50 protein-coding genes (2 of these 50 cut by a window edge) are annotated in these 56,325 nt (G+C 68.3%); 28 read left to right on the top strand and 22 right to left on the bottom strand.

Going from position 1 to position 56,325, the window contains the following annotated elements; all coding sequences use genetic code 11:
• On the top strand, positions 1–550 hold the 3' portion of the coding sequence (locus ACIQ1T_RS01095) for a hypothetical protein (RefSeq protein WP_395942640.1). The gene continues 224 nt to the left of window position 1, outside the view; the window shows 550 of its 774 coding nt (coding positions 225–774); the start codon falls outside the window, past its left edge; it ends in the stop codon at positions 548–550.
• Between the two features lie 28 nt (positions 551–578).
• Here the strand turns inward: ACIQ1T_RS01095 and uvrB are convergent, their stop codons facing one another.
• Complete coding sequence (gene uvrB, locus ACIQ1T_RS01090; RefSeq protein WP_395943106.1) at positions 579–2,804, bottom strand: excinuclease ABC subunit UvrB; 2,226 nt, start codon at positions 2,802–2,804, stop codon at positions 579–581.
• A 432-nt stretch (positions 2,805–3,236) separates the two neighbouring features.
• Between uvrB and ACIQ1T_RS01085 the strand changes: the two genes are divergently transcribed.
• The 5 genes from ACIQ1T_RS01085 (at position 3,237) to ACIQ1T_RS01065 (ending at position 11,492) form a co-directional block, all read left to right on the top strand.
• Positions 3,237–6,194, top strand: coding sequence for a TonB-dependent receptor domain-containing protein (locus tag ACIQ1T_RS01085; RefSeq protein ID WP_395942639.1), 2,958 nt, complete (start codon positions 3,237–3,239; stop codon positions 6,192–6,194).
• 143 nt (positions 6,195–6,337) lie between these two features.
• Entirely contained in the window at positions 6,338–7,945 is a 1,608-nt protein-coding gene (locus ACIQ1T_RS01080; RefSeq protein WP_395942638.1) for a hypothetical protein, read from the top strand.
• 109 nt (positions 7,946–8,054) lie between these two features.
• Complete coding sequence (locus ACIQ1T_RS01075; protein ID WP_395942637.1) at positions 8,055–8,387, top strand: PadR family transcriptional regulator; 333 nt, start codon at positions 8,055–8,057, stop codon at positions 8,385–8,387.
• Entirely contained in the window at positions 8,384–9,529 is a 1,146-nt protein-coding gene (locus ACIQ1T_RS01070; protein ID WP_395942636.1) for an HAAS signaling domain-containing protein, read from the top strand. Before ACIQ1T_RS01075 ends, ACIQ1T_RS01070 begins: the two co-directional genes overlap by 4 nt.
• Positions 9,530–9,716: 187 nt before the next feature.
• Entirely contained in the window at positions 9,717–11,492 is a 1,776-nt protein-coding gene (locus ACIQ1T_RS01065; RefSeq protein WP_395942635.1) for an SLC13 family permease, read from the top strand.
• Positions 11,493–11,547: 55 nt separating this feature from the next.
• On the opposite strand, the gene ACIQ1T_RS01060 is transcribed toward ACIQ1T_RS01065, so the two are convergent.
• Together ACIQ1T_RS01060 and ACIQ1T_RS01055 are read right to left on the bottom strand one after the other, a co-directional pair.
• Positions 11,548–11,865 (bottom strand): hypothetical protein, encoded by a 318-nt coding sequence (locus ACIQ1T_RS01060; RefSeq protein WP_395942634.1) that lies wholly within the window; start codon positions 11,863–11,865, stop codon positions 11,548–11,550.
• Positions 11,866–12,011: 146 nt separating this feature from the next.
• Positions 12,012–14,642 carry a M14 family metallopeptidase gene (locus tag ACIQ1T_RS01055; RefSeq protein WP_395942633.1) on the bottom strand — a complete coding sequence of 877 codons (2,631 nt, stop codon included), beginning with the start codon at positions 14,640–14,642 and terminating at the stop codon, positions 12,012–12,014.
• Positions 14,643–14,768: 126 nt separating this feature from the next.
• Between ACIQ1T_RS01055 and ACIQ1T_RS01050 the strand changes: the two genes are divergently transcribed.
• Entirely contained in the window at positions 14,769–15,872 is a 1,104-nt protein-coding gene (locus ACIQ1T_RS01050) for a bifunctional transcriptional activator/DNA repair enzyme AdaA (protein ID WP_395943105.1), read from the top strand.
• Complete coding sequence (locus ACIQ1T_RS01045; protein ID WP_395942632.1) at positions 15,869–16,408, top strand: methylated-DNA--[protein]-cysteine S-methyltransferase; 540 nt, start codon at positions 15,869–15,871, stop codon at positions 16,406–16,408. The genes ACIQ1T_RS01050 and ACIQ1T_RS01045 overlap by 4 nt, the downstream gene beginning before the upstream one ends.
• On the opposite strand, the gene ACIQ1T_RS01040 is transcribed toward ACIQ1T_RS01045, so the two are convergent.
• Positions 16,405–17,214 (bottom strand): tetratricopeptide repeat protein, encoded by an 810-nt coding sequence (locus ACIQ1T_RS01040; protein WP_395942631.1) that lies wholly within the window; start codon positions 17,212–17,214, stop codon positions 16,405–16,407. The two genes, ACIQ1T_RS01045 and ACIQ1T_RS01040, sit on opposite strands and share 4 nt — an antisense overlap.
• An 81-nt stretch (positions 17,215–17,295) precedes the next feature.
• Complete coding sequence (locus ACIQ1T_RS01035) at positions 17,296–18,009, bottom strand: LamG domain-containing protein (RefSeq protein WP_395942630.1); 714 nt, start codon at positions 18,007–18,009, stop codon at positions 17,296–17,298.
• 109 nt (positions 18,010–18,118) lie between these two features.
• On the opposite strand from ACIQ1T_RS01035, the gene ACIQ1T_RS01030 reads away from it, so the two are divergent.
• The gene (locus tag ACIQ1T_RS01030) at positions 18,119–18,517 is read left to right on the top strand and encodes a host attachment family protein (protein WP_395942629.1); all 399 of its coding nucleotides are present in this window, start codon (positions 18,119–18,121) and stop codon (positions 18,515–18,517) included.
• Between the two features lie 60 nt (positions 18,518–18,577).
• On the opposite strand, the gene ilvA is transcribed toward ACIQ1T_RS01030, so the two are convergent.
• Positions 18,578–20,092, bottom strand: coding sequence for a threonine ammonia-lyase, biosynthetic (gene ilvA / locus ACIQ1T_RS01025; RefSeq protein WP_395942628.1), 1,515 nt, complete (start codon positions 20,090–20,092; stop codon positions 18,578–18,580).
• Positions 20,093–20,426: 334 nt separating this feature from the next.
• On the opposite strand from ilvA, the gene nadA reads away from it, so the two are divergent.
• From nadA to ACIQ1T_RS01000, 5 genes are all read left to right on the top strand, one after another.
• Positions 20,427–21,506, top strand: coding sequence for a quinolinate synthase NadA (gene nadA, locus ACIQ1T_RS01020; RefSeq protein WP_395942627.1), 1,080 nt, complete (start codon positions 20,427–20,429; stop codon positions 21,504–21,506).
• A gap of 58 nt (positions 21,507–21,564) precedes the next feature.
• Positions 21,565–22,416: a metalloprotease gene (locus ACIQ1T_RS01015; protein WP_395942626.1), complete on the top strand. Its 852-nt coding sequence runs from the start codon at positions 21,565–21,567 to the stop codon at positions 22,414–22,416.
• Positions 22,413–23,933, top strand: coding sequence for an L-aspartate oxidase (locus tag ACIQ1T_RS01010; protein ID WP_395942625.1), 1,521 nt, complete (start codon positions 22,413–22,415; stop codon positions 23,931–23,933). Before ACIQ1T_RS01015 ends, ACIQ1T_RS01010 begins: the two co-directional genes overlap by 4 nt.
• Positions 23,934–24,128: 195 nt before the next feature.
• Positions 24,129–24,989, top strand: coding sequence for a carboxylating nicotinate-nucleotide diphosphorylase (nadC, locus tag ACIQ1T_RS01005; protein ID WP_395942624.1), 861 nt, complete (start codon positions 24,129–24,131; stop codon positions 24,987–24,989).
• Positions 24,990–25,065: 76 nt separating this feature from the next.
• A complete protein-coding gene (locus tag ACIQ1T_RS01000) occupies positions 25,066–25,269 on the top strand; it encodes a hypothetical protein (RefSeq protein ID WP_395942623.1) in 204 nt (67 codons plus the stop codon).
• 5 nt (positions 25,270–25,274) lie between these two features.
• Here ACIQ1T_RS01000 and ACIQ1T_RS00995 read toward each other — a convergent pair whose 3' ends face one another.
• Positions 25,275–26,426: a cell wall hydrolase gene (locus ACIQ1T_RS00995; protein WP_395942622.1), complete on the bottom strand. Its 1,152-nt coding sequence runs from the start codon at positions 26,424–26,426 to the stop codon at positions 25,275–25,277.
• A gap of 506 nt (positions 26,427–26,932) precedes the next feature.
• Here ACIQ1T_RS00995 and ACIQ1T_RS00990 point away from each other — a divergent pair.
• Together ACIQ1T_RS00990 and ACIQ1T_RS00985 are read left to right on the top strand one after the other, a co-directional pair.
• Positions 26,933–27,118 (top strand): hypothetical protein, encoded by a 186-nt coding sequence (locus ACIQ1T_RS00990; protein WP_395942621.1) that lies wholly within the window; start codon positions 26,933–26,935, stop codon positions 27,116–27,118.
• A gap of 243 nt (positions 27,119–27,361) precedes the next feature.
• Positions 27,362–27,718: a DUF6481 family protein gene (locus tag ACIQ1T_RS00985; RefSeq protein WP_395942620.1), complete on the top strand. Its 357-nt coding sequence runs from the start codon at positions 27,362–27,364 to the stop codon at positions 27,716–27,718.
• Between the two features lie 89 nt (positions 27,719–27,807).
• On the opposite strand, the gene ACIQ1T_RS00980 is transcribed toward ACIQ1T_RS00985, so the two are convergent.
• Positions 27,808–31,833 carry a PAS domain S-box protein gene (locus tag ACIQ1T_RS00980; protein ID WP_395942619.1) on the bottom strand — a complete coding sequence of 1,342 codons (4,026 nt, stop codon included), beginning with the start codon at positions 31,831–31,833 and terminating at the stop codon, positions 27,808–27,810.
• Positions 31,834–32,010: 177 nt separating this feature from the next.
• On the opposite strand from ACIQ1T_RS00980, the gene ACIQ1T_RS00975 reads away from it, so the two are divergent.
• The 5 genes from ACIQ1T_RS00975 to ACIQ1T_RS00955 all read left to right on the top strand — a co-directional run bounded on the left by ACIQ1T_RS00975 (position 32,011) and on the right by ACIQ1T_RS00955 (position 37,243).
• The gene (locus tag ACIQ1T_RS00975; protein ID WP_395942618.1) at positions 32,011–32,490 is read left to right on the top strand and encodes a Dps family protein; all 480 of its coding nucleotides are present in this window, start codon (positions 32,011–32,013) and stop codon (positions 32,488–32,490) included.
• A 97-nt stretch (positions 32,491–32,587) separates the two neighbouring features.
• The gene (locus ACIQ1T_RS00970) at positions 32,588–33,706 is read left to right on the top strand and encodes a cell wall hydrolase (RefSeq protein WP_395942617.1); all 1,119 of its coding nucleotides are present in this window, start codon (positions 32,588–32,590) and stop codon (positions 33,704–33,706) included.
• 89 nt (positions 33,707–33,795) lie between these two features.
• Positions 33,796–35,733, top strand: coding sequence for a PAS domain-containing protein (locus tag ACIQ1T_RS00965; protein ID WP_395942616.1), 1,938 nt, complete (start codon positions 33,796–33,798; stop codon positions 35,731–35,733).
• A 69-nt stretch (positions 35,734–35,802) separates the two neighbouring features.
• Complete coding sequence (locus ACIQ1T_RS00960) at positions 35,803–36,213, top strand: response regulator (RefSeq protein ID WP_395942615.1); 411 nt, start codon at positions 35,803–35,805, stop codon at positions 36,211–36,213.
• A gap of 73 nt (positions 36,214–36,286) precedes the next feature.
• Positions 36,287–37,243 (top strand): aldo/keto reductase, encoded by a 957-nt coding sequence (locus ACIQ1T_RS00955; protein WP_395942614.1) that lies wholly within the window; start codon positions 36,287–36,289, stop codon positions 37,241–37,243.
• 83 nt (positions 37,244–37,326) lie between these two features.
• Here the strand turns inward: ACIQ1T_RS00955 and ACIQ1T_RS00950 are convergent, their stop codons facing one another.
• Both ACIQ1T_RS00950 and trxB read right to left on the bottom strand, forming a co-directional pair.
• Positions 37,327–37,713, bottom strand: a complete 387-nt coding sequence (locus tag ACIQ1T_RS00950; protein ID WP_395942613.1) for an endonuclease domain-containing protein — start codon at positions 37,711–37,713, stop codon at positions 37,327–37,329.
• A gap of 72 nt (positions 37,714–37,785) precedes the next feature.
• Positions 37,786–38,793, bottom strand: coding sequence for a thioredoxin-disulfide reductase (trxB, locus tag ACIQ1T_RS00945; protein ID WP_395942612.1), 1,008 nt, complete (start codon positions 38,791–38,793; stop codon positions 37,786–37,788).
• Positions 38,794–38,862: 69 nt separating this feature from the next.
• Between trxB and ACIQ1T_RS00940 the strand changes: the two genes are divergently transcribed.
• A complete protein-coding gene (locus ACIQ1T_RS00940; protein WP_395942611.1) occupies positions 38,863–39,165 on the top strand; it encodes a hypothetical protein in 303 nt (100 codons plus the stop codon).
• A gap of 202 nt (positions 39,166–39,367) precedes the next feature.
• Here the strand turns inward: ACIQ1T_RS00940 and ACIQ1T_RS00935 are convergent, their stop codons facing one another.
• From ACIQ1T_RS00935 to ACIQ1T_RS00915, 5 genes are all read right to left on the bottom strand, one after another.
• Complete coding sequence (locus ACIQ1T_RS00935; RefSeq protein WP_395942610.1) at positions 39,368–40,333, bottom strand: mitochondrial fission ELM1 family protein; 966 nt, start codon at positions 40,331–40,333, stop codon at positions 39,368–39,370.
• 185 nt (positions 40,334–40,518) lie between these two features.
• A complete protein-coding gene (gene greA / locus ACIQ1T_RS00930) occupies positions 40,519–40,992 on the bottom strand; it encodes a transcription elongation factor GreA (RefSeq protein WP_314122027.1) in 474 nt (157 codons plus the stop codon).
• Positions 40,993–41,149: 157 nt separating this feature from the next.
• Positions 41,150–41,350, bottom strand: a complete 201-nt coding sequence (locus ACIQ1T_RS00925) for a hypothetical protein (RefSeq protein ID WP_395942609.1) — start codon at positions 41,348–41,350, stop codon at positions 41,150–41,152.
• 55 nt (positions 41,351–41,405) lie between these two features.
• Positions 41,406–42,071 carry a glutathione S-transferase family protein gene (locus ACIQ1T_RS00920; RefSeq protein WP_395942608.1) on the bottom strand — a complete coding sequence of 222 codons (666 nt, stop codon included), beginning with the start codon at positions 42,069–42,071 and terminating at the stop codon, positions 41,406–41,408.
• 67 nt (positions 42,072–42,138) lie between these two features.
• Positions 42,139–42,339 (bottom strand): cysteine protease, encoded by a 201-nt coding sequence (locus tag ACIQ1T_RS00915; protein WP_395942607.1) that lies wholly within the window; start codon positions 42,337–42,339, stop codon positions 42,139–42,141.
• A 125-nt stretch (positions 42,340–42,464) separates the two neighbouring features.
• On the opposite strand from ACIQ1T_RS00915, the gene ACIQ1T_RS00910 reads away from it, so the two are divergent.
• Complete coding sequence (locus ACIQ1T_RS00910) at positions 42,465–43,751, top strand: dicarboxylate/amino acid:cation symporter (protein WP_395942606.1); 1,287 nt, start codon at positions 42,465–42,467, stop codon at positions 43,749–43,751.
• Here ACIQ1T_RS00910 and ACIQ1T_RS00905 read toward each other — a convergent pair.
• Complete coding sequence (locus ACIQ1T_RS00905) at positions 43,748–45,067, bottom strand: amidohydrolase (protein WP_395942605.1); 1,320 nt, start codon at positions 45,065–45,067, stop codon at positions 43,748–43,750. The two genes, ACIQ1T_RS00910 and ACIQ1T_RS00905, sit on opposite strands and share 4 nt — an antisense overlap.
• Before the next feature lie 106 nt (positions 45,068–45,173).
• Between ACIQ1T_RS00905 and ACIQ1T_RS00900 the strand changes: the two genes are divergently transcribed.
• Both ACIQ1T_RS00900 and ACIQ1T_RS00895 read left to right on the top strand, forming a co-directional pair.
• On the top strand, positions 45,174–45,419 hold the full coding sequence (locus ACIQ1T_RS00900; RefSeq protein WP_395942604.1) for a FitA-like ribbon-helix-helix domain-containing protein: 246 nt from the start codon (positions 45,174–45,176) through the stop codon (positions 45,417–45,419).
• Positions 45,416–45,847: a type II toxin-antitoxin system VapC family toxin gene (locus ACIQ1T_RS00895; protein WP_395942603.1), complete on the top strand. Its 432-nt coding sequence runs from the start codon at positions 45,416–45,418 to the stop codon at positions 45,845–45,847. Before ACIQ1T_RS00900 ends, ACIQ1T_RS00895 begins: the two co-directional genes overlap by 4 nt.
• Here the strand turns inward: ACIQ1T_RS00895 and ACIQ1T_RS00890 are convergent.
• From ACIQ1T_RS00890 to ACIQ1T_RS00875, 4 genes are all read right to left on the bottom strand, one after another.
• The gene (locus ACIQ1T_RS00890; protein ID WP_395942602.1) at positions 45,837–46,115 is read right to left on the bottom strand and encodes a DUF1294 domain-containing protein; all 279 of its coding nucleotides are present in this window, start codon (positions 46,113–46,115) and stop codon (positions 45,837–45,839) included. The two genes, ACIQ1T_RS00895 and ACIQ1T_RS00890, sit on opposite strands and share 11 nt — an antisense overlap.
• A 63-nt stretch (positions 46,116–46,178) precedes the next feature.
• Positions 46,179–49,478, bottom strand: a complete 3,300-nt coding sequence (carB, locus tag ACIQ1T_RS00885) for a carbamoyl-phosphate synthase large subunit (protein WP_395942601.1) — start codon at positions 49,476–49,478, stop codon at positions 46,179–46,181.
• A 25-nt stretch (positions 49,479–49,503) separates the two neighbouring features.
• The gene (locus tag ACIQ1T_RS00880; protein WP_395942600.1) at positions 49,504–49,818 is read right to left on the bottom strand and encodes a hypothetical protein; all 315 of its coding nucleotides are present in this window, start codon (positions 49,816–49,818) and stop codon (positions 49,504–49,506) included.
• A 125-nt stretch (positions 49,819–49,943) separates the two neighbouring features.
• Complete coding sequence (locus ACIQ1T_RS00875; protein ID WP_395942599.1) at positions 49,944–50,645, bottom strand: HAD family hydrolase; 702 nt, start codon at positions 50,643–50,645, stop codon at positions 49,944–49,946.
• Positions 50,646–50,814: 169 nt separating this feature from the next.
• Between ACIQ1T_RS00875 and ACIQ1T_RS00870 the strand changes: the two genes are divergently transcribed.
• A complete protein-coding gene (locus tag ACIQ1T_RS00870; RefSeq protein ID WP_395942598.1) occupies positions 50,815–52,116 on the top strand; it encodes a S41 family peptidase in 1,302 nt (433 codons plus the stop codon).
• Between the two features lie 5 nt (positions 52,117–52,121).
• Here the strand turns inward: ACIQ1T_RS00870 and ACIQ1T_RS00865 are convergent, their stop codons facing one another.
• A complete protein-coding gene (locus tag ACIQ1T_RS00865; protein ID WP_395942597.1) occupies positions 52,122–52,367 on the bottom strand; it encodes a YbdD/YjiX family protein in 246 nt (81 codons plus the stop codon).
• A complete protein-coding gene (locus ACIQ1T_RS00860) occupies positions 52,360–54,447 on the bottom strand; it encodes a carbon starvation CstA family protein (protein ID WP_395942596.1) in 2,088 nt (695 codons plus the stop codon). Before ACIQ1T_RS00860 ends, ACIQ1T_RS00865 begins: the two co-directional genes overlap by 8 nt.
• Before the next feature lie 169 nt (positions 54,448–54,616).
• On the opposite strand from ACIQ1T_RS00860, the gene murC reads away from it, so the two are divergent.
• Both murC and ACIQ1T_RS00850 read left to right on the top strand, forming a co-directional pair.
• The gene (murC, locus tag ACIQ1T_RS00855; RefSeq protein ID WP_395942595.1) at positions 54,617–56,029 is read left to right on the top strand and encodes a UDP-N-acetylmuramate--L-alanine ligase; all 1,413 of its coding nucleotides are present in this window, start codon (positions 54,617–54,619) and stop codon (positions 56,027–56,029) included.
• 67 nt (positions 56,030–56,096) lie between these two features.
• Positions 56,097–56,325 carry the 5' portion of a type II toxin-antitoxin system VapB family antitoxin gene (locus ACIQ1T_RS00850; protein WP_395942594.1) on the top strand. 8 nt of this gene lie beyond the right edge of the window, so the window shows 229 of its 237 coding nt (coding positions 1–229); the start codon lies at positions 56,097–56,099; its stop codon lies off the right edge, out of view.

Here is a 56,325-nt window from a genome sequence, read left to right as displayed (position 1 = left end):
AGGTCCGAAGTACGTAAAGGCTTCCAAAGGTTATAGGTTGCACGCTCATGAGCGTGAGCAGATATCAAAAAGTTTGGGGGTTTCGGCTATTGTAACTCAAACAAGCGAGCCTTTAAGGGATGCGTGTAGTAAGCTTAATGAGGGTATTCAGAAAGAATTCTTGCAGGAGGCTATAGACTGTTATGGAATTGGATGTAACAGGGCTGCAATTGTGATATTCTGGTCATTTTTGCTCGACCACCTTTATGGATTGGTTTTATCAAATCATCTTGTATCTTTTAATGATACGCTTTCGAAAAATACCGATAAAAGAGTGAAGGTGACGGAAATATCCAAGAGGGATGATTTCGGAGAAATACCAGAAGGTAAGTTCATCGAATTTATGAAATCCTCAGGAATTATATCAAATGACGTGAGGAAAATTCTCGACCAAAAACTTGGAATAAGAAATTCTGCTGCTCACCCGTCGACGGTTTCCTTCAAGCAAAGCAAAGCTAACGAGTTTTTCGAAGATCTCTTAGAAAACGTCTACAAAAAATACCCGAATTAGGTGCAGTGTGCGGTGGGGCGTCTGGCTCTCACCGCCCCTTCCTGAACGCCTCCGCCTTCTCCGCCGCCGCTTCCGCGCGCCACTTCTTCGGCGCGGACTTGTCGACCGTTTCGCCGGCCGCCGTCAGGGCCTCGTTGGCGAACTCCAGGTCCAGCAGCTTCATCCGCTTGATCTCGTCGCGCAGGCGGCCGGCCTCCTCGAACTCGAGATTGGAGGCGGCTTCGCGCATCCGGCCTTCCAGATCCTTCAGCGCGGCCTGGAAGTTGGAGCCGACGAAGGGTTTGGCCTCCTCGGCCACGCCCGGACGGGTGACCCGGTCCATCTCGCGGGACTCGTAGGGGCTGTCGAGGATCTCCTTGATGTCGCGCTTGACGCTCTCGGGCGTGATGCCGTGTTCGGCGTTGTAGGCCTGCTGGCGTTCGCGGCGGCGGTCGGTCTCGGCGATGGCCCGCTCCATGCTGCCGGTCATCCGGTCGGCGTAGAGGATGACCCGGCCGTCGACGTTGCGCGCGGCGCGGCCGATGGTCTGGATCAACGAGGTCTCCGAGCGCAGGAAGCCCTCCTTGTCCGCATCGAGGATGGCGACCAGGCCGCACTCGGGAATGTCCAGGCCCTCGCGCAGCAGGTTGATGCCGATCAAACAGTCGAACGAGCCCAGGCGCAGGTCGCGCAGGATCTCGATCCGTTCCAGGGTGTCGACGTCGGAGTGCATGTAGCGGACGCGGATGCCCTGCTCGTGCATATATTCGGTCAGGTCCTCGGCCATCTTCTTGGTCAGTGTGGTGACCAGGCTGCGGTAGCCGGTGCGGGTCGTGGTCTTGACCTCGTCGATGACGTCGTCGACCTGGTTGCGGGTGGTTCCGCTGACCGGGCGGATCTCGACCGGCGGGTCGATCAGGCCGGTGGGGCGGATGACCTGTTCGACGAAGACGCCGCCCGACCGCTCCATCTCCCACGGGCCGGGGGTGGCGCTGACGTGGACTGTCTGGGGGCGCATGGCGTCCCATTCCTCGAACTTCAGCGGGCGGTTGTCGATGCAGGAGGGCAGGCGGAAGCCGTATTCGGCCAGGGTCGACTTGCGGCGGTAGTCGCCCCGGAACATGCCGTTGATCTGGCCGATGGTGACGTGGCTCTCGTCCACGAACAGCAGGGCGTTGTCGGGGATATATTCGAAGAAGGTCGGCGGCGGCTCGCCGGGCGCGCGGCCGGTCAGCCAGCGGCTGTAGTTCTCGATGCCGGCGCAGGAGCCGGTGGCCTCCATCATCTCCAGGTCGAAACGGGTGCGTTGTTCAAGGCGCTGGGCTTCGAGGAGTTTGCCGTTCTCGACCATCCAGTCGAGCGTCTCCTTCAATTCGGCCTTGATGCCGGCGGCGGCCTGGTTCAGCGTCGGGCGCGGGGTGACATAGTGGCTGGCCGCATAGACGGTGATCTCGGTCAGGTCGGCGGTCTTCTTGCCGGTCAGGGGATCGAACTCCTGGATCGCCTCCAGCTCGTCGCCGAACAGGCTGATGCGCCAGGCGCGGTCCTCCAGGTGGACCGGGAAGATCTCGATCACGTCGCCGCGCTTCCTGAACATGCCGCGGTCGAAGTTCATGTCGTTGCGCTTGTACTGGAGCGCGATCAGGTCGGCGCGCAGCTTGGCCTCGTCGATCTGGTCCCCGACCTTCAGGCTGAAGGTCATGGCCGTATAGGTCTCGACCGAGCCGATGCCGTAGATGCAGGAGACCGAGGCCACGACGATGACGTCCTGACGCTCCAGGATCGCGCGGGTGGCCGAGTGGCGCATCCGGTCGATCTGCTCGTTTATGGAGCTGTCCTTTTCGATGTAAGTGTCTGTTCTTGGGACATAAGCTTCGGGTTGGTAGTAGTCGTAGTAGCTGACGAAATACTCGACCGCATTGTCCGGGAAGAAGGCCTTGAACTCGGAATAGAGCTGGGCGGCCAGGGTCTTGTTCGGGGCCAGGATCAGGGCCGGGCGCTGGGTCTGTTCGATCACCTTGGCCATGGTGAAGGTCTTGCCCGAGCCGGTGACGCCCAGCAGGACCTGGTCGCGATCGCCCTCCTCGGCCTGGGCGACCAGTTCGGCGATGGCGGCGGGCTGGTCGCCGGCGGGGGTGTATTTCGTCTCCAGCCGGAAACGGCCGCCCTTGCGCTTGCCCTCGTGCGAGGGGCGGTGCGGCGTCCAGTCGGCCGGGGCGGCGACCGGCTCCTCCGGCGTCAGACGCGGGCCGGAGACCGGGGCGAACATCGGCATCTTGCCGTTATCGCGCTTGAAGGCGGCGGCGGCCTCTCGCACGCCCTGGTCGGGAACGTGGACGGGTTTGGCGATCTTGGGCGCGGCGGGCTTCGAGGTCGAAGAACGGTTCATGAACAGAACTTAGTGTGCGGGATCGGTTATCGCCAATAGCGTCCGCCTTCAAAGGTGGTTGCGTATCAAAGCTTCGTCCAAAAATGGCGGGAAAACGGCGTGATGTGGAAGGATATTGCTACATCCCGCCGCAGTATGTGTGGTTTCTGCACGCAATTTCTCCTTGTTGCGAACTTTTATGCGACTTTTTGGTTGCGATCCGTGTTCGCTGCGCCTAGCCATGTCACATATCCGATGCATTGCGTATATCGGAGATATATATCGCCGATATGGCGGTATGTGTTGAGTATTGTTCAAATACTACTTGTGAAGAGGCGTATGCGTAATCGTAAGAACTACCTCATGAATTCAACCGTGGCGGGCGGAATTTTCGCTGCGTCTCTGGCGATGTTCGCTCCTGCCGTCGCTTCGGCGCAGGACGCCGCTGTGTCCCAGGCCGAAGACACGACCAATGTTGAAGAGATCGTCGTCATCGGTTCGCGCATTCGCCGCGACAACTACAATGCGCCGTCGCCCACCCAAGTGGTGACCCGCGAGGAGGCGACCCTGCAGGGCTTCGCCTCGACCACCGAGGCGCTGCAGAGCACAGCCGTCACCGGCGGCACGTCGCAGATCAACAACTCCTACGGCGGCTATGTCACCGACGGCGGCCCCGGCGCCAACACCATCGGTCTGCGCGGCATGTCGCCGAGCCGCACCCTGGTGCTGCTGAACGGCCGTCGCGTTTCGCCCGCCGGTTCGCGCGGCTCGGTCGGCGCGGCCGACCTGAACGTGCTGCCGACGGCCATCATCGACCGTGTCGAAGTGCTGCGCGACGGCGCCTCGTCGGTCTATGGTTCGGACGCCGTCGCCGGCGTGGTGAACATCCAGACCCGCCAGAATTTCGAAGGCCTGACCATTGAGGCCCAGCGCAACGAGCCGCTGGAGGCCAATGGCGCCGGCGGGTCGACCCGCCTGTCGGTGACGGGCGGCGTCCGCGGCGACCGTTGGCGCGCCGCCGGTTCGGTCGAACGCTACGAGCGGGATGAACTGACCCTGCGCGACCGCGAGTTCACGCGCTGCCAGACCGACGGCTTCCGCAATGGCCAGGACTATATCGACCCGCTGACCGGCCAGTCGAAATGCTATCCCATCACCACGACCGGCTCGAACGGCGTGACGATCAACACGATCGGCACCAACACCATGGCGGGCGTCGCCGCCGCGGGCACGACCGCGACCAGCTTCAACCGCTGGCGCCCGAACTCGGCCGTCACCACCGGCCTGGTCGGTTTCGAGGGCGTGGGCGGTTCGGGGTCGGACGTGAACGTTCGTGACACCTTCGAAGACCGGATGCTGAACGAGTCTCTGATCTCGCCCGTCGACATCACGACCCTGTACGGCGAAGTGGGCTACGACCTGCACGCCCTGGGCAACGCCGAAGTGTACGGCGAAGCCCTGTTCAACCAGCGCAAGTCGTCGCAGACCGGCTATCGCCAGCTGGCGCTCGACTACGCCCAAGGCAGCCCGCTGATCCCCGCCAACCTGCAGGACAGCGTGGCCTTCGGCGACCAGGGCCTGAACAGGGGCCAAGACGTCGGCGTTCGCGCCTTCATCGGCTTCGGCAACGACCATTCCGACCAGGAAGTCGACTTCGGTCGCTATGTCGCCGGCATCAAGGGCGACTTCTTCATCCCGGAATGGCGCTATGACGCCTACGCCAGCTATTCGCGTTCCAAGTCGACCTACACCAGCGAACAGTTCCTGACTGATCGTCTGATCGAGACGCTGGATGTGGTGGAAACGGCGCCGGGGCAGTTCCAGTGCGCGTTGCTCGCGTCGAACCCGGGCTGCGTCGCCGCTCCGGTGCTGAACAGCCAGACCATCGGCGGCGTCCTGCCGCAAAACTGGGTCGACTATGTCTTCCGTCCGGTGACCGGCACGACCGAGTTCACCGAGAAGGTGGTCAGCATCGGCATCGACGGTCCGCTGTTCAGCCTGCCGGCCGGCCGCGTCATGGGCTTCTTCGGCGCCGAATGGCGTGAGTCCGAGATCGACGACACTCCGGGCATCGATAGCCAACTGGGCAACACCTACAACTTCTCCAGCTCGGCCATCACGCGCGGGTCGGACTCGGTGAAGGAAGTCTTCGGCGAAATCGAAGCCCCGATCCTGGCTGACCTGCCGGGCGTGCGCGAACTGACCCTGAACGGTTCGTTCCGCTACACCGACTATGACTCCTACGGCGACGACACGACCTACAAGATCGGCCTGGTCTATCGTCCGATCGACTGGGTCACGGTTCGCGGCACCTACGGCACCTCCTATCGCGCCCCGGCGCTGTTCGAGCAGTTCGTCGGCGCCACCACCGGCTTCCTGTCGAACGCCAACGACCGCTGCAACGAGTACGGCGCGGACGGCGTGAACCCGAACCGGGTCGCCAACTGCACCGCTGAAGGCCTGCCGGGCGACTTCCAGTCGACCACCAGCGTCCAGGTCATCACTGCAGGCGGCGCCGACGCCGGTCTGTCGGCCGAAACCTCGACCAACATGACCGTCGGCCTGGTGCTCCAGCCGCCGCTGCCGTCAGGCTGGGGTGATCTGGCCTTCGCCGTCGACTACTATGAGATCGAAGTCGAGAACGGCGTGTCCCGCACCGGCGCAGGCGAAATCCTGACCCGCTGCTATGACTCCAATCCGGAAGACTTCGCTGCGGACACCGGCTTCTGCCGTCTGGTCTCGCGCGATCCGGCCGACAACAGCCTCACGGTCCAGGACAGCTACGTCAACCTGGCCACGGACAATGTGAAGGGCCTGGATTACACCGTGCGCTATCGCAAGGACGTCGGCCCGGGCACGGCGCTGTTCAACCTGGCGGTCACCCAGTACACGGAAATCTCGTCGAAGCTGTTCGCCGAAGACCCGCTGGAAGACTATACCGGCATGGTCAACAATCCCGAGTTCACCGGGACGGCCGACGTGTCCTACGCCTGGGACAAGTGGCGCGTGCGCTACGGCGTCGAGTGGATCCAGGGTACGGACAGCTACGACTACTATGGCGAGGATCCGGCGACGTCGGACTATGACCTGGAAGTCGGCGACTACTGGCTGCACAACGCCTCGGTCCAATATGCCGCCAACGGCTGGACGGCGACCGCCGGCGTCCGCAACCTGTTCAACGAAGACCCGCCGACCATCTCGTCGGGCGTCTACAACCGGGTCGGCAACGCCCCGCTGTATTCGGGTTACGACTATCTGGGCCGCACGGCCTTCATCAATCTGACCAAGTCCTTCTAAGGACAGGCGTCGGAACGACGAACAGAGGGCGGCGGACTTCGGTCCGCCGCCTTTTTTCATGCCCGTGAGGCCGTGATGCATCAGGGTTGTCTGTCTCTCCCGCATCGCGCTAGGTCTTGAGCTTGGCTGGACCTGGGGCGGCGATGACGATTCTGCAGCGTATCCTTTTCTGTGTGGCGATCTTGGCGGTCGGCGCGTCACGGGCAGGGGCGGCCGACACGGCCGAGGTCCGGCTGCGGTCCGACACGGCCGAGGTCCGGCTGCGGTCCGACACGGACGGGGTGCATGTCCGCTACAGTCTGGCGACGCCGACCGACCGGCTGACGTTCGAGGACGCCCATATCATCCGCACCCTGTGGACGGTGGAGACGCCGGGTCTGAGGCTGGATGGCGACACTGTTGTCTCCGACCAGCCGTTCTCGACGGTCGAGATCGCCATTGCGCCGGACGCCGAGGAGATCGACCGGGTCTATATGGGGCTGGTGCGGGTCGGCGACGGCTGGATCGTGCATGGCCCCGCCCTGGCGATCCAAGGGGTCGAGACGGTGCTGACGGTCGACCTGGCGCCGGACCAGGCGGCCCTGCCTGAAAGCGGCGGCATCGCCGGCGCCGTCTATGTCGGGCCCACGAAGGCGATCATCGCCGAGAACGATGCCCTGGTCGTGACGGGCGCGACCGTCGGCGAGCCACTGTCTGCCCCGATGCGCGAGGCCTTTGTCACCGCACGCCAATTCTACGGGACGCGGCTGGGCCTGAGCCTGCCCTTCACCCCGGCCCTGGTCATTACCGTCGACAGCCCGGGGCCGTCGCAGTTTCGTGGCGACGTCAGCGAGACCGGCCTGATCTCGACGCGCTTCCACGGCGACTGGAGCGGGCCGCAGGAGGAGACGGCCCCCTATGTGAAGAGTTTCGTCTGGCATGAGAGCTTCCATCTGTGGAACGGCCACGGCGTCGCGCTGGACGACGGGAGTACGGCGCCCTGGCTGCATGAGGGCGGGGCCGAATACGCCGCCGTCATGGGGGCGGTCAGCACCGGCGACATGAGCGAGGCGGCGGCGCGTGCGTCGCTGACGCAACGGCTGAACGGCTGCCGGTCCGTTCTGGAGGCGAGGGCGTTGAACGGGCGCGGTCCTCGCAGCGGCAGCGGGGTCTATGACTGTGGCGTCCTGATCCAGTGGCTGACCGATCTGATGCTGCGCGAGGCCGGCGACCAGACGGTCATGGACCTGTGGCGCGAGATGCTGACCGAGGGGCGTCGCACCGGGAGCTATGGCGTCGCCGAGTTTCGCGCCTGGCCGCAGGCGGACGCCGCCGTCGCCCTGGTCCTGGAAGGCCCCGGGGAAGCGCGCTGGGGTGCGATCGAGGCGCGGCTCGCGGCGCTGGGCGTCGGACTGGAGGATCGCCCGAGCGACGACGACTATCGTCGGGCGGTGCTGTGGCACTTGAATGGGCAGAACTGCAGCGGCGGGGGCACCGGCTATTACACCAATCCCGAAGGGATCAAGCTGGACACCGGCGACCGGTGCGGCGTGCTGTCCGGTGATCCCGAGATCGCCGCCGTCGAAGGGTTCGATCCGATAGCCGAGGTCAAGCCGATGTTCGACGCCGTCACGGCCCGGTGCGCGACGGGCGGTCCGGTCCGCTACAACGTGCGGGGCGGCGCCGTGATCGAGGCAAAATGCGCTGCGCCGCTGGACGCCCCCAAGACCTATTTCGTCGCGGCTGCCCCGGCGATCGCCCTGCGGCCCTGAAGATCTGACGCCGCCTCGCTGGCGACGATAACCGCGGTCGCTTGACTCGTTCGCACAGTATGTCGCATACACTGTGTGTCACACACTATGTGACGCACGGAGGCGGCGCGTGAGCCAGGACGAGGAACAGTTGTTCGAAAGCCTGCGGCTGGAGCTGCGGCGGGGGTCGTTGATCCTGGCCGTGCTGGCGAGCCTGAGGCGCGAACAATACGGCTATTCGCTGCGGGTGGCCCTGGGCGAGGCCGGCGTGGAGATGGAGGAGAGCACCCTCTATCCGCTGCTGCGCCGGCTGGAGAGCCAGGGGCTGCTCGACAGCGAATGGCGCGAGGAGGACCGGCGCAAGAAGCGGTTCTACCGGCTGTCGGGCCGGGGCGAGGTCCTGCTGGCGCGGCTGGCGGACGAATGGCGCGGCCTGTCCGCCTCGCTGGAGAAGATGCTGTGAACATCGGGAAAGAGGGAGAGGCCGGGATGGACCTGGTGGAGCGTTATCTGAAGGCCGTGGCGGCGCAGCTGCCCAAGGAGAGCCGCGAGGACATCGTCGCCGAGCTGCGCGACGAGATCATGGGGCGGATCGAGGCGCTGGAGGACCGGCTGGGCCGGGCGCCGAGCGACGACGAGGTCGAGGCGGTGCTGCGCGAGGTCGGGCATCCGCTGACGGTGGCGGCGCGCTATCGCTCGGGGCCGCAGGCGCTGATCGGGCCGGAACTGTATCCGTGGTGGATGTTCGCGGTGAAGGTGGCTCTCGCGGTCATGGTCTGTGTCACCCTGCTGGGGCTGGGCGCGCGGGTGCTGGCGGGCGACGTCTATCTGGGCCAGGCCATAGGCCAGGGTTTCGCCAGCCTGTTCAGCGGGGCGATCTCGGTGATCGGGGTGGTGACTGTGGCGGGCTTCATCCTGGAGCGGCAGGAGAAGAAGCCGGACTTCATCGCCAAATGGCGGGTCAAGGATCTTGGCCTGTTCGAGCTGGGCGGAGACATCGACGCCGAGAAATGGGGCGAGCGGCTGGCGCGGGGCGGATCGACAACGCAGCAGGGGGCGGCGCCGGAGAAGTCGGGCGCAGCGGTGAAGAAGAGCGCCGAGATGTCGCCGGCGGCCAAGGCGGTGGCCAGCGCCATCGGCTGGGGCGTGCTGCTGATGTGGTGGACGGGCCTGCTGCCGATCGCCTCGATCCGGCCCGAGGAGCTGGCGGGGGTGGTGGACGGGGTCGACTACGGCCGGATCCTGAGCCAGATCGTCGCCGCCGCCTACTGGCCCGTGACCCTGTTCGCCGCCGCCAAGCTGGTGTTCGATCTGATGCGGGCGGCCTCTGGCGGGAATGTGCGGCTGACAGGCCTGGGCGACGTGGTGTTCGGGGCGGCGGCGGCCTGGGGCCTGGCGTGGCTGTGGTTCTGGTCGCCGCTGACGCCGGTGGTCTGGGTCGGGACGGTGACCGAGTTCGCGGTGCGGGTGCAGGCCCTGTTCCAACGCACCTCGGACCATGTCGGCGGGCTGGAGACGATCCTGATGATGATCGTGGTCTGGGCCTTCGCCGCCGAAATCTGGCGCATCATCCGGGGGGCGGCGCGGCTGACGGTCGGGCGCTGAGGCGGCGGGTCCGGGCCGTTCGATCGCGAGGCAGGCGCTGGGCGGCGGGTCGGACCGGGCGGCATCGGCGGGCTTGCCCTGCCGGTCCCGCCGCCTCGACAGGCGTCGAAACGGTTGAACCTTAGCCGCTTTGCGTCGTTGCCCTGTCCGGACCCCAAGCGGGTCGAGACGGGGCTGGATCGAGCAAGTGACTTTACAACAGGGTTTGGCGTTCGGCCTGGTCGGGCTGACGGTGGCCGCCTTTATCTGGGGGCGGTTCCGATACGATCTGGTCGCGGTGGCGGCTCTGGTGGCGGGACTGGCCATAGGGGTGATCCCGGCCGAGGACGCCTTTGCCGGCTTTTCCAATGATGTGACGGTGATCATCGCCGCGGCCCTGGTGGTGTCGGCGGCCTTCGCCAAGTCCGGCATCGTCGAGATGGCGCTGAAGCGGATCATGCCGCACCTCAAGACCGAACGCAGCCAGGTTCCGGTGCTGACGACGGCGGTGACCCTGCTGTCGATGGTGACAAAGAATGTCGGCGCCCTGGCCATCATGATGCCGGTCGCGCTGCAGGTCAGCCGACGGACGGGGACCAAACAGTCGCGCCTGCTGATGCCCATGGCCTTCGGCGCCATGGCCGGCGGCATGGTGACCCTGGTGGGGACCGCGCCCAACATCCTGGTCGCGGAGGTGCGCCAGGACATGATCGGCGAGCCGTTCCGGATGTTCGACTATGCGCCGGTGGGGCTGATCCTGACGGGGGTGGCCCTGGCCTTCCTGGCCTTCGGCTACCGGCTGCTGCCCAAGGACCGGACGGGGACGCTGGGCCTGTCGGCCGCCCTGTCGGCCAACGCCTATCTGACCGAGGCTCGCGTGCCCGACGACTGGACCCTGGAGCCGCAGCCGATCACGGCCCTGGTCGCGATGGCCACGGACGAAATCCAGGTCATGGCCCTGATCCGCGAGGGCAAGCGCAGGGCCCGACCGCGCGGCAACACCATCGTCCGGCCCGGCGACACCCTGTTGATCAAGGGCGACCAGGAGGCGCTGGAGGCCTTCATCGACGCCGCCAGGCTGCGGCTGGTGCGGGGCGACCGGCCGGTGCTGCTGGAGGAGGCAAAGGACGAGGTCCATCTGGTCGAGGCGGTGATCGGGGCGGACTCGCCCCTGACCGGACAGACGGTGCGATCGCTGGACCTGTACGGCCAGCATGGGCTGAACCTGCTGGGGGTGTCGCGCAGCGGTTATGAACTGACCCAGCATCTGCGGACGGCCAAGATGCAGGCCGGCGACGTGCTGCTGTTGCAGGGTTCGGAATCCGGCCTGCCGGGGCGGCTGGCGGAACTGGGCCTGCTGCCGCTGGCGGAGCGGGAGATGCGGCTGGGCGGCAAGCGAAGGAAATTCCTGCCCGCCGTGGTGCTGGCTGCAGCCATGGTGATGGTCGGCTTCGGCCTGATTCCGGTGGCCATCGCCTTCTTCGGGGCGGCGGTGGTGATCGTGGCCCTGGGGGGCTTGAAGATGCGCGAGGCCTATGCGGCGCTGGACGGGCCGCTGCTGGTGCTGATCGCGGCCCTGATCCCGGTGTCGGACGCCATCCAGCAGACCGGCGGAGCGGACCTGATAGCCGGGGGGCTGAAGTCGGTGTTCCAGGGAATCCCGCCCGTGGTGGCGGTGGCGGGGATGATGTTCGCCGCCATGGCCGTGACGCCCTTCCTGAACAATGCGGCGACAGTTCTGGTGGTGGCGCCGATCGCGGCGACCCTGGCCCAGCAGCTGGGCTATCGGCCCGATCCCTTCCTGATGGCGGTGGCGGTGGGGGCCGCGTGCGACTTCCTGACCCCCATAGGCCACCAGTGCAATACGCTGGTCATGGGGCCGGGCGGGTACAAGTTCTCGGACTATCCCAAGCTGGGCGCGCCGCTGAGCCTTCTGGTGCTGATCGTCGGGCCCCCCGCGATCCTGCTGTTCTGGCCGATGTAGGACCGGCCGCTCCGTCAGGACCGGCCCCGGTCGAGCGGGGCCGGTCTCATGGTCGTCAGGTCGTGTGGTCGGCCGGCGTGGGCGGAGCGCAGCGCAGCTGTCCGTCCTGGTTGCGGATCGGGGCGCCCTGGCAACTGCGGACGCTGAGGGTGGTGGCGACGGACTGGCCGTTCTGGGCGATGCAGCGGGCGCGCAGCCGGTCGCCGTTAAGCGAGATGTTGCGGCAAGTCTCGCGGTAGCTGCCGACGGGCAGGCCGGCGCCCGGGCCGAGCGGCTGGTTCCGGACATGTTCGTGAGCAGCCGCACTGGTGGCGATCAGGGTCGCGGCGGCGCAGGCGATGGACGAAAAGAGGTGACGGGGCGGACGAACCAAAGGCGTAACTCCCTGTTTTTTATATGTACGCCGTCGAGGGCGCACACCGAGGTTATGCCTGTCTGGCCGGGCGTCAAATCCCCCTTCCGTGAGTGTGGAAATGGTGCGGTGCGGGAGCCGTCTTCACGGCTCCCGCGATCAGGGGTTCACCAGCGCGGCGAGACGTGGGCCGGACCCTTGAACACCGCATTGGCGAACAGGGGCTTCAGGCCTTCCAGATAGCCGCGCACGGTCGGGTCCTGGGTGAAGGCGATCAACTGGCCCGCGCCCAGGGTCTCGATCATGACGACCGGCTTGTAGCCGAGCTGGGCCTGGTTCTCGGCCCAGAGCTGACCCGAGGCCAGCAGGGTGTCGGAACCTTCGAAGCGGACGGCGTTGCTGCCTTCGCCGCGCTTCAGCGGGGCGTAGATGTCGGCGCCGCGCACCAAGACATTCAGTTCGGACGGCAGGCCGGCGCCGATCCAGTGGTCGGGGTCGACATGGGCGCGGGCCAGGACGCCGGCGACCGAGTCCGGGCCGTGCCCGCTCTCGGCCAGCAGGGCGGCGTAGTCGGTCTGGTTCTCGATGCGCAGGGCGGACTTCTTCTCGGCCTCGTCCTGTTCGGCGGCGTCCTGGCGGCGCGAGGCCAGCATATGGCTGTCGGCGTCGGTCAGCAGGCGGGTGGCGGTTCCCAGGCTGATCAGGGTGCCGCCGCGCGAGACCCAGTCGTGCAGGGCCTTGACCCCGTCTTCGCCGAGGACGGACTTGTAGCTGCGGCCCTCGGGCAGGATCAGGACCTGGTATTGCGACAGGTCGGCCTCGCCGAAGCTGCCGGCGCGGATGGCGGTCACCGGATAGCCGAGGTCCTGTTCCAGGGTCCAGCGGGTCGCGCCGGCGGCGTCGGGGGCGGCGGGGCTGTCCCAGGCCAGGGCGATGCGCGGGGCGCGCAGCCGCACCACGTCGCCCGATCCGAAGCTGGCGCCGCTATCGACCCAGGATTCGTCCGTGCCGACCACTTCCGCGCCGGTGTCGGCGGCGAGACGGTTCAGGGTCGCGACCAGATCGGCGGGGGCGCCGGCTTTCGGAAGGATCAGGGTTCCGGCGGGCCAGTCGCGGCCGTTCTGGGCGAAGGGCTTGTCGGCCGAGCTGATGGTCAGGCCGGCCTGGAGGGCGGCGGCGAGGAAGCGGGGCTGGGCCGAGCCGGGCGCGACCAGGAAGCCGTAGCGGGCCTCGGCGTTCCGGACGGCCGAGGGCGTGACCAGTTCGGGACCGCGTGCGTCGACGGCGACGCCCGGCGCGCTGTTGCAGCGGGCGGCGTCGACGCCGAACATCAGGGGCAGGGACCAGGCGGTGACGTCATAGATCTCGTCGCCCAGACCGCGCGAACGACGGCGCTCCTGTTCGGCCAGGAAGGCGGGCGGAATGGGCACGTCGCGGGTCAGCAGCACCTCGGCCATGCGGCGCTGGGGCTGGCTGAGGTTCACCAAATAGTCGCCGGCCCGGTACTGGCCGCCGCAGGCGCCGAAGGCCTGGCGCGCGACGCCGACCTCGATGCCCGAACGGACCAGCAGGCCCGCCAGACGGTCGGCGGCGGCGGGATCCTTGGCGCGCGGCAGGACATAGGCGCCGCGTCCCGACATGCCGTCGCGGTGATAGGCGTAGAAGTCGTTCAACAGCCGGTCGTGATTGCGCGAGGCCGTCTCGATGGTGGCCAGGGTGGCGGTCAGGTGGGCGCGGACGGTGTCGGCGTAGGTGAAGACCTCGCCCGAGCTGCGGCGGGCGGCGAGGCCCCGCGCCGAACCGGCTTCGTAGGTCATGGACACGGCGCCCAGATAGCCGGGCCAGCCGTCGCCATAGCCGGGATAGAAGGCGTCATAGACCTTCCGGTTGAAGTAGGGCAGGCCCGCCGCATCGAACCGGGCGCCGGTGTTGCGGCCGAACAGGGCGCGGTTCTCCAGGGTGCGGGGCCAGATCCACGGGTTCAGCGGCTCGGCCTCGGGCGGGAAGAAGAAGGTCTCGTCCGATCCCATCTCGTGGCTGTCGACGACGACCTGGGGGCGCCAGTCGCGGACCTGGGCGGAATGGCCCTGGGTCTCGGGCTGGGTCTGGATGAACCAGTCGCGGTTCAGGTCGAACAGATAATGGTTGTAGCGGCCGCTGGGCCAGGGCTCGTCCCGCTCGGCCGAGGCCGGGTCGGGATTGACGACGGAGCCGCGACCCGAGGCGAAGCTGTTGAGGAAACGCTCGCGGCCGTCGGGGTTCTGGGTCGGGACGAAGACGACGACGGTGTTGGCCAGCCAGGCCTGGGCGGTCGGGTCGGTCAGCAGGCGGCGCGCCGCCTCCATAGAGGCGTCGGCGGGGCTGATCTCATTGCCGTGGACCGAATAGGCCATCCAGACGATGACCGGCTGGTCGGCGATGATGTTGGACGCCTGCTGGGTCGAGGTGGCGCGCGGATCGGCCAGCGCGCGCGCATTGGCCTTGATCTGGTTCAGCCGGGCGATGTTGGCGGGCGAGCCGACGGCGGCCCAGAACAGGGGGCGGCCCTCCCAGGTCCTGGCGTAGTCGCCGAGGACGACCTGGGTCGGGGCGGCGGTCTTCAGGGCCTCGAAATAGCGACGCACGTCGGCGGCGCGGCTGATCTCCTGACCGCTGTCGTAGCCGAGGGTCTGGCGGACGGTCGGGATTTCGGCGCCTGTCTGGCGGGCGAAGGCGGGCTGGGCCGCGAGCAGGGCGGCGGCGCAGGCGCCGGCCAGGGTGAGGGCGAGCGGACGCACGGAACGACGAAGCATGGACATGAACGGATAAACCCCTGGGAGGCGGACACCTTAGCCGCAGGATCGGAAAAGGAAACGGTGCGTGCACGCGCATTGATGTCCGAAAACCGCGAGACATCGCGAGGCCGAGGCCCCATCTTGCGGCCCATGGAACAGAGGCTGGATCAAGAGGTCTGCTGGCGCGCCCTCGGGGCGCGGGATGCGCGGTTCGACGGGCGGTTCTTTACGGCCGTGACCTCGACGGGGATCTATTGCCGGCCGGTGTGTCCGGCGCGGACGCCGAAGCGGGAGAATGTGATCTTCCATCCGACGGCGGCCTCGGCCGAGGCCGCCGGGTTCCGCGCCTGTCTGCGCTGTCGGCCGGAGACCGCGCCGGAGATGGGGGCGTGGCGGGGGACGTCCAACACCGTCAGCCGGGCCTTGGCCCTGATCGAGGCCGGGGCGCTGGACGAGGGGGATGCGGACGGCCTGGCGGCGCGGCTGGGGGTGGGCGAGCGGCATCTGCGCCGTCTGTTCCGCCAGCATCTGGGGGCGGCGCCGGTCAGCGTGGCCCAGACGCGGCGGGTGCTGCTGGCCAAGCAGCTGATCCACGAGACCGGTCTGTCGATGGCCGAGGTGGCCCTGGCGTCCGGCTTCGGCAGCGTGCGGCGGTTCAACGAGACCTTCCAGGCCCTGTACGGGCGGGCGCCGTCGGACCTGAGGCGGAGCAAGGCCAGGGGCGAGGCCAGGGACGAGGGTGGAGGCGAACGGACCGAGGCGGTGCGGATCGGCCTGGCCTATCGCCCGCCCTATGACTGGGACGCGATGATGCGGGCTCTGGCGACGCGGGGCGCGCCGGACGAGGCGGTCGACGGGGGCGTCTGGACGCGGACCTTGCGGACGGCCGTGGACGGGACCGAGGGTTCGGTGACGGTGCGCCAAGGCGCGGCGGGCAAGGCGGCGATCGAGGCGCGGATCGGCGAGCTGAAGGCCCTGCCCGGCGTGCTGGCGCGGGTGCGGCGGGTGTTCGACCTGGCGGCCGATCCCGAGGCGATCGCGCGCGACCTGTCGGCCGATGCGGTTCTGGCGGCGGCCCTGGAGGCGCGGCCGGGGCTGAGGCCGGCAGGCGACTGGATCGACGCCGGAGAAGAGGCGCCCAGCGACCGGCTGGAGACGGCGGATGCGGCCCTGGCGGCGCGCGCGGAGCGGTGGCGACCGTGGCGGGCCTATGGGGCGATATACTGGAACCAGACCGAAGGAGAGGCGCAATGAGCAAGTCGCTGAAGAACGGGGCCGCGATGGAACTGACCCTGGACCGCATTCCTTCGCCGGTGGGCGAGGTGCTGGTCGTGACCGACGCCGAGGGCGTGGTGCGGGCGCTGGACTTCCACGACTACGAGGCCCGGCTGCGCCTGCTGCTGCGCCGCCACTATGGCGAGGTGGTTCTGGTCGACGGACGGGCGCCAGAGACGGTGCGGGCGGCGGTGGCGGCCTATTTCGCCGGGGATATGGCGGCCTTCGACGGGATCGCGGTCGAGACCGCAGGCACAGACTTCCAGCGGGCGGTGTGGCGGGCCCTGCGCGCGATCCCGGCCGGCGAGACGCGCAGCTACGGCCAGCTGGCGGCGGCGATCGGTTCGCCCAAGGCGGTGCGGGCGGTGGGTCTGGCCAACGGCTCCAATCCGGTCGGGGTGATCGTGCCCTGCCACCGGGTGATCGGGGCGAACGGAACCCTGACCGGCTATGCGGGCGGGCTGGAGCGAAAACGCTGGCTGCTGGCCCACGAGGCCGGCGGGCGGCTGCTCTAGGTCTTGGGCGGCTCGGGCGCGAACGGCGCGATCACCTGGGGCGCGGTCGCCGGGGCGCCGGCCTTCAGTTGGGCGATGTATTCGAGTTCGCGCCTGGCGTTGGCGTCTTCGGGGTCGAGTTCCAGCGCGGCCTCGTAGGCGGCCTTGGCTTCGTCCAGTCGGCCCAGCTCGATCAGGCTGAAGCCGCGGCGGCGATGGAAGGGGCCGCGATGCAACGCCATCAGCAGATCGGAAGAGGCCAGGGCGTCGTCGGCCAGGGCCAGGGCCTCCTCCCAGCGCGCCAGCCCCTGCAGGGCGGCGGCCTTTTCGCTCAGCAGCATCCAGTTTTGCGGCTGGACCTTCAGGGTTCGGTCCAGATAGGCGACGGCTTCCTCGTAACGGCGGGCCTCGACCGCCTCGGAGGCGAGCATCATGGTGATGTCGCCATAAACATTGGGCAGGGCCGTCGCGCTGCCTGCCGGCTGCTCGCCCTTTTCGTGGGCGGCGGCGAAGGAGACCAGCATGATCAGGACGTCGCCGGGATCGCTGACTCTGACGATGCTCTGCCCGTCCCCGTTCGCCACCTGGCCATAGTCGGCCGGCATCCGGTCCAGGGCCTGACGCAGGGCGGGAAGATGCCGCGCGAGGGCCGCGTGTCCACGTCTTTGAAAATCGGTATTGGCGCGGACGAAGAGATCGTGGTCCCGCTTCTCCTGCTGCGACATTTCCGGCGCATCAGCCGCAGCGGCCGTCGCAAGGGCGTGAGCGGGGGTGGTCGTCATCGCGGCGATGGCGAGCGTCATGGCGGCGGCCAGAACCTTCAGCACGATCGTCTTCTCCCTCTCCCGGCCGCCAGCTTAATCACAACCTGAAGGCGATGGCGAGAGACCGTGCGAGGTGATCCGAGGTCAGCGCATGGTGAACCGCTCGGGCGGCAGGGCGGCGGGGGTGAAGCGGGCCTGGCGGACGGCGCCGTTGAAATAGTTCAGGCGGTTGATGCGGCAGCCGACCGAGGCGCGGCCGGGACCCTGTGGCTTGAAGGCGAGGGGGGCCTCGCCCTGCAGCACGCCGTCGACATAGGCGCGGTAGGTGGTTCCGTCGAAGGTCTGGGCCACATGATGCCACTGGCCGCAGGGGTGGAGGCGTTCGGGGAAGATCAGGGTGTGGTTGTAGCCGGGGCCGCGCGTGAAGGCGTCCAGGTACCAGCGGTCCTGAACCACGCGGATCTCGAACAGGAAACGAGTCTGGGACGGGGGCTGACCGGGGGGCGCTTCCTCGGCCAGATGAAACCAGCGTTGCTCGAAGGCGCCGCCGTCGGGGCGGAAGATCGCCTCGAAGGTGAAGGTCTCGGCGCCGGCTAAAGGGTGTTCGGCGATGAACAGGGCGTCGTCGACGCCGTCGAAACGGACGGCGCGGCCATAGGGGCTGTCGATCAGGGCGGGGGCGCCTTCGACCGTCGTCTGGACGCCGCCGATGTCGGTCAGCCGATCGAAGGTCCAGACGGTCTGGTGCGGCCTGGACGAGGCCGGGAAGGCGGCGCAGCCGGACAGGGTCAGGCCGAGGACACCGGTGGCGCCCCCGGTCAGGACGGCGCGGCGGTCGAGGGGCGGGCGCAGGGGCATGAGGGGCTCGCGAAAGGCTGGGCCGCGACACTAGGGCATCGGCGGACGGTGGCAACGGGTTGGCCGCGCGGTCGTTACCCCTGGCCTAGAACAGAGTGGAGCATCCAAGATGAAACTATCAAACGGCGCGCTGGTGGCGGTGGTCGACGGCGAGAAGCTGGCCCTGTTCAAGAACACCAACGGGACCGAGATCCGGCTGACGGCCCTGCAGTTGCCGGAGATCGAGGATCGGGTTTCGGGCTCGGCCGGGCGGCGCTCCAGCGAGGCCAATCCGGACAACGACACCCAGGCCGAGGACGGGTTCGCCATGGGCGTGGCCGAGGTGCTGAACAAATGGTCGGTCACCAACAAGATCGACGAACTGCTGGTCATCGCCGCGCCCAAGACCCTGGGGGAGCTGCGCAAGCACTGGCACAAGGATCTGCAGGGCAAGCTGGCGGGCGAGATCGCCAAGGACCTGACGGGACACAACAGCGACCAGATCGCGGCGGCGATCGAGAAGGCCTGACCCCCACGACCGGCGAGATTCGAGGGCGGCGACCGGAAACGGTCGCCGCTCTTTTGTCGTTCAGGCGCCGTCGAGGAACAGGCGGCAGGCGGGATTGTCGGTCTCGTCGACGTAGGGGTAGCCCAAGTCGGCCAGGGCGGCGGCGAACCGGTCCTGGTCCTGCGGCGGGACGCTGATCCCGGCCAGCACCCGGCCGACGTCGTCGCCGTGGTTGCGGTAGTGGAACAGGGTCAGGGCCCAGGCGGGCTGGAGGCTGTTGAGGAAGCGCAGGAAGGCGCCCGGCCGTTCCGGGAACTGGAAGCGCAGGATGCGTTCGTGCGGCAGGCCTACGGTGCGGCCGCCGACCATGTAGCGGACGTGCAGCTTGGCGGTCTCGTTGTCGCTCATGTCCTCGACGGCGTAGCCGCCCGAGCGGAGCGTCGAGATCAGATCGTCGCGCTCGTGCGGGCCGTTGCGCAGGGCCACGCCGACGAAGATCTGGGCGGCGCCGTCGCCGGACCAGCGGTAGTTGAACTCGGTCACCGACCGGCCGTCCAGGCTGTTCAGGAAGCGGCGGTAGTCGTCGCGGTCGTCCTTCATGGCCACGGCCAGCAGGGCCTCGGCGCCCTCGCCGATCTCGGCGCGTTCGGCGACGTGGCGCAGTCGGTCGAAGTTGAGGTTGGCGCCCGAATTGACGGCGATCAGGCTGCCTGCGCCCGGATGTGCGGCGGCCCAGGCCTTGAGCCCGGCTAAAGCCACGGCGCCCGAGGGTTCGGCGATGGCGCGGCTGTCGTCGAAGATGTCCTTGATGGCGGCGCAGATGGCGTCGGTGTCGACCAGGACGATCTCGTCCAGCAGATCCTTGCACAGGGCGAAGGTCAGGTCGCCCGCGCGGCGCACCGCGACCCCGTCGGCGAACAGGCCGACCTCGTTCAGGGTGACGACCTGGCCGGCGGCGATGGCCGACTTCATCGTGGGCGCATCGACGGGTTCGACGCCGATGACCCTGGTCTCCGGGCGCAGGAATTTGATTATGGCGGCGACGCCGGCGGCGAGGCCCCCGCCGCCGATGGGGACGAAGACGGCCTCGATCGGGTCGGCGTGCTGGCGGGCGATCTCCAGCCCGACCGTGCCCTGGCCGGCGATGACCTCGGGGTCGTCGAACGGGTGGATGAAGGCGGCGCCGGTCTGGGCCTCCAGGTCGCGGGCGTGGGCGTAGGCGGCGTCGAAACTGTCGCCGTGCAGCACGACCTCGCCGCCCAGGGCGCGGACGGCGGCGACCTTGATGCCCGGGGTGGTGGTCGGCATGACGATGGTCGCAGGCGTGTTGCGGCGCGCGGCGGCCAGGGCCACGCCCTGGGCGTGATTGCCGGCCGAGGCGCAGATGACGCCCTTCGACAGTTCGGCCTCGGACAGGCCGGCGATCTTGTTGTAGGCGCCGCGGATCTTGAACGAGAAGACCGGCTGCAGGTCCTCGCGCTTCAGCAGGACGGGCCGGGCGAGCCGGGCCGACAGACGACGCAGCGGATCGAGGGGCGTCTCCTCCGCCACGTCATAGACGCGGGCGGTGAGGATGCGGCGGATGGTGTCCTGCATGGTTGTGTCGGAAAGGCGCTGAAGTCGGAAAGGAAACGGGCTTTCGTCTAGGCGAAGTCGTGGTGTTGGGAAAGGTTTTTGCTGTCCTTCCCCCGCTTGCGGGGGAAGTGTCAGGTCGTCGAGCGTAGCGAGACGCCTGACGATGGGGGGAGTATCGCCTTCTTGAAAACGAGACTTCCCCCTCCGACCCTGGTTCGCTTCGCGAACGCCGGGCCACCTCCCCCGCAAGCGGGAGAGGGACTGTTCGAACGGTTTCCCCTTGCGCCGCCTCTCCATCGGCCTACATTGGTTCTGCTTATGCTAACTTTGAGCATAAGGGTGCGAGGAGACGGTCATGGCGGACGGCGCCTTTGGTCTGACGAAGGAATTGGAGCGGGAGACCGCCGGGGTGTGGGCGAAGGTCAAGGACCACGTCACGCCGCTGGAATGGCCCGAACAGGCGCGGCTGATCAGCGAGATCAATCGGCTGAAGCGCGAGCGCGACGCCGTGATCCTGGCCCACAACTATATGACGCCCGAGATCTTCCACGGGGTCGGCGACTATGTCGGCGACAGCCTGGGTCTGGCCAAGGAGGCCGCGCGGTCGGATGCGAAGGTGATCGTCCAGGCGGGCGTCCACTTCATGGCCGAGACCTCGAAGATCCTGAGCCCCGAGAAGACCGTGCTGATCCCGGACCTGAAGGCCGGATGCTCGCTGGCGTCCTCGATTACCGGGGCGGACGTGCGGCTGATCAAGCAGCGCTATCCGGGCCTGCCGGTCATCACCTATGTCAACACCACGGCCGAGGTGAAGGCCGAGACCGACATCTGCTGCACCAGCGCCAACGCCGTCCAGGTGGTGGAATGGGCGGCCAAGGAATGGGGCGTCGATCGCGTCATCCTGATCCCCGACGAATTCCTGGCGCGCAACGTCGCCGCCCAGACGACGGTCGGCATCATCGCCTGGAAGGGCCATTGCGAGGTGCACAAGCGGTTCACCGCCCAGGACATCGCCGACATGCGCGACGCCTGGCCCGACGCCGAGGTCCTGGCCCACCCCGAATGCCCGGAAGAGATCCTGGCAGCCTCGGACTTCGCCGGATCGACGGCGGCCATGACCGACTATGTCGAGCAGCGGAAGCCCAAGCGGGTGGTGCTGATCACCGAATGTTCGATGGCGTCCAACATCAAGGGCGACGTGCCCAGCGTCGAGTTCGTCGGCCCCTGCAACCTGTGCCCGCACATGAAGCGGATCACGCTGCAGAACATCCACGACTGCCTGCTGCACATGCAGTTCGAGGTGACGGTGCCGGAGGAGATGATCGAGCGGGGCCGGATGGCCGTGCAGCGGATGATCGACCTGCCGCCACCGGCGATCCCGGCGCGCTACGACATCGTCAAGGCGCGTCATCACGTCGATGTGGAGCTGATCTGAGCGTGACGCGGCGATCGGTCCCGGCGACGGGACGGTCGGTCGCGCCCATCTGGACGCCATGAGCAATACAGACACACCCGCCCGCACGCCCGGTCCATGGGACGCCAAGCCCGATGAGGCCGTCGTCTCCGAGGCGACCTCTCAGCCTGCCTTCGTCGAAGAGCCGGTCGAGAAGGACCAGAGCCTGGTCTGGGCCCTGCTGTCGACGGCCCTGATGGGCGGCTTCCTGTGGTTCATCACCCAGAGCGCCATTGCGGCGGGGGCGGTGCTGATCGGCCTGTTCGTGCACGAGGCGGGCCACGCCCTGGCGATGAACAAGCTCGGCATGGGGCCGGCGCGGATCTACATCATTCCGTTCCTGGGCGGTCTGGCCAAGGGGCGGCGCGAGCCCAAGAGCGAGTGGGATGGCGTGCTGGTGTCGCTGGCCGGGCCGGCGTTCGGCCTGCTGGCCATGATCCCCTTCGTCGGCGTCTGGATGGCGACAGGGCAGGGGGAGTGGCTGATGGGAGCCTTCTTCATCGCCATGCTCAATCTGGTGAACTTGGTTCCCGCCCCGCCGCTGGACGGGTCGCGGGCGCTGGGGCCGGTGTTGACGCGGGTGCATCCCCGGTTGGAGCAGATCGTCCTGCTGGTCATCGGCGTGGCCGTGGTTTGGTGGGGGCTGTCGACCGGGCGGTTCATCCTGGCGGCCTTTCTGGCCCTGTCGGTGTTCAGCCATTTGAAGCGCGGCGTCTGGCGCGCGGCCTGGGGCACGCTGAGCTGGCCCGAGGCGGGCAAGAGCCTGGCCCTTTATCTGCTGACCCTGGCCCTGTGTGCGGCGGCGGCTCTGGGCGCGCTTCTGCCCATGGTCGAAGGCGATCCGGCCGGGGCGATGCGCCTGGGCCTGAATTATCTCGGAGTGGGACGGTGAACCGAACGCGTCATGATGGGCCGCTGATCGTCGGCGCCGGCCTCGCCGGACTGTCTGCCGCGCTGGAGGCGGCGCGGGCCGGGGCCAAGGTTCTGGTGGTGACGCCCGAACCCCTGCTGAACGCCTGTTCGTCGGCCTGGGCGCAGGGGGGGATGGCGGCGGCCCTGACGGCCGTGGATTCCGCAGAACTGCACGCGCAGGACACCGAGGCGGCGGGCGCGGGTCTGGTCGAGGGCGCGGCGGCGCGGGCCCTGACCGGGGCTGGACGGGCGACGGTGGAATGGCTGGCGGCCCTGGGCGCGCCGTTCGACCGTGAGGCTGACGGCGGCTTCGTGGTCAGTCTGGAGGCGGCCCATTCGGTGCCGCGCGTGGCGCGGGTCGGCGGCGACGGGGCCGGGCGGGCCATCCTGTCGGCCGTGGTCGCGGCGGTGCGGGCCGAGAAACTGATCGAGGTCTGGGATGACGCGCGGCTGAAGGCCCTGACCCAGGACGCCGACGGCCGGGTGGTCGGTGCGGTCGTGGCGCGCGGGCCGACCGGCAAGCGGATCGAGATTTCGGCCACGGCGGTGGTGCTGGCCACCGGCGGAGCGGGCGGCCTGTTCGCCGCCACCACCACGCCCTCGGCCCTGAAGGGCGAAGGCCTGGCCCTGGCCGCGCGGGCCGGGGCGGAGATCCTGGATCCTGAGTTCGTGCAGTTCCACCCGACCGCCATCGACGTGGGGCTGGACCCGGCGCCCCTGGCGACCGAGGCCCTGCGCGGCGAGGGCGCGCGGCTGATCGACGGCGAGGGGCGGTTCCTGCTGGGCGAGGCGGACGACGCCGATCTGAAGCCGCGCGACGTGGTGGCGCGGGCGGTCCATGCGGCGCGGATGGATGGGCGGGGCGCCTATCTGGATGCGCGCGCGGCCATCGGCGAGGCCTTCCCGCACGAGTTTCCGGCCGTGTTCGCGGCCTGTATGCGCAGCGGCCTGGATCCGCGCGTCAGCCCCATTCCGGTGATGGCGGCCTGCCACTATCACATGGGCGGGATCGCCGCCGATGCGGATGGGCGCACCAGCCTGGCGGGTCTGTTCGCTGTGGGCGAATGCGCGGCGACCGGGGTGCATGGGGCGAACCGGCTGGCGTCCAACTCCCTGCTGGAGGCGGCGGCCTTCGGGCGGCGGGCCGGGACGGCGGCGGCGGCCGAGACGGGCGGGGGACGGCCCTTGCCGACGGTCCTGTCGCCCGATCTGCCGGACGAGGCTCTGGCGGAACTGCGTGCGGCCATGACGGCCCAGGCCGGGGTGGTGCGGACGGCCGAGGGGCTGTCGGGCCTGATCGCCCTGATCGACCGGCTGGAAGCGGCGCACGGGACGGCGGCGGCGTTGCTGGCGGCGCGGCTGATCGTCCAGGCGGCGCTGGACCGGCGCGAGAGCCGGGGCGGACATTACCGGGCCGACTGTCCCGAGACGGCCGGGGCGGCGGATCATACGCGGGTGCGTATGCCGCGGCCGGCGGCGCTGGAGGCGGCGGAATGAAATCCTCCCCCATAGGGGGAGGGGGACCGCGCGTAGCGTGGTGGAGGGGGGGGGCGGCGCGGGGGGCGGGGCGCCCCCCCCCCCCCCGACGCCCCTCCGGTATTGGACATCAGGCGACTGTGACGCGGCGGGCCCCCTCCACCGCTTCGCGGTCCCCCTCCCCCGATGGGGGAGGATTACTGGCTGGAGCCGCTCGTGACCCGCTCTCTTCCCGAACTGCTGATCGAGCCTGTCGTGCGCATGGCCCTGGCCGAGGATCTGGGCCGGGCCGGGGACGTCACGGCCATGGCCTGCATCCCCGAAGACGCGCGGATGAAGGCGGCCTTCGTCGCGCGCAAGCCCGGCGTGCTGGCCGGGATCGACTGCGTGCGGCTGGCGGTGCTGGCCATGGATCCGCAGGCCGAGGTCGAGGTGAAGCTGAACGACGGCGACGCCTTCGCGGCGGGCGCGACCCTGGCGGTGGTCGAGGCGAACGCCCGGGCCTTCCTGTCCGCCGAACGGACGGCCCTGAACCTGGTCGGGCGGCTGTCGGGCGTGGCCAGCCTGACGCGCACCTATGTCGAGGCGGTGGCGGGGACGAAGGCGCGGATCGCCGACACCCGCAAGACCACGCCGGGTCTGCGTGCGCTGGAGAAGCACGCCGTGGCCTGCGGCGGGGGGATGAACCATCGCTTCGGCCTGGATGACGCCATTCTGATCAAGGACAACCACGTCGCCGTCTGCGGCGGGGTGGGGGAGGCCGTGCGCCGGGCGCGGGCTTTCGCGCCCCATCTGATGAAGGTCGAGGTCGAGGTCGACGGGCTGGATCAGCTAAGCGAGGTGCTGGCTCTGATCAGCGAGGATGTGGCGCCGGATGTGATCATGCTGGACAATTTCAGCCTGACCGATCTGCGTCGCGCGGTGGCCTGGACTGCGGGGCGGATCACGCTGGAGGCCTCGGGCGGGGTCGATCTGACGACCGTGCGCGACATCGCCGAGACCGGGGTGGACGTGATCTCGGTCGGCGCTCTGACCCATTCGGCGCCGGTGCTGGACATCGGCCTGGACGCCCTCTGATCGGCGCGGGCAGCGGCGCCGTACGGAACGGGGATTCCGGGCGGGCGTTTCCTCCTCAACGAACAAGGAGGACGCCATGTCCAAGATGCCCAAGACCCCAGACGAGCAACGCAGTTTCGGCAATGCGAACCTGGACGGCGTCGTGGTGGACCGGCGCGACACAGCCACGGGTCTGCAGTCCGGTCAGCCGGGCGACGCGGACGCCAATCTGGCCGAACAGGGTCGGTTCGGAAACCTTCAGCAGAATCTGACGACCCAGCACAAGTCCGGGAACCGCTAGGGCGGTCAGACGGGGTTTGAGACGTCCGTGGCTTCGGCCTTGGCCGCTGCGGGCGCGGGGCGCGTGCTGCGGGCCGGGGTTTCGGACACGCGGGTCGCGGGTCGGGCGGCAGGCTGGGCCGAGGCGGCGGCGCGCGCGGCGGCGTCAGTCTGGGCGGCCGGACGCGACGTCACGGCTGCGGGCTGACGCTGGGCGGTCGACGCCTGACGCGGCTGCGGCGCGACCGGTTCCGGCATCGACAGGCCTTCCTGGGCCAAGACCAGCGAATAGGCCACGGCCTGACCGGCCTGACGCGCGGTCTCGACCGGGTTGAGGCCGGCCTGGATCAGACGGGGCTGCTGTTCGGCGCCGGTGGACGGGCGGGCGGCATAGGTGAAGGCTCCGCTGGAGCCCGAACGACCGCCGAAGCGATAGAAGAGATGGCTGCCGACCTGGTTCACGCGGACCAGCGAGTTGCGCCAGACGGGCGAGACCCCGGTGGTGTGGAAATGGGTGGCGTTGCCGACGGCCGAATAGACCGAGCCGGACAGGGCGCCAGAGGCGACGGTCCGGGCGCGGTTCCAGGCGGTCTGGTTCACCCGGCCGCGCATGACGCCGTTGCAGGTGAAGGAGAACTGGCAGCCGGTGCGGCGCGCGGCGCCCTGATAGACGACGCCGCAGATGGATTTGGGGAAGGCGGGGTGGCGGACGCGGTTCAGGACCACCTGGGCCACGGCCTGCATGCCGTCGCGGCCCTCGCCGCGGGCTTCGTAATAGACGACCTGGGTCAGGCAATCGAGATCGCGGCTGGCGTCCAGCGCGTGCTCCATGCGGAAGGGCTTGGCCCCCACCGGAGCGGTCAGATTGGTGTGACGCAGATTGGGGTCGCGGTTGTCGCCCAACTGGTCCAGGCGGGCGGCGAGCAATTCGGCCTGGCGGTCGCGCTGGGCCGAGCCGGCGCTGGTGTAGGGATCGTGTCGACGGGCGATCGAGAGCGCGCTGGCGTCCAGACCGCCGGCGGCGGCGGACAGGGCCTCTTCGGTGAAGCCGGCGGCGGTGGCGCCCTGGATCCGTTCGGCCTGGGCGCGCAGCGTCGTCGCGCGCGCCATGGTCCCGCCCAGATAGGCGCCGCCGATCGCCAGTCCCACCAGACCGCCGAACACGGCTGCAGCCGTCATGGGCTTGATCTTCGCCACACGATCGGCAGCCGAAACGGCGCGCGTCTGCGAGGAATGCGACAACGAGTTAGTCCTGTTCAGCAGGGCGAGAAACGCTGCCCCCGGGTAGTTCGCCTGCCGGGCGACTCTGCGGTCGCGTTCCAGCCTGCGTTTCGGCGCACGGCTCATTCGGCCCGGGCGTCGAGGACGGGCCTATATAACGGAGTTTGTGACCCCAATGTGGCCGATTCGCAAGTCGATGGTTAAGCTGTCGAAACGATTAGGTATTTTCACGCTGTCGCCTAGATTGTGTGACAATCCCGGCGGCAATGTGACAGTCAATGAGACGAATACTGTATTGGAATGCACGGGTTCTTCATTTGCAAATGTGACATCCGGCGGGGTCAGCTAAAAACGGCGCCGGCTTCTGTTCATCCCGAGGCCGCAGTTCGTATTCGCAACTTGTCGCGCGGGCGGGAACCTGAGCGTGACCGTAGCGTTGAAGCTTCACTTTTGGAGAGAAGCTCATGTCGCGAATCATCGTTATGGCGGCCGTCGCCGCCGGAACCCTGGCCCTGGCCGCCTGCGGAACCACCATCGAACAGAAGGCCGCCAGCGGCGCGGTCGCCGGCGCCGTGGTCGGCGGACCGGTCGGAGCGGCCGTCGGCGGCGCCGCCGGAACCGTTGTCGGACAGGCGCAGAAACCCAACTAGGCCCCAATGCGCCCCTGGCCTTCCCTTGTCCTGGACAGGGGCGCGACCTATCTGCATCACTGGACGCTCGCCGGACGCTATATCTGTGTCAGATCGCGCGTCGGCCCGATTTCGCTGCGGTGAACCTTGCTTTTGCCGCCCATTTCGGGTTTGTGCGCCCCGCTTCGGGTCGCGCGTCTTTCGCTTCCGCCCGACCCCCGATGGCCGCCCCTGGCCGTTCACAAGGAACCCTGACGCTTTCGCATGAAAGATCTGAAGACCGGATTTTCCGACCGCATTACCGCCCAGCAGGAGGCCAAGAAGGCCCTGCTCGCCAAATTCAAGCCGAAGGCCGCCGCCCCCGACCCCGAATTCGACCGCCTGGCTGAAAAGCGCGCCGCCGAGAAGGAAGCCCTGCGCCAGCAGCACGAGCTGGCCAAGGCCGAACAGCGCCGCGAGAAGGCTGAAAAGGACGCCGCCCGCATGGCGGCCGAGCTCGCCGCCCAGGAAGAGATCGACGCCGAGAAGCGCGCCGATCGCAAGGCGCGCAAGCAACTGACCAAGGAAGAGCAGAAGGCCAAGCGGGACGCCCGCTACGCCGCGCGCAAGGCGCGCCGGTAAGGCTTCGAGCCCCTTTCCTGAAGGATCGACGCGTCGCGGTTTCCGCGGCGCGTTTTTCTTTGCTCCAGTCCCGGCTTTGACCTGGCTGTCTATTCGGCGGGAAGGGCGGCGGCGCCGGCGATGACGCCGCGCAGCTGTTCGGTGGAATAGGGTTTGCGCAGGAAGGGCCACGGGGTGCCGGCCAGCACCTGATCCACGTCGTCGCCGACATAGCCCGAGGTCAGGGCGATGCGCATCTGCGGCCAGTCCCGCGCCGCCTGCCGCGCCAGGTCGACCCCGCTCATGCCGCCGGGCATGACCACGTCGGTCAGCATAACGTCGAAACGCGCGGCCTCCAGCGCCCTGAGCGCGTCGGGACCGTTCTCGGCCAGCTCCACCTCCAGGCCGAAGCTTTCCAGCAGATCCAGGGCGACGGCGGCGACGCTGGCGTCGTCCTCGACCAGCAGCATGCGGCTGCCCTTGGCGAAGGAGGCGTCGACGCCGGCGGGCGCCACGACCGGGACGACGATCTCCTGTCCGGCGAGGGGCGGCAGATAGAGGCGGATTTCGGTGCCCCGCCCGACGGTGGACGAAATGTGGACCCCGCCGCCGGACTGGCGGGCGAAGCCATAGACCTGGCTGAGGCCCAGCCCCGTACCCTTGCCCACCGACTTGGTGGTGAAGAAGGGTTCGAAGACGCGGTCGATGACCTCGGGCGACATGCCCGCGCCATTGTCGGTCACGGTGACGCAGACATAGTCGCCGGAGGACAGTTCGGCGACCTGACCTGGAGCGATCGAACAGTTCATGGTCTGCACCACGATGCGGGCGCCGTCGCGAATCTGGCCGCCCGTGACGTCGCCCAGGGCGTCGCGGGCGTTGACGATCAGGTTCAGGAGCGCGGCCTCGAACTGGGCCGGGTCGACGTTCACCCTGGCGCCGCCCCGCTTCAATCTGATCTTGAAGTCCACCGCCTCGCCGACGGCGCGGCGCAGCAGGGGTTCGCCTTCGCGGATCAGGCCGTTCAGGTCGATCGCCTCGGGGCGCAGGGCCTGGCGGCGCGAGAAGGCGAGCAACTGGTGGGTCAGGCTCTCGCCGCGACGCGCGGCGGACAGGGCGGCCTCGCCCAGCTTCTTGCGCTTGGCCGGATCGTCGGATCGCAGGATGATGTCCAGGGCCCCGATGACCACGGTCAGCAGGTTGTTGAAGTCGTGGGCCACGCCGCCGGTCAGACGGCCGACCGCCTCCATCCGCTGGGCGTGCATCAGATGGGCCTCGGCGGCGGCCTTTTCGGTCAGGGCGGCGCCGACGCGTTCCTCCAGCAGTTCGTTGATGCGCTTGAGGTCGTCCTCGGCCTTCTTGGCGTCGGTGACGTCCAGGCTGGCGCCGACATAACCCTGGAAGGCGCCCGAGGCGTCGAAACGGGGCACGCCCTCGGTGCGGATCCAGCGCAGACCCAGGGTGGGATGATTGACCCGGCTGAGCGCCTCGAACCGGTCGCGGGCCTGGAAGGCGCGGATGAAGGCGGCGTCGAAGACCGGCTCGTCGTCGGGGTGGATCAGGGTGCGCCAGGAATCGGCCAGTTGCCGCTGTGAACGAATACCGCAGAAGACGCGGTAGCGCTTGTTGGCGAAGATGATCGTCGGCGTGGCGTCAGTCATCCAGATCAGGGCCGGGGCGCTGTCGGCGACGGTGCGGAAACGGCTCTCGGACTCGACCAGTCGGTCCTGCGCCTCGCGCATGTCGGAGACGTCGAAGGCGACCCCGACGAAGCCGACGACTTCCGAACCGCTCAGGCGCGGTCGAGAGAAGGATTTCAGCCAGCGCCATTCGCCGTCGTGGCGACGATAGCGGGCCTCCAGCGAGAAGGGTTCGCCGGTGGCCTCGCCGGCCACGGATTCCTGCAGGATGCGAGCGTGGTCGTCCGGATGCAGGTTGGCCCGCCAGTCGGCGGCGCGGGCGGTCTCGTAGTCCGCGCCGAAGAAGTCGACATAGGCCTGGTTGACGAAGGACCGCTGGCGATCCTGGCGCGTGACCCAGATCAGCACGGGGGCGGTGTCGGCGACGGCGCGGAAACGCTGCTCGCTCTCGCGCTTGTCCGCTTCGGCCCTGGCGCGTTCGACCTCGGTCCAGGTGCGGGCGGCGATCTCCTCGACCAGCCGGGCCTCGGCCTGGGTCCAGTGGCGCGGCGCCGCGGCATGGACATAGAGGAAGGCGCGCAGCCGGCCGGCGCGGATCAGGGGCGCGCGGATCAGGGCGCGGGTCTGGAGGGCGGCGAAGGCGTCGGCGAAACCGGCGGTGCGCGGATCCTCGCGCACATCGTCGATGCGGATCGTGCGTCCTTCGGCCAGGTCGGTGATCAGGGCCTCGCCGAAGGCGTGAAGGCTGAACTGGCCCTGGGCGCTGACCACGCCCGCAGTCCAGTCGCGGCTCATGGAGACGACGCCGGCCTCCTGGTCGACCTCGCCATAGCCGACGCGATCGGCTTCCAGCAGGTCGCCGACCGAGGCCTCGACCTCGGCCATGATCTGATCCGGATCGGTCAGGTCGCGCAGGCGGTCGCTCAGGTCGAGGAGGAAGGCCTGACGACGCTCGGTGCGGGCCGCAGCCTCCAGGGCCTCGCGATGGTCGGTGGTGTCGAAGGCGATGCCGACATAGCCGAGGAAGGCGCCGGTCTCGTCGAAGCGCGGCTCGACCGCGATCCGCAGCCAGCGCCAGTCGCCGTCATGGCGCCGGAAGCGGGCCTCGAGCCCATAGGGCTGACGGGCGGGCCGGGCCTCGGCCTGGGCGGCGGCCAGCAGGGGCTGGTCGTCGGGATGGATGGTCTGTTTCCAGCCCTGGCCCGAAAGGCCGCCGGGCGCGAGGCCGTAGAAGTCGGTCAGGGCGACATTGGCGAATTCTATCCCGCCGTCGACGTCGGTCAGCCAGACGGGGGAGGGGGCGGTGTCGGCCAGCAGGCGGAACCGGGTCTCGCTGTCGCGCAGGGCGGCCTCCGCAGCCTTGGCTGCGGTGATGTCGACGACCACGCCGATGAAACCGTCTGGATCGCCCTTGCCGTCGGTCAGGGCGCGCAGACTGGTCAGGGCCCAGACCACCGCGCCGTCGGGGCGGATGTAGCGTTTCTCGATCTGCCCGCCGGGACCGCCGACCGCCGCAGCCTGGAGGACGGACAGGGTCGGGGCGACGTCGTCGGGATGGGTGACGTCCGCGGTGCGAATGCCCAGCAGGGCCTCGACCGGTCGGCCCAGAATCTCGGCGAAACGGGCGTTTGCGCTGGTGATCCGGCCGTCGATGTCGATGCGGGCGATCCCGGCCGAAGCCTGTTCGACCGTCGCCTTCAACTGCTGTTCGCTGTCGCGCAGGGCGGCGTCGGCGGCGCGAGCGTCGGTGACGTCGATATTGACGCCGATCATGCCCATGAACCGACCGTCCGGCGCCAGGCGGGGACGAGCCTCGGTGCGCAGGACGCGCCATTCGCCGTCGTGGCGACGATGGCGGCCCTCGACCACATAGGCGGTCCGTTCCTGGGCTGCCCGGGCTCCGACGGCCGTGATGCGGTCGCGGTCTTCGGGGTGAAGGATGGCCTCGGCGTCGAAGTCGCCCAGGTGCGACAACCGACCCCAGAACAGGCGCTGATCGCTGTTCAGATGGATGACGTGGTCGGTCTCGTCGGTCATCCAAAGCATGACCGGGGCCAGTTCGCTGACGACCTGAAGCCGGCCCTCGGTCTCGTCGATGCGGGCGTTGGACAGGGACAGGTCCGACACGACCGAATCCAGGCGCGCCAGGGTGCGGCGCAGGGAGGCGCCCAGCCAGGTGCAGAACAGGCCGACGATGACGAAATTGACCGTCGACACCAGGCCGAGGTTGCGCACCATGTTGGATCCGGGCGCCAGGCTGAAGGCGACCACGGCCCAGCCGCCCAGCAGGGAGGCCACGACCGCCGTCGCGCCCGACAGCCGCCCGCCCGCCAGAGCCGCCAGGATCACACCCGGCAGCAGGATCATGAAACCGGTGATCTCGCCATAGAAGCTGATGCTGGCCGTGCGCACCAGCAGGGCCGCACCCGCGCCGACGACGCCGATCAGGATGCGGCTCCAGATCGGGCGCGGCTTCAGGCGAGCGAGGGCGAGCAAGCCTCCGTCAGCATCCAGAAATCGCCTGAAGAACGCGCCTGCGTTCATGCCCTGTCCGGTCCCCGACGCGCCATTTTAAGGTGACGCTTCTGCATGCAACGCTCGGCCGTGCTTCGCGTTCCTGACTGCCATACTCGGTCGGGGTTTCTCCGCCGTAAAGCCATCATGGAGCGCAGCATGACCGCAACAATCGACACCGGACTTTCCGCCACCGCGCGCGGCGACGTCGCCGAACAGCTGACGCGCGTCCTGGCCGACGCCTATGCCGTCTATCTGAAGACCCACGGCTACCACTGGAACGTGCGGGGACCGGAGTTCTTCGCCCTGCACAATCTGCTGGAGAGCCAGTACCGCGACCAGTGGGAGGCCCTGGACGATATCGCCGAACGTATCCGGGCGCTGGGCGAGTTCGCGCCCCAGGGCTATGGCGCGTTCGCCAATCTGACCAGCATTCGCGACGGCGAGCCCGAGAAGGAGGCGCCGGAGATGCTGAAGGAGCTGATGCATGACCACGGGACCCTGATCTCGACCATGCGGGCGGCGCTGGATGTGGCGGACGGCGACGGCGACGACGTCACCGTGGACCTGCTGACGCAGAGGCTGGGCGCCCACGAGAAGTTCGCCTGGATGTTGCGTTCCACCCTGGGCGGACGATAACAGCGGTTTGCCGGCGCCCGAAAACGGCCCCGAAGTCCGGGCATGGTCCCGTCACGGCGGCGTTCCCGATGTTCGGGACGCCGCCTTCTGGATTTGAATGAGTCTGTTGCACTGGAAGACGATCTGGACGGCGCTGAAGCGCTCGGCGGCGGCCCTGCCCGCGGCCGGCGCCGTGCTGGGCGTCGCCATGGCGGCCGGGTCCAGCGTGCGTCCGGACGCCGACCGGACCGCCGAGGCCGTGGCGCGGGTGACCGGCGGCGACCTGAGCGCGGACGGCATGAACGCCATCAAGGGGCGTTTGACCGCGTCGCAGCTGGCCCTGGCGCAGCGGCATGATCCGAGCCTGCTGCAGACGGCCGCCTATGGGCTGGGCGAAGACAAGCCGCTCCTGACCACCGGCGCCCTGCGCCCGGCGCGGCCGTTCGTGTTCAAGGGCGACGCCGACGACCGGCGCCGCGCCCTTCGCTGTCTGACCCAGGCCGTCTATTTCGAGGCGGCGCTGGAGTCCGACGCCGGACAGGCCGGCGTGGCCCAGGTGGTGCTGAACCGCGTGCGCGACCCCAACTACGCCAACACCGTGTGCGGCGTGGTGTTCGAGGGCGCCGAGCGGACCACGGGCTGCCAGTTCAGCTTCACCTGCGACGGGTCGCTGGCCCAGGCGCCGGTCGGCTGGGCCTGGGAGCGGGCGCGCAAGGTCGCGGAAAAGGCGCTGAACGGCGAGGTGTCCCAGGCGGTCGGCACCGCCACCCATTATCACGCCGACTATGTCAGCGCCTGGTGGGCGCCGACCGTGGCCAAGGTCACGCAGATCGGCACGCACATCTTCTATCGCTGGAAGGGGATCTATGGCGAAACCGCCGCCTTCCGCACCGTCTACAAGGGCCATGAGCCGGTGATCGACGAGGCGCGGTTCTCGCGGCCGCGTCCAGGCGCCCAGCCCGGCCAGGCCACCGGGGGCGCCGATCCTGACGCGCCGGCGAAGGGTGCGCCTGCGGCCGACGGTCCGATCCGCACGGTCGAGGTGGATGGTCAGCAGCGCGTCGTCGGCGTGGTCAGCCTGGGCGGGCGTCGCCTGCCGACGCATGACGAGGTCGCCGCCATCAACGCCCGGCTGCAGGCCCTGGAACAACCGAAGCCTGCGCCGCCCGCAGTGGTGGTTGCGCCCGAGGGCGTCGCCTCGATGGCGGTGGAAGAAGTCGGCCGTCCCACCCACTGAAATACGGCATCCCACGCATTGCAACGCTCCACGGGGTCAGGGCATTGATGGTGCTGACCGGGCACGACCGGCGCGACGAGGACGCCTGCTTGACCCACCCCGATGCTGATTGTCCAAGGTGGGACGAGAGCGAACGTCTAAAGGCCCTGGGGGTCTATGCCGTCCTCGACACCGAAAGAGAGAAGGCGTTCGACGACATCGCCCGCCTGGCGGCGCGGCTGTTCGACGCCCCTATGGCGGCGGTCAGTCTGGTCGACGCCGACCGTCAGTGGTTCAAGGCCGAGGTGGGACTGGGCGTGCGCGAGACCCCGCGTCCGACCTCCTTCTGCGCCCACGCCATGTTGAGCGACGTCCTGATGGTGGTGCCCGACGCGACGCAGGATGCGCGGTTCGTCGACAATCCGCTCGTCACGGGCGCGCCGAGCATTCGCTTCTATGCCGGACAACCGCTGTTGACGCCGGACGGGGTGCCGTTGGGCGCCCTGTGCGTGCTGGACGACAAGCCGCGCCCCGAGGGTCTGACCGAACTCCAGATCCTGGCCCTTCAGACCCTGGCCGACCAGGTGATGACCCAGCTGGAACTGCGCCGCGCCCTGCGCGAGCGCCAGGAGAGCGAGGAAACGACCCGCCGGGCGCTGGAGGCGTCCAACTATGTCGGGGCCTGGGACTGGGACGTGTTGTCCGATCGCGTGGTGGCGGACGAACGGTTCGCCGAGATGTACAGCGTCGATCCCGCCCTGGCGCGCGCCGGGGCGCCGATCGCGACCTTTACGGCTTCGGTCGATCCCGAGGACCTGGAAAGGGTCGCGGCCGAGATCGAGGCGGCGACCAACGGCGACGGCGCCTTCCTGAGCGAATACCGGCTGAAGAATGCGGCGGGCCGGATACGCTGGGTCGTGGCCAGGGGGCAGGTCTATTTCAACCGTGACGGCGCGCCGATCCGCTTCCCCGGCATCGTCGTCGACATCACCGAACGCAAGCGGGTCGACGCCGACCTGGAGGCCATCGCCGCCAGGCTGAGCGAGAGCGAGGCCCAGTTTCGGGTCCTGGCCGACGCCATGCCGCAGATGGTGTGGTCCACCCGGCCGGACGGCTTTCACGACTATTACAATGCGCGCTGGTACGAGTTCACCGGGGTGCCGGTCGGTTCGACCGACGGCGAGGGCTGGAACGATATGTTCCATCCCGAGGATCAGGCGCGGGCCTGGGAGCGCTGGACCCGGTCGCTCAACACCGGCGAGCCCTATGACATCGAGTACCGGCTGAAACACCATTCGGGCGTCTACCGCTGGACGCTGGGCCGAGCCGTGGCGATCCGCAACGACGACGGCGAGATCACCCGCTGGTTCGGCACCTGCACCGATATCGACGACCTGAAGAAGCTGGAACAGGGCCGCGAACTGGTCAGCCAGGAGCTGAGCCACCGGATCAAGAACATCTTCGCGGTCATCACCGCCCTGGTGGCGCTTTCGGCGCGTCAGTATCCGGAGGCCAAGGCCTTCGCCGCCTCGCTGCGGACGCGGATCACGGCCCTGGCGCGCGCGCACGAGTTCGTGCGGCCCCATACCGAGACCTCGCAGCCGACCGTGGGGGCGACGACCCTGCACGCCTTCCTGACCGATCTGTTCCAGGCCTATGCCGACGAAGGCGGCGCGGCGCGGGTCGTGATCACCGGCGACGATGCGGTCTTCGACGACCAGGCGGCGACCTCGGTGGCCCTGCTGTTCCACGAACTGGCGACCAACGCCGCCAAATACGGCGCCCTGTCCGAAGGCAAGGGTGCGATCCGGCTGGTCACGCAGGCCGACGGCGACCGGTTCGTCCTGACCTGGACCGAGACCGGGGGGCCGGCCCTGACAGGGCCGCCGGCGCGGGTCGGCTTCGGATCTTCGCTGGCGACCCTGTCCGTCGAGGGGCAGTTGGGCGGACGGCTGCAGCGGGAATGGCTTCCCGAAGGCCTCAAGATCGTTGTGGATTTGCCGGCGACGGCGCTTTCTCGCCGCAGGGCGGCAGAAAAAATCACGTGATTAAGCTTCGCTTGAAACCCATTTGACTATTCTGCGTTCTGACCGCTCCCGGACATAAGCCCCGTACCCATGACTGCGCGTATCCTCATCATCGAAGACGAAGCTCTGGTCGCGATGGAGCTGCGATTCGTGCTGGAAGATCTGGGGCATGAGGTGGTCGGCGTAGCCGCCACCGCCAAGTCTGCGCGCGACATGGTGCGCGAGAACGACGTCGACCTGGCCCTGGTCGATATCCATCTGTCCGACGGACCGACCGGCATCAATCTGGGCCGCGAGCTGGGCCAGGACATGGGCGTGACCGTCCTGTTCATGACCGCCAACCCCGGCATGGTGCGCGAAGGCGTGGCCGGGACCATCGGCGTCCTGTCCAAGCCGACCGACGAGCAGGCTGTCCAGACCGCCGTTGATTACGCCCTGCGCCGCCGCCAGGGGCAGCCGGTCGAATACGCCCCGCCGGGTCTTCAACTTTTCGGCGCATAAACCGCTTCCGCAGCGGTTGCGGTCGCCCCGAGGCGGCATATGTCGAGGTCTCCCCGAAAAGGAGTTCCTCCCCATGACCACCCTGACGAAACGTCCGCTCGGCCGCAGCGGTCTCGAGATCGCGCCCCTGGTGTTCGGCGGCAATGTCTTCGGCTGGACCGCCGACGAGGCGACGTCCTTCGCCCTGCTGGACGGTTTCGTCGAGGCCGGGTTCGACGCCGTCGACACCGCCGACGCCTATTCCCGCTGGGTCGAGGGTCATTCGGGCGGCGAGAGCGAGCTCATCATCGGCAAATGGCTGAAGGCGCGGGGCAATCGCGACGCGGTCAAGATCCTGACCAAGGTCGGGTCCGACATGGGCCAGGGCCACAACGACCTGTCGCCCGGCTGGATCGAAAAGGCGGTCGAGGATTCGCTGCGTCGGCTGCAGACCGACTACATCGACCTGTATCAGACCCACTGGCCCGATCCGAAGACGCCGCAGGACGAGACGCTGCGGGCGCTCGACAGGCTGGTGAAGGCGGGCAAGGTGCGGGCCATCGGCACCTCGAACCATTCGGCCGAACAGGTGACCGAAGCCCTGGCCATCTCCGAGCGCGAGGGGCTGGCGGCCTATCAGTCGATCCAGCCGCACTACAACCTCTATAGCCGCAACACCTTCGAGGGCGGGCTGCAGGATCTGGCGGTCGAGAAGGGGCTGGGCGTCATCACCTATTTCAGCCTGGAGAGCGGCTTCCTGACGGGCAAGTACAAGACCATCGACCAGATCGCCGGGACCAAGCGCGAGGGGATGCTGAAGGACAAGTTCGACGAGCGCGGCGTGCGGATCCTGGCGGTGCTGGACGCCGTGGCCCAGCGGAACGAGGCGACCTCGGCCCAGGTCGCCCTGGCCTGGCTGCTGGCCCAGCCGGGCGTGACGGCGCCGATCGTCAGCGCGACGACGACGGAGCAGCTGGCCGATACGCTGGCGGCGGCGACGCTGGAGCTGTCGGCGGAGGATGTCGCGCAGTTGACGGAGGCGTCGGCTTAGTCAGTTTCGGGGGCCGCCCCCACCCGGTCTCGCTGACGCTCGACCACCCTCCCCTGAAGGGGAGGGAGAGGTGGTGCGCAGTTCTATTCTCCCTCCCCGTCTCGGGGAGGGTGGCCGCGAAGCGGCCGGGTGGGGGCGGCCGCCTCCAACTCGCGGACGATGAAGTCGATCACGTCGTGTGGATCATCGCGGATTCTGGAGGCCGGAATGCGGATGGTTCGGAGACCCAACTCAGCCATCGCCGCATCTCGACGCCTGTCCCAATCGGCGGTGTGCTCATGGCCTTCACCGTCCACCTCCACGATCAAGCCGCGCGACAGGCAGACGAAGTCGAGGAAATAGCCGCGCAACGGATGCTGGCGACGGAAGTGGAAGCCCTGTTTCCGCAGAAGTTTGAGCGACGCCCATAGCCGCGCCTCGGGCGGGTTCATGACCTTCCGCATTCCACGCGCTTTGGCGATGGTCGCCATGGGCCGCCCCCACCCGGCCTCGCTGACGCTCGACCACCCTCCCCTGAAGGGGAGGGAGAAGCAAGATGCGGCTTACCAGACCCCGATCTTCTCCGCCTCGGCGTGGCTGATCGGGTGGTGGGCCTTGGCGTGGTCTTCCTCGGCCAGGAAACGGCTGGCTTCCAGGGCGGCCATACAGCCCATGCCGGCGGCGGTGACGGCCTGGCGATAGACGTCGTCGGTCACGTCGCCGGCGGCCCAGACGCCCTCGATGGCGGTCGAGGCCGTGCCCGGCTTGACACGCAGATAGCCGCCGGAGTTGACCTCCAGCTGGCCCTTGAACAGCTCCGACGACGGGGCGTGGCCGATGGCGATGAAGACGCCGTCCGCCGGGATCTCCTTGATCGAGCCGTCCTGCACATTCTTCAGCCGGACGCCGGTGACGTTCTTCGCAACGCCGTCGACGACGCCGACGATCTCCTCGACCGCCACGTTCCAGATCACCTCGATCTTGGGATGGGCGAACAGCCGGTCCTGCAGGATCTTCTCGGCGCGGAACTCGTCCTTGCGGTGGATCACCGTGACCTTGGAGGCGAAATTGGTCAGGAACAGCGCCTCTTCGACGGCGGTGTTGCCGCCGCCGACCAAGACCACTTCCTTGCCGCGATAGAAGAAGCCGTCGCAGGTGGCGCAGGCCGAGACGCCGAAGCCCTGATAGGCGGCCTCAGAGTCCAGGCCCAGCCATTTGGCCTGGGCGCCGGTGGAGATGATGACGGTCTCGGCCAGGATCTCGTCGCCGCCGTCCAGCTTCAGCCTGAACGGGCGCTGCGACAGGTCGGCGGAGACGACGATGTCGTGGATGACTTCCGTGCCGACGTGCAGGGCCTGGGCCTGCATCTGCTCCATCAGCCAGGGGCCCTGGATGGTCTCGGCGAAGCCGGGATAGTTCTCGACGTCGGTGGTGATGGTCAGCTGGCCGCCGGGCTGGATGCCGGCGATGACGACGGGGTTCAGCGAGGCGCGGGCGGCGTAGATGGCGGCGGTCCAGCCGGCGGGGCCGGAACCGATGATGGCGACGCGAACGGTACGAGCTTGGGTCATGGCCCCTATTTAGGGGCTGATTCCCGTTTGCGCGATGCTAGTCTCGCCTGAAGAGAAGGGGAGGCGGGGATGAAGGACAAGAAGGCGGCCTATCTGCCGATCGGCATGGGCGCGGGGATTGCGATCGGCGTGGCCCTGGGGACGGCGATGGAGAACCTCGGGCTGGGGATCGCCCTGGGCGTGGCCATCGGCTCGGGTCTGGGCGTTGCGGGCATGGGAGTGGCCAACGCCAAGCCGAAGGATCCGAAGAAGGGCGACGACTCCGGAGACGCGGGGACGGTGGTCCCGCCGAACGACGGCGGTTCCCATCACGGCGGTCACGACGGCTCCTCCGATGGCGGATCGGACGGTGGCGGCGGCGGAGGCGACTGAGGCCCCGATTATTTTTAGTGCACTTTAGTGCACTTTTTTGCGATTCATTCCTAACAACCTCCAGACTATCGGGCGACCATAGGCCGGGCCTGCGTCAGGATTGGACGTGGTGGATGGCGAGGACGCTTGAAACCCTTCCTTTCGTCATCCCCGGTCTGCGACGCTACGCGGCTTGCCGGAGGATGACGAACCTGAAGGGCGATTAGCGCGTCCGCATCGCTTCCAGAACCGCCTGCGCCGCACGGTCGGTTTCGGCGAGGGGCGCATAGGTCCAGGCGTCCAGCGTCCCGTCGAACGGGCGGGTCGCGCCGCGTTCGGCCAGGTCGTCGTGCAGGCGGGCGAACTTGTCGCCGGACTTCAGCGGGACCATCGGCAGGACATGGACCGGCTTGCCGGTCGAAGCGGCCTCGGCCGCCATGTTGGCGCTGTCCTCGGTGACCAGAATCTGGTCGGCGAAATGCAGGAAGCCGAACAGCGGGTTTTCGCCGGCGCCGTCCCAGATCCAGCCGGGCAGGTGCGACAGGCGCGCCGTCATCGCCGCCTTGGCCGCCTGTGGCGTGCGGCGCGAATAGGTCAGCATCAGCGAGCCGCCCGAAGCGCGGACGGCGACGGCGATCTGGTCGGCCAGATCCGCGGCGTGGGCCTCGGTCAGGTCGAAGGCCTTCGACTTGCCGCCGATCAGGACGGCGACGCGCGGATGGGGCAGGGGGGCTATGCGCGCGGCGAAGGCCGGGGCGGCTTCGGCGATCCGCCCGGGCGTGATGCGGTGGGGCGAGCCGAGGATCTCGAAGACATTGTCGCCCGACAGGCCGTCATGGGCCGGGGCGACGATCAGGTCGTAGCGGTCATTGGCCCAGCGCGGATCCTGGGTCTGGACGACGAAGGTCCGGCCGCCGCTCCAGGCTTTGACGCGCGTCGAAAGCGGCAGGGTGGCGCGGCCGGTGGCGATCCACAGATCGGGCCACGGACCCGTGAGCGGCTCGGACGCCAGCATGGCCGGGGTCTTGAGCGCCGACGGCAGGCGGTCGAACAGCGGCCGCCAGCGGATGTGTCTGATCGTGATTTCAGCCGGGGTCAGGCGCTGGACGGCCTCGGCGAGGCCCAGCGCCTGATTCTCGATGCCGGCGCGGCCGTCGGACACGACCCAGACGGAGAGGGGCTCAGTCATCTATTTTCCCGCCCCGTTCCGGGGAGGGTGACCGAGCGAAGCGAGGTCGGGTGGGGAGGCCAGGCGACGCCCCGCCGAAACCAGGCTGTAATCAGCAAAGGCGGCCCAGCCGGGCCGCCCCCACCCCGTCGCTACGCGACGACCCTCCCCCGCAGGGGGAGGGAGATTGGCGTGGGCTGTGGCGCTTATTTCCACTCGACCTTGAGGATCTCGTAGGCCTTCACGCCGCCGGGGGTGTTGACCTCGACCACGTCGCCGACCTCCTTGGAGATCATGGCGCGGGCGATCGGCGAGGCGATGGAGATCTTGCCCTTCTTCACGTCGGCCTCGTGTTCGCCGACGATCTGATAGCGGGCCTCTTCCTCGGTGTCCTCGTCCACCACGGTGACGGTGGCGCCGAACTTGACCTGGTCGCCCGACAGTTTCGAAACGTCGATGACCTGGGCGCGGCTGATCTTGTCCTCGATCTCGGCGATCTGGCCTTCGATCCAGCCCTGACGCTCCTTGGCGGCGTGGTACTCGGCGTTTTCGGACAGGTCGCCGTGCTCGCGAGCCTCGGAGATGGCCGCGATCACGCTAGGCCTTTCGACCGACTTCAATTGCTTCAGTTGATCGTCGAGGACACGGTAGCCCTCGCCCGTCATCGGCACTTTTTCCATTGGTGTCGTGATTTTTCTGGTTCGCCCGGAGACTGGAAAGACGCGGAGTAGGCACACAAAAGGCCGCGGGGCGGGCGCGGCCGGGCATCAATACTAGGGTTTCTCGCTCAGGAATTCAAGGGCGAGGCCGGACGTATGGCCTACTGCGACGCGCGTATCAGGCGCGGGCGGGCGGCTCGGCCTTGGGATCTCGACGCATCACGCCCTTGATCAGACTATAGGCCAGCCAGCCGACGGCGGCGAGGCCGGTCAGCATGAAGAGGCCGGAAACGAGGGCCGCGCCGGCGGCCATGAAGGCCAGGACGAAGGCTACCGCCGCCGTCAGACCGGCCACGATCTGGATGGTTCGAAACTGCATGGCGGATTAACGTTCGCCAAGGCGCGGGGTTGCGCCCGGTCTCGTACACAGCCGATCACGCGTAGGTGTAGGGTCCGCCGCGTTCCAGGGCGCGCCGATAGGCCGGGCGGGCGTGGATCCGTTCCAGAAAGGCCTTGAGGCGCGGCTTGGTCTCGGCGTCGAAGGCGCGGTCGGCCCCGGCCTCGACCGGGAAGCTCATCATGATGTCGGCGGCGGTGAACTCGTCGCCGGCGAACCATTCGGACCTGGCCAGTTCGGCCTCCCAGAAGCCGACGTGGGTGCGCAACTGCGGCTCGACGAAATTGGCCAGGGCCTTTTTCGCGATTCCGTTGACCAGGGGCTTCAACAGGGCCGGCGCGCGGCGCGGCAGCATGGAGAAGACCAGTTTCAGCAGCAGGGGCGGCATGGCCGACCCCTCGGCGTAGTGAAGCCAGTAGGTGAAGCGGCGGCCGTCCTCGGTCCCGGGCGTCGGACGCAGCCGGCCCTGACCATAGGTGTCCAGCAGATATTCGACGACGGCGCCGGTTTCCGCGACCTTGACCGCGCCGTCCTCGATCACCGGCGACTTGCCCAGCGGATGGATGGCCAGGAGTTCGGGCGGCGCCAGGCGATCGCCCGCGTTCCGCTCGTAGCGGATCACCTCATAGTCGAGGCCCAGTTCCTCGAGCAGCCACAGGACGCGCTGTGAGCGGCTGTCGTTCAGGTGGTGGACCTTGATCATGGCGGACTCCGTTTCAGGGCGACCATAGCAAGGTTTTCATCTGACGTTGGGTCAGACTTTGCGCGGGTCAGCGCGGCGGGCGGCCGCTCCAGCGCGTGCGGGGCTCGGGGCGGACTTTCGGGCGAACGCCCTCGCGGCGGTTGCGCCAGACCTCATAGGCCAGGGTGGCCAGGGCCAGCTTGCCGGCGTGACGGCCGGCGACGCGACGGCCGCCCTTGGACAGCAGCAGGCCGCCGAGGAGGGGAACGAGCTTGTGCAGACGGGACATGGAAATCTCCTTCCCCGTCATAACGCGCCCGAAGCCGCAGCGTTCGCACCTGCGACGACGTGCGCTGAAGGCCGGTGAAGAAGGTTTGGCGAGCGCGGCGGCGAAAGCAGTGCTAGCCCTAGATCATGAGCAGATCCCGCGTCGCCGCCTTCTTCACCTCCCTCAGCTTCTTTGTCGTCGCGGCCCTGGTCGCGGGCGTCGTCGTCGGCGCCCTGGCGCAGGGGGCGGACGCCCCCGCCCTGACCGGGGCGCTGGGCGTCGTCGAAAGCCTGGGCCAGGTCTGGCTGAACGCCCTGAGGATGACGGTCATCCCCCTGGTCTTCAGCCTGCTGGTGACGGGGATCGTGGCCATCGCCGACGCGGCGGCGACCGGGCGGCTGGCGGTGCGGGCCTTGGCGGTGTTCGGCGTGCTGCTGGTCGGGGCGACGGTCTACGCCATACTGGCGGGGCTGGGGCTGTTGGCCCTGTGGCCCATAAATCCGGAAGCCGGGCGCGCCCTGCTGGCCGGGATTCCGGCCGATGCGGCGGCGACCGTGGGCGAGGCGGCCCAGACCGACGGGCTGAAGGCCTTTCTGGCCAGTCTGGCGCCGGCCAATGTCATCCAGGCGGCGGCCGACGACGGAGTCCTGGCCGTGGTGGTCTTCGCCATCGCCTTCGGATTCGCCGCGACCCGGATCCGCGCAGAACTGCGCCGGCCGATGGCCGCCTTCTTCGAGGCCGTGGCCGAGACCATGGTGGTGATCGTCCACTGGGTGCTGCTGGCCGCGCCCTTCGGCGTCTTCGCCCTGGCCCTGGGCGTGGGGTTGCGCGCGGGCCTCGGGGTGGCGGGAACCCTGGTCCACTATGTCGCCATCGTCTGCCTCAGCCAGATCGGCCTGATCCTGATCGTCTATGTCGTCGCCGTGCTGTGGGGGCGGATCCCGCTGGGCCGGTTCGCCCGCGCCGTGGCCCCGGCCCAGGTGGTGGCGATCTCGACCCAATCCTCATTGGCCAGTCTGCCGGTCATGGTGGAGCGGGCGCGCGACTGGCTGGGCGTGCCCCAGACCACGGCGGGCCTGGTCCTGCCGCTGGCGGTGGCGGTGTTCCGCATCACCAGCCCGGTCGCCAATCTGGCGGTCTGTCTCTATGTCGCCCAGCTGTACGGGGTCGAACTGGGCCTGCCCGCCCTGGTCGCGGGCGGGCTGACGGCGGTGGCGGTGTCCATCGCCTCGGTCGGCCTGCCGGGCCAGGTCAGCTTCTTCGCCGCCATCGGGCCGATCTGCCTGGCCATGGGTCTGCCGCTGGGCGTGCTGCCCCTGCTGCTGGCGGTCGAGGTGATCCCGGACATCTTCCGCACCGTGGGCAATGTCACCGCCGACCTGACGGCGACGCGGATCGTGCAGGGGCCGGAGGACGAGGAAGAGGCGGCCTAGGTCGTCTTCGGCATCAGCCCCTCCGCGGCCGCGACCGAAGCTTCGACGCCCAGGGTCACCGCCGGTTCGGGCGTGATCTTGAACAGGGGAGAGTGGTGGCCGGCGGCGGTTTCGACCTCGGCCTCCGGCGTGCCGCCGACGTTGAAATAGACGCCCTTCACGCCTGTCTCCGGCTGAACGAAGTTGGCGAAGTCCTCGGCGCCCATGCCGGTGCGCGGGGTGTCGCGCAGCACTTCCGGCCCGAAGGTCGCCGCGAAGACGTCGCGCACGCGCTGGGCGGTCTCGGTGTCATTGATGGTCGCCGGCGTGGTCTCGGTGGCGGACCGGGTGACCACAGGCAGGCGATCTTCCGGCACGTTCAGGGCCAGGGCGGTGTTGCGGGCGATCCGGTCGATGCCGTCCAGCAGCCGGGTGCGGACCTCGGGACTGTCGGCGCGGACCGTCAGCTGCAGGTCGACCTGTTCGGGAATGATGTTGTGCTTGATGCCGCCGTGGATCGAGCCGACCGTGACGACGGCGCCTTCCAGCGGATTGACCTCGCGGCTGCGCAGGGTCTGGAGCGAGACCACGATCTGGGAGGCGACCAGCACCGGATCGACCCCCATGTGCGGCGAGGCGCCGTGGGCCCCGACGCCGCGCACGGCGATGTCGACGCTGTCGGAACTGGAATAGGCGATGCCCAGCGGGGCCTCGATCTTGCCGGTCGGGGTGTCGGCCGAGACGTGGAAGGCCAGGGCGTAGTCCGGCTTGGGGAAGCGGGTGTAGAGGCCGTCCTGCACCATGGCGCGGGCGCCGAAGATGCGTTCCTCGGCGGGTTGGCCGATCAGGACCAGGGTGCCGGACCAGTTGGCCTTGCGCGCGGCCATCTGGCGGGCCGTGCCGACCAGGGCGGTGATGTGCACGTCGTGGCCGCAGGCGTGCATGACCGGCTTCTCGACCCCGTCGGCGTCCGTCTGACGCGCGGTCGAGGCGTTGGCGAGGCCGGAGCGTTCCTGCAGCGGCAGGCCGTCCATATCGGCGCGGATCATGACCGTGGGACCGGAGCCGTTCTTCAGCACCGCCACGACACCCGTGCCGCCCACGCCGGTGGCGACATCGTAACCCAGGGCCGTCAGCTCCTGCGCCAGACGTGCGGCGGTCTGGACTTCCTGTCCCGACAGTTCGGGATTGCGGTGAAACCAGTCGAACAGCGTGGCGAGGTTGGCGTCGTAGTCGGCCTTCACCGCCGCCTTCAGATCGGCGTCCTGCGCGAGACTGGGCGTCGCCGCCATCATCGCCAGCATCATGGCCGCCGTCGTCAGCATCGCACGTTTCATCTCGGATACCCCTGTTTCGGCGCGGAGCTTAGCGGACGAGAGAGGGCTGGCAAGCCGCGCGGTCGTCGTGGTTGGTGACGATGCTGGCGCGTGATATCGTCGGCCCATGGCGCAGCTTCTGGTTCGCAATCTATCAGACGAGATGGTCGAGTCGTTGAAGCGACGTGCGTCCAGCCATGGGCGCAGCGTCGAGGCGGAGCATCGCGCCATTCTCGAAACCGCTCTGAACGAGGAGCGCGCTCGGCGCGTCGGTCGCTTCAGAGAGAAGGCGAGTCAGCTGCGTGAGGCCCTGACGGGGCGGGCGCCGACCAATTCCGCCGACCTGATCCGGGAAAGCCGCGACGAAAGATGACCTTCGTCGTCGATGCCTCGGTCGCCCTGAAATGGGTGTTGAAAGAGGACGACAGCGACATCGCGGACGCCCTGCTCGACGAGAGACTGATCGCCCCCACGTGGTGGCGCGTGGAAGTCGCCAACGGGCTTTGGAAGGCCGCTCGCAAGGGTTTGATCTCGACCGACGAGGCCGATGATCGATTGGCGGTCTTGCTCGACATGTCGCCGGTCGAGGATATCGACCCTGCCGATGTGGTGGCGCGGGCGACCCGTCTGGCGCACCGGCTGAAACATCCCGTCTATGACCTGCTGTATCTGGTCGCGGCCATCGACGCCGGCAGCCCGCTGGTGACGGCGGACGTTCGCTTCATGCGCGTCCTGAGCGGAGAACCCGATCTGGCGGCGCGTCTGCTTACGCTGGAGGCCTGGGGCGGCCTCAAAGGATGATGTAGAGCGCGCCGCCCGCCAGCAGGAGCAGATGCAGCGTCAGGATCAGGCCGAAGCGGGTGCGGAACGGCTCCTTGCGGGTCTTGTGGCGCAACAGGCGTTGACCCATCCAGGCGCCGATGCCGCCGATCAAGGTGAACAGCAGCAGCCGGGCCTCGGGGATGCGGCGACGACCGGCGCGCGCCATCGCCTTGTCCCAGGAGAAAAGAGCGAAGCCGGCAAGCTCCGCCGCGAGGACCGCCGTCAGCATCCAGGGGAGAGGGGACATGTCTCTGGTTTCCGGTTCGGTCTCAGGCGTGCGAAGCGCCGGAAACCAGAGACATCATGCGGATCAGCCGTATTCCTGGATCGCCTTCACATCCAGGTCGCCGGCCTTGATGGCGCCGATGGCCTGGGCCGCCGCCAGGGCGCCGGCGGTGGTGGTGTAATAGGGGATCTTCATCATCAGGGCCGTGCGGCGCAGGCTGAAGCTGTCCTGCAGCGACTGCTTGCCCGAGGTGGTGTTGAAGACCAGCTGGACCTCGCCGTTCTTCATCGCGTCGACGATGTGCGGACGGCCCTCCAGCACCTTCTTGACCAGACCGACCTCGATGCCCTGGGTCGCCAGGTAATCGCGGGTGCCGCCGGTGGCGATGATGGAGAAGCCCTCGGCCATCAGCGTCTTCACCGCGTCGATGATGAAGGGCTTGTCGTCCTCCTTGACCGAGACGAAGGCGCAGCCCGCCGTCGGCAGGGTGGTGCCGCCGCCGATCTGGGACTTGGCGAAGGCGCGGGCGAAGGCGGGGGCCATGTCGGCCTCGCCGTCACGCTTCCAGTCCAGGCCCATGACCTCGCCGGTCGAGCGCATTTCCGGGCCCAGGATGGTGTCGACCCCGGCGAAGCGAGCGAACGGGAAGACGGCTTCCTTGACCGCGATATGGTCGTAGGGCTTGTCGGTCAGGCCGAAGGATTTCAGCGGCACCCCGGCCATGACCTTGGCGGCGATGGCGGCGATCGGCTGGCCGATGGTCTTGGCCACGAAGGGCGCGGTGCGCGAGGCGCGCGGGTTCACTTCCAGCACGAAGATGCGCGGGTTCTCGCCGTGCGGCTCCTCGATGGCGAACTGGACGTTCATCAGGCCGCGCACCTTCAGGGCCTTGGCCATTTCGGTGGTCTGGCGCTTCAGCTCGGCCACCGTCTCGGCCGACAGCGACCAGGGCGGCATCGAACAGGCGCTGTCGCCCGAGTGGACGCCGGCTTCCTCGATATGTTCCAGCACCCCGGCGACGAAGACGGTCTCGTCGTCGCACAGGGCGTCGACGTCCACCTCGGTGGCGCGGTTCAGATAGTGGTCGATCAGGACCGGGTCGTCGCCCGAGACCCGCATGGCCTCGTGGACGTAGCGGTCCAGCTGCTCGCGGTCGTGGACGATCATCATGCCGCGGCCGCCCAGGACATAGGAGGGGCGCAGGACGACCGGATAGCCGACCTCTTCCGCCTTCTGCGCGGCCTCCTCGGCCGAGCGGGCCAGGCCGTTGGGCGGCTGTTTCAGGCCGATGGCCTCCAGCATCTGCTGGAAGCGCTCGCGGTCCTCGGCCAGGTCGATGGAGTCGACGCTGGTGCCCAGGACGGGGATGTCATCCTCCTGCAGCGCATGGGCCAGCTTCAGCGGGGTCTGGCCGCCGAACTGGACGACGCAGCCGATCAGCGTGCCGTTCGAACGTTCGACCTCGATCAGCTCCAGCACGTCCTCGGCCGTCAGCGGCTCGAAATACAGGCGGTCGGAGGTGTCGTAGTCGGTCGAGACGGTTTCGGGGTTGCAGTTGACCATGATGGACTCGACGCCGATCTGGTCGAAGGCGAAGGCCGCGTGGCAGCAGCAGTAGTCGAACTCGATGCCCTGGCCGATCCGGTTCGGACCGCCGCCCAGGATGATGGCCTTCTTCTTGTCTGACGGCTCGGACTCGCACTCGGGGATCTGACCCAGGGCGCCGGTCTCATAGGTCGAATACATATAGGCGGTGGCGCTGGCGAACTCGGCGGCGCAGGTGTCGATCCGCTTGAAGACCGGACGGACGTTCAGGCCGCGACGGGCGGCGCGGACGGATTTCTCGGTCGCGCCGGTCAGCTGGGCCAGGCGGGCGTCGGAGAAGCCTTTGGCCTTCAGGCGGCGGAATTCGGTCGGGTCGGTCGGCAGGCCCTTGACCCGGACGTGACCTTCCTCGCGCACGATGTCGGCGATCTGGCGCAGGAACCAGGGCTCGTAGGAACAGGCGGCGGCGACCTCTTCCACCGTCAGGCCGTGGCGGAAGGCCTGGGCGATGACGCGGATGCGGTCGGGGGTGGGCACGCCCAGGGCGCGGACCACGGCGGCGCGGGCGGTGTGGGCGTCCTCGACGTCGGCGACGCCGTCGATCTCGATCTCGTCGAAGCCGGACAGGCCGGTCTCAAGCCCGCGCAGGGCCTTCTGCATCGATTCCTGGAAGGTGCGGCCGATGGCCATGACCTCGCCGACCGACTTCATCGAGGTGCCCAGCAGAGGCTCGGAGCCCGGATATTTCTCGAAGGCGAAGCGCGGGATCTTGGTGACCACATAGTCGATCGACGGCTCGAAGCTGGCCGGCGTGACCTGGGTGATGTCGTTCTGCAGTTCGTCCAGGGTGTAGCCGACGGCGAGGCGGGCGGCGACCTTGGCGATGGGGAAGCCGGTGGCCTTGGAGGCCAGGGCGGACGAGCGCGACACGCGCGGGTTCATCTCGATCACGACCATGCGGCCGTCGGCGGGGTTGATGGCCCACTGGACGTTCGATCCGCCGGTCTCGACCCCGATCTCGCGCAGGACGTTGATCGAGCCGGTCCGCATCCGCTGGTATTCCTTGTCCGTCAGCGTCAGGGCGGGGGCGACGGTGATGGAGTCGCCGGTGTGGACGCCCATCGGATCGATGTTCTCGATCGAGCAGATGATGATGCAGTTGTCCGCCGTGTCGCGGACGACCTCCATCTCGTATTCCTTCCAGCCCAGAACCGATTCCTCGATCAGGACTTCGGTGGTCGGCGACAGGTCGAGGCCGCGCAGGACGATCTCCTCGAACTCCTCGCGGTTGAAGGCGATGCCGCCGCCGGTGCCGGCCAGGGTGAAGCTGGGGCGGATGACGGCGGGCAGGCCGACGAACTCGAGACCGTCCAGCGCCTCTTCCATCGAATGGGCGGCCTTGGAGCGGGGGCTTTCCAGACCCAGCTTGTCCATGGCGTCGCGGAATTTCTGACGGTCCTCGGCCTTGTCGATGACCTCGGCCTTGGCGCCGATCATCTCGACGCCGTATTTCTTCAGCGCGCCCGAGGCGTCCAGCGCCAGGGCGGTGTTCAGCGCCGTCTGGCCGCCCATGGTGGGCAGCAGGGCGTCCGGCTTCTCCTTGGCGATGATCTTCTCGACCATCTCGGGGGTGATCGGCTCGATATAGGTGGCGTCGGCCACCTCCGGGTCGGTCATGATGGTGGCGGGGTTCGAATTGACCAGGATGACCCGATAGCCCTCGGCCTTCAGCGCCTTGCAGGCCTGGACGCCGGAATAGTCGAACTCGCACGCCTGGCCGATGACGATCGGGCCGGCGCCGATGATGAGGATGGACTTGATGTCTGTGCGCTTGGGCATCGCCAGCTCTTCTTCTTATTGAACGCTAATGGGTCACGACCGCGCAGTCCCAGCCGTCGTAGTCCAGCTGGAATGCCGCGGCCCAGGTCTGCATCATGGCGGAGGTCGCCGCGAAGGACGCCTCGTCCACCGCCATGGTGGTCTCGAGTGTGGTGGAATCGTCGGCGCCGCTGGTCAGGAAGCCGGCGCGACGGGCGACCTCGTTCAGGTCGCCGTGGTCGCCTTCGCCGAAGAAGTAGAATCGCGTGTGCCGCGGGGTCACGCCGCTGTCGCCCTGTTCCGCCAGAGCCGCGCGCACCATGGCGTCGCGTTCGTCATGACTGATGTCGGGGTCGAGCACGAGGCGACGAATTCCTTTGGTTCTTTGCGCGCGCGTAGCCGCCGCAGGGCGTCGCCATGCGGAGTTCGCGTCGGGTTGTCGGTTAAGCGGCCCGTTTAGAGAGGGAGGGGGCGGGGGGCAAGACCTTATGCGTCCGCGATCGCCGCGATCCAGTCGGGCAGTTCGCCGATACGGGCCAGGGAGACGTAGCGGGGCTCGTTCTCCGGCGCATCGGCCAGTTCGTGGGCCCAGGTGACGGCGTAGGGGATGTGGACGCCGAAGGCGCCGGCGGCGATGGCGGGAAGCACGTCGGACTTCATCGAATTGCCGGCCATGACGACCTCGGCCGGGCGGGCGCCGTGGCGGGCGAAGATGCGCTCATAGGCGCCGCGATCCTTTTCCGAGACGATCTCGACGGCGCTGAACCGTTCGCCCAGGCCCGAGGCGGCCAGTTTGCGTTCCTGGTCCAGCAGGTCGCCCTTGGTGATCAGGATCAGGCGGTATTTGTCGGCCAGTTCGGCGACGGTCTCGTCGACGCCGGGCAGGGTCTCGACCGGATGGGCCAGCATCTCGCGGCCGGCGGCCATGATCTCGCGCACCACCTCGGCCGGGGCGCCGCCGTCGCACAGCTCCATGGCCGTCTCGATCATCGACAGGGTGAAGCCCTTCACGCCGTAGCCGTAGAGCCGCAGGTTGCGCTGCTCGGTCTCGGCGAGGCGCGCCTCGATCGTCGCCTCGTCGCCGTGGTCGGCCAGCAGATCGACGAAACGGGCGTGGGTCAGGCGGAAGAGGGTCTCGTTGTGCCAAAGGGTGTCGTCGGCGTCGAGGCCGACCGTGGTGATGGGCATGGGCGTCTTCCGGGGCGGTGGCGGCGGCAAATCGGTGCGGGCTCTTGGCGCGGACCTGCGGCGAAGGCAAGGCGGACCAGGGGACGGACGAGGGGCGGACAGGAGGGGGCGAGAATGCGCCACTCTTCGTGATTTGCGCGGCGAGCGAGGTTCGGCCAAGGATTTCGCCATGAGCGCCCGTCGGTTCCTGAGTATTTCCAGCGTCTTGTCGTTAAGCTTACTGCTGGCGACGGGGGCGGTCTCGGCCGCGCCGGCCGCGGGGCAAGGACAGGGGCAAGGCGAGGGGCAGGGCGCGCGCTTTTCCGACATCGTGCAGATGGCGCCGCCGCGCGACCGGGCGCGGATGAACGCCAGGGTCTTCGACAAGGTCTGGACCGAGGTCCGGCGCGGCTATTACGACCCGACCCTGCACGGCGTGGACTGGGAGGCGGCGCGGGCGCGGTTCCGGCCCCAGGCCCTGACGGCGACGGACGACCGGAGCCTGTATCGCAGCATCAATGAAATGCTGGACCTGCTGGACGACGGCCACGCCGGGGCCAGTCCGCCCGCCGCCGTGCGCCGGCAGGAGACCCAGTACGACCGCCGCGCCGTCATGGGCATGACCCTGATGCGGGGCGAGGATCCCGATCTGTGGACGGTGGAGCGGGTGCGTCAGGGCTCGCCGGCCGAAGAGGCGGGGGTGCAACTGGGCTGGACCCTGGACAGCCTCGACGGCCGCCCCTGGGGGCCGGATGTCGAGGTGCAGGAGGGCCGGCCGGTGCAGCTGGTCCTGACCGACGAGACGGGCGCGCGACGCGATACCCGCCTGACGCCGCGCCTGATGGACGGGCCGCAGCCCTTTACGGCCGACAAGTCGCGGCCGGGCGTGCTGGTGCTGACGGTCGAACAGTTCGACGCGGGCCTGGGCCGCTGGCTGGGGTCCGAACTGGACGGCCTGCCGCCGGACGTGGACGTGGTGCTGGACCTGAGGGCCAATCCCGGCGGGCGGCTGTGGGAGGCGGAGTCCGTACTGACCTGTTTCCTGCCGCGCGATCAGGTCTGGGCGACCCGGACGGGACGGACCGGGCGGCCGGTGACGCTGAGGGCCTCGGGCGACTGCGGCGACCGCAACGCGCCGGTGGCCAACGAGGTCGCGGTTCTGGTGGACCGGGGCAGCCGCAGCGCGGCGGAACTGACGCCGGCGGCCCTGCAGGAGGCGGGGCGCGGCATCGTCGTGGGCGAGAAGACCATAGGCTCGGTCCTGATCGCCCAGGAGACGGATCTGCCGGACGGCGGCAAGCTGACGCTGAGCCGGGCCAATTTCGTCACGGCGGGCGGGGTGCGGCTGGAGAAGCGCGGCGTCACCCCGGACATCGAGGCCCCCCGCAGCGTGGCCCAGCGCCGTTCGGGCGAGGACCCGACGCTGGAGGCGGCCATCGCCGCCCTCCAGGCCGAACGTGTGCAGGCTGCGGATCAGCCCAGCGGGCTTTAATCAGGTCAGCAGCATTTGAAACTGCCCGAGCCGCCGAAACGGCGCTGTTCGTGCAGGCGGAAGAAGGCGGTCTTGTCCAGCGGCGGCTGGTCGGGATGGGTCGCCGCCGCGTGGTCGACATAGGCCTGATAGTCCGGCTGGCCGATCATGGCCCCGGCCGTGCGCCTGACGCCGCGACCCCACCGCAGGGCGGCAGCGCGGCACAGGCAGAGCAGGTCGTCTTGCGACGGGTCAGGCCCAATCCTAGGCACGGGCCGCATCCGCCGCTTCGTCGGCCGCCGTCAGCTCGTGCGCCTCGGGATATTCGCGCACGGTCGGGCGGTTGTTCAGATAGGCCTTGCGGCAGGCCAGGACGCCATAGATCACCATGGTCACGACCACGAACAGGAAGCCCGCCGTCAGGACCGAGTTGACGTAGTCGTTGACGATGATGCGGTGCATGTCGCCGGCGGTCTTGGCCGGGGCCAGCATTTCGCCGGCGCCGAGGGCGTCCTGATACTTCTTGGCGTGGGCCAGGAAGCCGATGCGGACCTCGGGGTGGAACAGCTTCTGGAAGCCGGCCGTCAGGGTGCAGATCAGCAGCCAGGTCGCCGGGACGACCATGACCCAGGCGAACTTCTCGCGCTTCATCTTGAACAGGACCACGGTGCCCAGGATCAGGGCCACGGCGGCCAGCATCTGGTTGGCGATGCCGAACAGCGGCCACAGGCTGTTGATGCCGCCCAGGGGGTCGACCACGCCGGTGTAGAGGAAATAGCCCCACAGCGCGACGGTCAGGGCCGTGGCCACGACATTGGCGGCCCAGGACTTGGTCTCGCGCATCTTGGGCACGGCGACGCCCAGCAGGTCCTGGATCATGAAGCGGCAGACGCGGGTGCCGGCGTCGACCGTGGTCAGGATGAACAGGGCCTCGAACAGGATGGCGAAGTGGTACCAGAAGGCCATCATGGCCTTGCCGCCGATCACGCCGGACAGGATGTGGGCCATGCCGACCGCCAGGGTCGGGGCCCCGCCGGCGCGCGACAAGATGGAGTGTTCACCCACGTCGCGGGCCAGTTGCTCCAGCTCGCCCGGGGTGATGTGGAAGCCCCACTGGGCCACGGCGGCGGCGGCCGAGACCGCATCATTGCCGATGACGGCGACCGGGCTGTTCATGGCGAAATAGACCGCCGGATCCAGGACCGTGGCGGCGATCAGGGCCATGACGGCGACGAAGCTTTCGCACAGCATGGCGCCATAGCCGATCAGCGGGATCTGGTTCTCGTTCTCCAGCAGCTTGGGCGTGGTGCCCGACGAGATCAGGGCGTGGAAGCCCGAGACGGCGCCGCAGGCGATGGTGATGAACAGGAAGGGGAAGAGGGCGCCGGCGAAGACCGGGCCGGTGCCGTCGATGAAGGGGGTGATGGCCGGCATCTGCAGGTGCGGACGCACGATCAGTATGCCGATGGCCAGGGCGACGATGGCGCCGATCTTCAGGAAGGTCGACAGATAGTCGCGCGGCGCCAGCAGCAGCCAGACCGGAATCACCGAGGCGATGAAGCCGTATATCATCATCAGAATGGCCAGGGTCGGACCGGTCAGGGTGAAGGCCGGGCCCCAGAAGGGATCGGCCGCGACATGGCCGCCGCCGATGATGGCCAGGATCAGCAGGACGACGCCGATCACCGAGACCTCGCCCACGCGGCCGGGCCGCAGGAAGCGGGTGTACAGGCCCATGAAGATGGCGATGGGGATGGTGGCGGCGACGGTGAAGGTGCCCCACGGGCTCTCGGCCAGGGCCTTGACCACGACCAGGGCCAGGACGGCCAGGATGATGACCATGATCATCAGCACGCCGACCTGGGCGATGATGCCGGGGATATTGCCCATCTCGGTGCGGATCATGTCCCCGAGAGATTTGCCGTCGCGACGGGTGGACATGAACAGGACCATCATGTCCTGCACCGCGCCCGCCAGGACGGCGCCGACCAGGATCCACAGCACGCCGGGCAGATAGCCCATCTGGGCGGCCAGCACCGGCCCGACCAGCGGGCCCGCGCCGGCGATGGCGGCGAAGTGGTGGCCGAACAGGACGTTCCTGGGCGTCGGCACATAGTCGAGGCCGTCGTCGCGGCGCACGGCCGGGGTCGGGCGCGACGGCTGCAGCTGCATGACCTTGTTGGCCAGGTAGCGGCTGTAGAAGCGATAGGCGATGGCGTAGGTGCAGACGGCGGCGACCACCATCCAGACCGCGCTGATGCTTTCGCCCTGGTGCAGGGCGATGATGCCCAGTGACACCGCGCCCAGAATGGCGATGGCCCCGAATATGATGGGGGTGCTCAATTTACCCACGACGGTCTCCTCCCGGCCGGCTCAGTGGCGGCCCTAGTCCCCTGTGTGCACCACAAGTTTCCGCAAGGCCAATCGACTAAAGTCGTAAATCGCTCGGGCGAAAGGCCGCAGGGAAAGGCCGAGGACACTCCCCCGTGCATTCCGTCCAAACCCTTGCTAAGCGCATCGGATGATCGCTCGCCTTCGCCCCGTCCCGTTCGACCTCGGTCCCGTCCATTTCGTCGGCATCGGCGGCATCGGCATGAGCGGCATCGCCGAAATCATGCTGAAGATCGGCTATTCGGTTCAGGGCTCGGACGCCAAGGCCAGCGCCAATACCGAACGGCTGGAGAAGCTGGGCGCGAAGATCTTCATCGGCCACGATTCCGCGCACGTCGGCGAAGGCGTGTCGGCGGTGGTCTATTCGACCGCGGTCAAGGCCGAGAACCCCGAGATGAAGGCGGCGCGCGCGCGCCGCATCCCCCTGGTGCGCCGGGCCGAGATGCTGGCCGAGCTGATGCGGCTGCAATTCTCCATCGCGGTCGGCGGGACGCACGGCAAGACCACGACGACCTCGATGGTCGCGGCCCTGCTGGATGCGGCGGGCCTGGACCCGACGGTGGTCAACGGCGGCATCATCAACGCCTACGGCACCAACGCCAAGGTCGGCGACGGCGACTGGATCGTGGTCGAGGCGGACGAGTCGGACGGCAGCTTCCTGCGCCTGAAATCGACCGTCGCCATCGTGACCAATATCGATCCGGAGCACCTGGACCACTACGGCGACTTCGACGCGGTGCGGAAGGCCTTCGTGGATTTCGTCGAGAACATCCCCTTCTACGGTTTCGCCGCCGTCTGCCTGGACCATCCCGAGGTGCAGAAGCTGGTCGCCTCGATCGATAACCGGCGGCTGGTCACCTATGGCGTCAATCCCCAGGCCATGGTGCGGGCCGACAACTGCCAGATGGGGCCGGACGGCTGCCGCTTCGACGTCGTGATCCAGAACGGCGAGGCCCACCGGATCGAGAACCTGCATCTGCCGATGGCCGGCTGGCACAATGTGTCCAACGCCCTGGCCGCCATCGCCGTGGCGCGCGAACTGGATGTGTCGGACGAGGCCATCCGCGCCGGCCTGGCCGGCTTCGGCGGGGTCAAGCGTCGCTTCACCACCACGGGGGTCGTGAACGGGGTCCGCATCGTCGACGATTACGGCCACCACCCGGTCGAGATCGCCGCCGTGCTGAAGGCCGCGCGTCAGGTGACGGAAGGCCGCGTGATCGCCGTGGTCCAGCCGCACCGCTACACCCGGCTGCGCGACCTGATGGATGAGTTCTCGACCAGTTTCTCGGACGCCGACAGCGTGATCGTCGCCGACGTCTATCCGGCCGGCGAACAGCCGATCGAGGGGGTGGACAAGCACGCCCTGACCGACGGCATACGCCGCTATGGCCACCGTCAGGTCCAGGCGCTGGAGAACGCCGCCGTCCTGCCGCGTCTGATCAAGGAAGAGGCGCAGCCGGGCGATGTGGTCGTGCTGCTGGGCGCCGGCGACATCACCAGCTGGGCCTATGGCCTGCCGGCGCAGCTGGAGGCGCTGGGCTGACGCCCGGCTTGTCCGGGGCGTCCGGAGGTATATATTCTGGCCTGACGGTATATCCCTGGAGGGCGTCATGGCGCTGTATGTGAAGGATCCCGAGGTCGATCAGATGGCCGAACGGCTGAGCCGTCTCGCCCGGATCAGCAAGACCGAGGCCGTGCGTCGGGCCCTGCGTCGCGAACTCGATCATGTCGAGGCGCCGAACGACTACGTGGAGCGGGCCATGGCCTTCGTGCGAGAGTTGAACGCTCGGGCCGGACCGAACGGCAAGCCGGTGGACAAGGCCTTCATCGACAGTCTCT

This window comes from Brevundimonas sp., from assembly GCF_044336875.1.
GTDB lineage: Bacteria > Pseudomonadota > Alphaproteobacteria > Caulobacterales > Caulobacteraceae > Brevundimonas.
Note: the sequence above shows the minus strand (reverse complement) of the source record. Positions and strands in the feature narration are given on the sequence as shown.

Bases quoted from the DNA above. Each gene is read 5' to 3' on its own strand.
- uvrB (WP_395943106.1), bottom strand. From the start codon at position 2,804: ATGCCGATGTTCGCCCCGGTCTCCGGCCCGCGTCTGACGCCGGAGGAG.
- ACIQ1T_RS01085 (WP_395942639.1), top strand. From the start codon at position 3,237: ATGCGTAATCGTAAGAACTACCTCATGAATTCAACCGTGGCGGGCGGA.
- ACIQ1T_RS01080 (WP_395942638.1), top strand. From the start codon at position 6,338: ATGACGATTCTGCAGCGTATCCTTTTCTGTGTGGCGATCTTGGCGGTC.
- ACIQ1T_RS01055 (WP_395942633.1), bottom strand. From the start codon at position 14,642: ATGTCCATGCTTCGTCGTTCCGTGCGTCCGCTCGCCCTCACCCTGGCC.
- ACIQ1T_RS01050 (WP_395943105.1), top strand. From the start codon at position 14,769: ATGGAACAGAGGCTGGATCAAGAGGTCTGCTGGCGCGCCCTCGGGGCG.
- ACIQ1T_RS01045 (WP_395942632.1), top strand. From the start codon at position 15,869: ATGAGCAAGTCGCTGAAGAACGGGGCCGCGATGGAACTGACCCTGGAC.
- ACIQ1T_RS01035 (WP_395942630.1), bottom strand. From the start codon at position 18,009: ATGCCCCTGCGCCCGCCCCTCGACCGCCGCGCCGTCCTGACCGGGGGC.
- ACIQ1T_RS01030 (WP_395942629.1), top strand. From the start codon at position 18,119: ATGAAACTATCAAACGGCGCGCTGGTGGCGGTGGTCGACGGCGAGAAG.
- ilvA (WP_395942628.1), bottom strand. From the start codon at position 20,092: ATGCAGGACACCATCCGCCGCATCCTCACCGCCCGCGTCTATGACGTG.
- nadA (WP_395942627.1), top strand. From the start codon at position 20,427: ATGGCGGACGGCGCCTTTGGTCTGACGAAGGAATTGGAGCGGGAGACC.
- ACIQ1T_RS01015 (WP_395942626.1), top strand. From the start codon at position 21,565: ATGAGCAATACAGACACACCCGCCCGCACGCCCGGTCCATGGGACGCC.
- ACIQ1T_RS01000 (WP_395942623.1), top strand. From the start codon at position 25,066: ATGTCCAAGATGCCCAAGACCCCAGACGAGCAACGCAGTTTCGGCAAT.
- ACIQ1T_RS00995 (WP_395942622.1), bottom strand. From the start codon at position 26,426: ATGACGGCTGCAGCCGTGTTCGGCGGTCTGGTGGGACTGGCGATCGGC.
- ACIQ1T_RS00990 (WP_395942621.1), top strand. From the start codon at position 26,933: ATGTCGCGAATCATCGTTATGGCGGCCGTCGCCGCCGGAACCCTGGCC.
- ACIQ1T_RS00985 (WP_395942620.1), top strand. From the start codon at position 27,362: ATGAAAGATCTGAAGACCGGATTTTCCGACCGCATTACCGCCCAGCAG.
- ACIQ1T_RS00975 (WP_395942618.1), top strand. From the start codon at position 32,011: ATGACCGCAACAATCGACACCGGACTTTCCGCCACCGCGCGCGGCGAC.
- ACIQ1T_RS00970 (WP_395942617.1), top strand. From the start codon at position 32,588: ATGAGTCTGTTGCACTGGAAGACGATCTGGACGGCGCTGAAGCGCTCG.
- ACIQ1T_RS00960 (WP_395942615.1), top strand. From the start codon at position 35,803: ATGACTGCGCGTATCCTCATCATCGAAGACGAAGCTCTGGTCGCGATG.
- ACIQ1T_RS00955 (WP_395942614.1), top strand. From the start codon at position 36,287: ATGACCACCCTGACGAAACGTCCGCTCGGCCGCAGCGGTCTCGAGATC.
- ACIQ1T_RS00950 (WP_395942613.1), bottom strand. From the start codon at position 37,713: ATGGCGACCATCGCCAAAGCGCGTGGAATGCGGAAGGTCATGAACCCG.
- trxB (WP_395942612.1), bottom strand. From the start codon at position 38,793: ATGACCCAAGCTCGTACCGTTCGCGTCGCCATCATCGGTTCCGGCCCC.
- ACIQ1T_RS00940 (WP_395942611.1), top strand. From the start codon at position 38,863: ATGAAGGACAAGAAGGCGGCCTATCTGCCGATCGGCATGGGCGCGGGG.
- ACIQ1T_RS00935 (WP_395942610.1), bottom strand. From the start codon at position 40,333: ATGACTGAGCCCCTCTCCGTCTGGGTCGTGTCCGACGGCCGCGCCGGC.
- greA (WP_314122027.1), bottom strand. From the start codon at position 40,992: ATGGAAAAAGTGCCGATGACGGGCGAGGGCTACCGTGTCCTCGACGAT.
- ACIQ1T_RS00925 (WP_395942609.1), bottom strand. From the start codon at position 41,350: ATGCAGTTTCGAACCATCCAGATCGTGGCCGGTCTGACGGCGGCGGTA.
- ACIQ1T_RS00920 (WP_395942608.1), bottom strand. From the start codon at position 42,071: ATGATCAAGGTCCACCACCTGAACGACAGCCGCTCACAGCGCGTCCTG.
- ACIQ1T_RS00915 (WP_395942607.1), bottom strand. From the start codon at position 42,339: ATGTCCCGTCTGCACAAGCTCGTTCCCCTCCTCGGCGGCCTGCTGCTG.
- ACIQ1T_RS00910 (WP_395942606.1), top strand. From the start codon at position 42,465: ATGAGCAGATCCCGCGTCGCCGCCTTCTTCACCTCCCTCAGCTTCTTT.
- ACIQ1T_RS00905 (WP_395942605.1), bottom strand. From the start codon at position 45,067: ATGAAACGTGCGATGCTGACGACGGCGGCCATGATGCTGGCGATGATG.
- ACIQ1T_RS00900 (WP_395942604.1), top strand. From the start codon at position 45,174: ATGGCGCAGCTTCTGGTTCGCAATCTATCAGACGAGATGGTCGAGTCG.
- ACIQ1T_RS00895 (WP_395942603.1), top strand. From the start codon at position 45,416: ATGACCTTCGTCGTCGATGCCTCGGTCGCCCTGAAATGGGTGTTGAAA.
- ACIQ1T_RS00890 (WP_395942602.1), bottom strand. From the start codon at position 46,115: ATGTCCCCTCTCCCCTGGATGCTGACGGCGGTCCTCGCGGCGGAGCTT.
- carB (WP_395942601.1), bottom strand. From the start codon at position 49,478: ATGCCCAAGCGCACAGACATCAAGTCCATCCTCATCATCGGCGCCGGC.
- ACIQ1T_RS00875 (WP_395942599.1), bottom strand. From the start codon at position 50,645: ATGCCCATCACCACGGTCGGCCTCGACGCCGACGACACCCTTTGGCAC.
- ACIQ1T_RS00870 (WP_395942598.1), top strand. From the start codon at position 50,815: ATGAGCGCCCGTCGGTTCCTGAGTATTTCCAGCGTCTTGTCGTTAAGC.
- murC (WP_395942595.1), top strand. From the start codon at position 54,617: ATGATCGCTCGCCTTCGCCCCGTCCCGTTCGACCTCGGTCCCGTCCAT.